The organism is Streptomyces sp. NPDC046197 (assembly GCF_040646295.1).
Taxonomy (GTDB): Bacteria; Actinomycetota; Actinomycetes; order Streptomycetales; family Streptomycetaceae; genus Streptomyces.
On sequence record NZ_JBEYZY010000016.1, the window covers coordinates 48665 to 105997 of the forward strand.

The following is a 57333-nucleotide window of genomic DNA, read 5'->3' on the forward strand; positions in this document are numbered from 1 at the left end:
GTGCCGCACCCACCGGGTGCGGCACGACCGCACCGTTCTTCTACTTTCTGGAATCTCGGTACGGCGGGGGAAAGCGTATGTGCGGTTTGGCCGGAGTCGCCCGGCTCGGCGGCGGCTCGCTCGGCGACGCGGCGGACGATCTGCTGCGGCGCATGACCGGTGTGATCGCGCACCGCGGTCCCGACGGTGAGGCCTACCACCGCTCCGGCCCCGTGGGCCTGGGCTTCGTACGGCTCTCCCTGGTGGATCCGGTCGGCGGTGGTCAGCCGCTCAGCACCGAGGACGACGAGCTGGTCCTCATCGCCAACGGGGAGATCTACAACCACCGGGAACTCGCCGCCGGTCTGCCGCGGGGCACCCGGCTGCGCACCGGATCCGACTGCGAGGTGCTGCTCCACCTGTACCGGCGGGACGGCATGGCGTTCCTCGACTCGGTGCGCGGAATGTTCTCCCTCGTGCTGTGGGACCGGCGCCGGGGGCGCCTGGTCTTCGCCCGCGACCGTTTCGGCATCAAGCCGCTCTTCTACCACCGCGACAACGAGCGCATCGTCTTCTCCTCGGAGATCAAGGCGCTGTTCCAGGATGCGGCCTGCCCGCGCCGGATCGACTGGGCCGGCGCGCTGTCGGACCAGATGATGACCGGCGCCATGGTTTTCGACGACGGCCCGCCCCGGACCTGGTACGAGGAAATCGAACTCGTCCCGGCCGGCTGCGTTGTCACCTTCGATCTGAACACGGGCGACACGCGCACCCACCGGTACTGGGAATTCCCCGAGTTCGACGGATCGAGAACCGGCTCCGAGGACGAACTGGTCCGCCGGTACGGAGAAACGCTGGCCAATTCCGTCGAAGAATGCGGAATGGCTGATGTCGAGATAGGCCTCTTCCTCAGCGGCGGAATCGATTCCGCCGCCGTCGCCGCCCTCTCGGATCTGAAGCCCCGCACGTTCACGGCACTCAACGGCAGCACACTCGAGAATTCCGACGCCGAATACGGCCATCGCATCGCGGGCTGGCTCGGTCTCACCAATCACCAGGTTCTCTTCGATACGTCGTCCACGCCCGGCGTCGATGAGTGGAAGCAGTTCCTGTGGCAGCTGGAAACGCCACTCGCCGGCCCGGAGTCGTACTACAAATATGAGCTGTACCGGTACGTGGGAGCCCATGCGCCCGAGATCAAGGCGATGCTCCTCGGCGGCGGCGCCGACGAGTTCAACGGCGGCTACACGGTGTCCTTCGCGGGCGGCGGCGAGTGGCCGGACTTCGTTGCGAACGTGAATCGCATGGGGATCCGGGGCGATCAGCACCGCAAGCCGGACCTGGGCGCCTGGTGGGAGCAGTCCGACCTGCCGCTGGTCCGGGCCTCGGTACTGCGCGAGGCCGCAGGCGGCACCGCCCGCGATCCGTACGAGATGCTGCACCGCTGGAAGTACCGCGACGTGCAGCAGTACAACTGCTGGCACGAGGACCGCACGGCGGCCGGCAACGGCATCGAGGCCCGCGTTCCGTTCCTCGACCACCGTCTGGTCGAACTCATCGCCGCCGTCCCCGAGCAACTGCGCCCCCGACTCGTCTGGGACAAGCAGATCCTGCGACGGGCCATGGCCGGGATCCTTCCCGAGGAGGCCATCTCCCGCCCGAAGATCCCCTTCTTCTACGGCGAGGGCGTCCGGCACACCTACCGCACCTTCACCCGCATGCTGGCCCAGGACGGCGACCGGCTGCTGGACGAGGCGCTCAGCGGTCCCGGCGCACGCGAGCACCTCGACGCCGACAACGTCCGGGCCACGCTGCGCCGGCTGGAACAGGACCCGACGGCAGGACACGTGGAGTTCCTGCTCCATGTGGTCAACCTCGGGCTCCTGGAGCAGCTCAGCACCGACCTGCCCGCCACCCCGCTCGCGCTGGCCGCCAAGGCCCCCGTCCCGCTGTCCGTCCCGGTGACCGACTGGGACACCCAGCAGCAGGAGATCGAGGCGGCCGTCGTGCGCCGGGCGCCGGTGGACTTCGACGCGCCGGCCGAAGTCGCCGACAACGTCCTGCTGTTGCACTCCCCGGACGCCGACACGGTCTGGTACGTCGTGATCGACGGCGCGGTGGAGTTCGTGATCGACGAGACGGAGACCCCGGAGTGGTTCGGGGTGCTGCGCTCCCTGGACGGCGTGTCCAGCCTCGCCAAGATCGTCGAATCCCTGGGGCACAGCCGGGAGAGCGTCGAACCGCTGATCGCCGAGGCTCTCGAACTCGGCGTCATCCGTACGGCGGTGATCCGGTGACGACGGACACCCTGTCGACCGGCGGAGCCGGCGACACGCCGGCGACGAAGCGGCCACGGGCGGCCAAGCGGCCGTACGTGTCCACCTTCGACCTGTCGCGTTACGACTTCGACGTACGGCGCCTGACGGCCGTCTCCTGCGTGGTCGCCTTCGCCATCGGGCTGTGGAGCCTGGGCTCCACCACCCCGCGGGTGCTGGCGGTGCTGCTCGTGGTGGAGGTGGGCCTGATGATCCTGCCGTGGCGGGTGCCACGGACGATGCGCAGCGGAATCAGCTTCTGGACCGAAACCCTGGCCGGTCTGCTCGCTCCCATCGGTGCGCTCGTGCTGACCGCCGTCACCCGCCCCAACTGGCTGACCACGGGCGCCGACTGGTGGTGGTTCGTGCTGGCGGCCCTGACGTCGGCCGGTCTGATCGCGCTGAGCAACATGCGCATGAAGGCACTGCTCTCGGGCGAACTGGCTTTTGTCTTCGGTCCCACGCCGCGAGCACACGGGGCCGCCCGGGCCTTCGCCACCGCCGTCTGCCCGGTCGGCGAGGAGGCGGTGTTCCGCGCGCCGGTCCTGCTGGCCGGTGCCACCACGCCGCTGGGGCTGCTCGGTGCCATCGCGTTCGTGGCGCGCCATCACATCCAGCCGGGCACCAACCGGCGCGGGACCACTCGCTCGACGGCGGTGGAGATCTCGGCCGCCGCCACGATGCTGCTGCTGACGGTGGTGTCGGGCTCGGTCTACCCCGCTGTGCTGGCGCATGTGCTCAACAACATTCCGACCATCGTGCTGGAGCTGCAGCGCGAAGACGACGACAGAGGCTGGTCATGAAGCTCGACCTCAGCGGGTGTGTCGACGAACTGAGGCGCCGTGGCCTGGTGCCCGAGGACACCCTGACCGTATTCAACGTCGGCTCGGTGGCCCGCGGCTGGGCCAACCCGACCAGTGACTTCGACTTCTACCTGGTCTCCCGCACCGTGCCCGGCGTCGAGGGCGCCCGTACCGTGCCGGTGCCACTCGCCCACGAGACGATCAGCACCTACATGTTCCAGATGGACGGCCGCCGCTGGGAGGTCGCCTACTGGCTGGACTCGCAGGTGGACCAGATGCTCGAGAAGGTCTCCTGGGAGCAGTTCGACGCCGGTGTCTCCTCGCTGAAGGCCATGGTGGACACCGAGGAACTGTTCCTCGAGCGGATCGTGACGGGGCTGCCGCTGTTCGGCGAGGACTGGCTGAAGCGGCGCCGGGCCGAGCTCGACGAGACGGCGTACCGGGCCTTCGTCACCACCAGGTCGCTGGCGGAGGCGGACGGCAATGTCGAGGACGCCCTCGGCATGCTCGAGGTCGGGGACATCGAGAGCGCGGTGATGGCGGCCCGCAAGGCTCTCGGTCACTCCGTGGACGCCGTCCTGGAGGGCTCGGGCAACTACGGCTCGCGGACGCCGAAGTGGAGGGCACGCCGGGTCAAGGAGGCGGGGCTGGAGCTCATCCCCTTCGAGACGTTCTGGGCCCTGGAGACCATGGCCGACTACGACGCGGACGACCCCGCCGCATGGGTGCGCCGGGTCGTGACGCTGTGCAAGGACCTTTCGATCGAGGTGGAGATCTGATGCCGTCTTCCAAGTCCTTCGGCCCCGACGTCGTACCGGTCCGCAGTCTGGACGCCCGGGTGCGCAAGTTCCGCGGCAAGCTGTTCGTGGCGAACGCCTCCCTGGCCTTCGAGCTCGACGAGGTGGCGGAGTTCATCTTCAAGCAGGTGGACGGCGTGGCCACGGTGCGGCAGATCGGCGAGAAGGTCGCCGCGCAGTACGACATCTCGGTGGACGAGGCAGTGGCCGACTGCGCGGAGTTCCTCACCGAGCTCGCCGCCAGCGACATGGTCGGGTAACCGATGTGTGGCATAGTCGGCATGTTCGTCGGCTGCACGGCGCTGTCCTACTGTCCCAAGCAGCTGGTGATGGGCCTCGGCCCCGCGGACTCCGGCCCGGTGGGAGAGGCGCGGCCCGACGAAGCCGCCGAGGCCGACGAGACGGGCCAGGAGCCGGCCTACCGCAGCCCGTTCGGCAGCTGGTACGAGCGGGCGGGGGTACGGCAGGCGCCCCGGCGCCGGCTGGAGAACGACGAGCAGGGCCGGCACTACTTCTCGCCCGATCTCGTGCCGATCGCCCGCCATCCGCTGGTCAAGAACCTCCCGGCCGGCCGTTTCGAAGAGGTGCTCGTCCAGCACCTCTACCGCTACCTCGACTTCACGGCCCGCCTGGAGTACGTGGTCGTCAACCGGACCGTGCTCGGCATCGCGCAGGGCTCGATCGGTGTGCAACTGCCCGAGGAAATGCGGTTCGACGCCTACAAGATCTACTGTGACGAGGCCTACCACACCCTGTTCTCGGTGGACCTCTCCCGGCAGGTCCAGCAGCGCACCGGGATCGCGCCGCGGCTGCCCGCCGAACCGTACTTCCTGCTCCGGCTGCGGGAGATCCTGGAGGAACTCCCGTCCGAGCACCGGGCGCTGGCCGAAATGCTGTTCGTCATCGTCTCGGAGACGCTGATCTCGGCGACCCTCGCCGAGGTCCCCGAGCGGCCCGACGTGGTCGCCGCGGTCCGCGGCACCATCCGGGACCACGCCCTGGACGAGGGGCGGCACCACGCGTACTTCGCCGTGTTCCTGCGCTACCTGTGGGGGCAGCTGTCCCCGGCGGAACGGCGCTGGTCGGCCCGGCTGATCCCGCAGCTGATCGAGGCGTTCCTGCGACCCGACCTGCCCGCCGTCCGGCAGGAGCTCGCCGGGTACGGGCTGACGGCGGACGACGCGGAACGGGTCCTCGCAGAGACCTACACGCCGGAGGCCGTGCGCAGTCACCTGGCGGCGACGTCCCGGCAGACCGTCAGGTACTTCGAGGCGCTCCAGGCATTCGACGACCCGGAGGCGGCAGAGAAGATCCAGCGCCTTGGAACCCTCGTGTGACAGAGAGAAGGCCTGCAATGGGCAACAGTACGTTGGAAGACAATCAGGGGGACCTGGGGCTGCCGGTCGAGGTGCACTGCCACGGGTTCGGCGAAGTGGACTTCTCCGAGTTCGCCGCCCTCGACCTGCTCCTGCTCGACCGCAACTGCGCACAGGAGAACGTCTCCTGCATTCCCACGCTCTACCTGCGGCAGTCCAGGCTGGGCGAGTTCGAGCAGTTCATGCGGCGCTACCACGCGCTGCGCACCGCGGGCAGGCTCCCGCACATCGTGGGCATCGCGCTGGAGGGCCCGCTGCTCGCCAGTCACGGGGGCACTCCCGCCACGACGGTGTGGGCGCCGACCCGGCACGAGTGGGAGCGGCTCGCGTGCCTCGGTGATCTGGGCCTGGTGTACACGGTGATGTCCCCGGACGCGTTCACCGCCGCCTCCGGACTCCACGACAACCTGGACGACCGGCACCCGCGGTTCGACTGGATCGTGCCGCTGCTGATGGCGCACGGAGTCCGGCCCGCGCTGGGGCACTTCACCCGGGAGGACCCCAGGGGTTCGGCCGAACTGGTGCACGACATCGTGGACCTGGCCTGGCAGAGCGAGTGGACCGGCACGGGGACCCGGGTGATCACCGACCACCTCTTCAACGACATGCCGCTGAACATCCGCCACGCCTTCCGGACCTCGGCCGCACGCGCCAAGCGGGACGCCACCCTCGCCGCGTACGACCTTCCGGGCTGGACGCTGGCCGACATGGACCGGATCGCCGGCCCCGTGCCCGCCGCGATCATGCAGGAGGCGGCCGGCGGACGGATCTCGGCCTGTATCAACTTCGACGGCGAGCACGTGGACCTCGCGATCGCGACCAGGGCCGTCGAACTCATGGGCCATCGCAACTCCATGATGATGACCGACCGTTGCGATTCGGCGCGGATCGGCGGTCAGGCCCTGCACCAGACCGAGGAGAACGGCCTCTGGTACCAGGACGGAGGCATCGTCGCGGCCGGATCCCAGCCACTGGCGCGCCAGATGCGCAACGCCCGCGAGATGGGCGTCGCCGACGCGTCGCTTTGGCAGCTGGCCGCCGGTACGGCCCATCGCGCCTTCGGCACCGGCGCCCCCACGGAACTGGCCGTGGGAGCGGGAGCCGCCGCTGAGCGACACCACGGCTGACCGCCTCCACCCCGAAGCCAACCCACGAGGGAGCACTACATGCTGGACGCACTCGACCGCCTGACGGTGGACTGGTCGGACCTCCCCAAAGCACGTGCCCAGACCAGGGAGATCCTGCTCGCCCTGTCCGAGGACAAGGCCGCGCTGCGCGAACTTCTGGAGCGGTCCCGCGAGGAGGAGGACCTCTTCGACAAGTGCGAACACCACCGGCTGCTGGACAAGCTGGTCATCTACGACGCCCTCGACCGCGGTTTCCGGATCCGGGTCCACGTGTCCACCGACGACCACCGCGACCGCCCGCACGACCACCGGTTCTCGTTCACCTCGCTCATCATGCGGGGCAGCTACCGCCACGTCCGCCACCAGCTGGTGGGGCGCCCCGAGGACATCCCGGACGACGTCCAGGACGACTTCGACGCCCGCGACAGCGATCTGCGCGTCGAGCCGCGGTTCGTGACCCGCGAGGTGGCCGGCAACTGCTACACGCTGCACCACAGCGAGATCCACACCACGTTCACCACCCCGAACACCGTCTCACTCTTCCTCCGCGGCCCCGCCGAGAAGGAGCGGTCGATCATCACGGAGCGGGAGACCGGCAGGGTGTGGTGGCGCTTCGGCGAGGACAAGGAGAAGGCCGAACGCCGGGTGAGCAAGCGCATCAGCAAGCAGTACTTCGACGAGCTGACCCAGCGTCTGCAGGGCATGGAGGTCCTCTGATGACGACGACCAAGGCCGAGGCCGCAGTGCTCAGCGACGAGGGACCGCTGTCCGATGCGGACGTCGTCGCCTTCATGGACTCCCTGCCCGCCGTGCGCTGGGACGACCTCGAAGCGGCTGCCGAGGTCACGGAGCGGATCGCTCGCCGGATCGGTGACGACAAGGCCCTGCTGCGCGCTCTCGTCGACCGGGTGCGCAGGACGCCGGAACTGCGCGAGAAGTGCGAGTGCCACTCGCTCGACGACAAGATCGTGATCTGGGACGCGCCCGAGAAGGGCCTGCGCATCCGGCTGCGGCTGGCCAACACCGACCAGTACGAACGGGTGCACAACCACCGCTTCAGCTTCACCGCGTACATCCTCAGCGGTTCCTACCAGCACACCCTGTACGCGACCGACCAGCCGCTGGACGAGACCGCGGACATCACGCGGTTCTGGCCGTACTTCGTGCGTGAGGAGCCCGCCGGGCACAGCATCACGCTGCACCACGAGCAGTTGCACACCACGATCACCGAGCCCGAGACGATCTCGCTGATGATCCAGAGCCCGGCACAGAAGCGCCGTGCCTTCATCATCCGCAAGGACGGCGGCCATGTCTGGTGGCGCGAGGGCGCCGCCGACGAGTCCGCCGAGCGGCGCGCCGAAGTACGGATGACCGACGGGCGTTTCGAGCACTGGGTCGCGCGGCTGGAAGCGATCGGAGTGCTGTGAGCGTCCAGGAGAGCGTCCTGCGCTACGGTCCGTCGCCCTGGCACCGCATCGACCTCTACGGTCCCCGGGACACCGCGGCCACGTCGACGGTCGTGCTGTTCCACGGCGGCTTCTGGCGGCACGACCGCACCGCGCGCGACCTCGAGCCGCTCGCGGTCGCGCTGGTCCGCCGCAACCGGGCCGTCGCCGTCGTCGAGTACCGGCCGGTGTGGGACGGCGGCGCCTGGCCGGGTGCCGCCGAGGACGGCGTCGCGGCGCTGGACGCTCTCTCGGCACTCGACCCCGCGTGGGACGAGGCCGTGCTCGCCGGCCACTCGGCAGGCGCCCACCTGGCGATGGCCGCGGTGGCCGGGCGGGGCGCCGGTCGCAGGCTCGTCCTGCCGGCCCCGGTGGTCGACCTGGCGCGTGCCGAGGCGCTCGGCGTCGGCGGGGGAGCCGTCGGTCACTTCGCGGGCCCGCACCTGAGGGCGGGCGGCACGCTGGAGGGGGCCACGCCCCGCCCGGACCGTACGGACGTGGCCCGGCTCGTCGTCGTACGGGCGGCCGACGACCAGGCCGTACCGGACGCGCTGACGGACGCCCAGCTCGACCAGTGGTGTGCGGACGGTCTGGAGCCGGAGCACCGGAGCGTGCCGGATGCCCGGCACATGCACCTGGTCAACCCCGAACGGCCCGGCTGCGCGGTCACGCTCGAACTGCTCACCGAGTCCGCCGGAGCCGCGGTATGAGCGCGGCACCGCACGGGACGACCGCGCTCGGGCCGCTGCGTCCGTCCGGCCCACTGCGGATCGCCGTCCTGGTCTCCGCGACCGGCGCGAACCTGGGCACGCTGCTGAGCCTGCGGGACCGGGAGCCGGCCGCCTTCCAGGTCTGCCTGGTGGCCTCCCACGGCAGCAGGGCCAAGGCCCTGGACGTCGCCCGGGACGCCGGTGTGGAGACCTGGACCGGCGACTTCGACGCGTACTGCGGGTTCGCCTCCAGGGCCGACGGGGCGCAGGGACGGCTCCGGTACCGGCAGCGTGCCCGGGAGTGGCACGACGCGCTGGACCGACGCATCGCGGCCTGGGAGGCCGAGCACGGGGCGCTGGACCTCGTCGTGCTCGCCTACCACCGCTGGATCGAGGGCAACCTCCTCGACCGGTACGCCGGCCGCATGATCAACCAGCATCCGGGCGACCTCTCGGTGCTGGACGGCGACGGCCGGCGGCTGCTCGTCGGCAACGACCCGGTCCGGCTCGCCATGGCGGCGGGCCACACCGCTACCCGGACCTCCTGCTTCGTCGTCGACGGCAGCCAGGACGGCGGGGCGGTGCTCTGCATGGGCCCGCCGGTGGCGGTCGAGGAGCGCCGGGCCACTCCGGAGGACGCCTGGGAACAGGAACTGCTCCAGAAGACCGTCAGTGACCGGCCCTGCCTGGAGTGGACGGTGCGTGCGTTCGCGGCCGGACGCCTGGCCCTCGCCGACGGCACCCACGAGGACGGCAGCCGGATCGTCCTGGTCGACGGCCGGCCCACACCTCTCGGCGGAAGGAGACTCGGATGAGGACGGCACCGGCGGCACCCGGCTCGGCGGCACCCGGCTCGGCGGTGGCCTCGACGGCGCTGGACACCCTCACGGCGGACCCCGCCAAGCGCGAGGTCTACCGCTACGACACCTACGCCCGGGAGGGCCTGCGGGCCTTCGCGGGGATGACCGCGCTGCGCCGGAGCCACGACGTCACCTTCGTCGTACTCAAGCCGGACGCCGTCGCGGGCCGGCGGTGTGAACTGATCCTGCGCATTCTGCGCGAGGAGGGCTGGGTCCCGGCCGCGGCCACCACCGTCCGCTTCGACCCGCTGCTCACCCGCGAGTTGTGGCGCTACCAGTTCAACGCGGCCTCCGCCCAGCGCATCGACGTGGTCGACCACCTGCTCGGCTCAGGCCCCTCCCTGCTGGTGCTGCTGCACGACACCCGGCGCCCCGCCTGGATGCCGGCCAGCGTCCGGCTGACCGCGGCGAAGGGCTCCGCCGACCCCGAGGCGGCCCGACACGGGGACCTGCGGACCCGGATCGGACGGATCAACGGGCTGTTCAACTTCGTGCACACCGCCGACGACCCGGCGGACGTGATACGCGAACTGCAGCTCTTCTCCTACCGAACGGGCTGGGACTGGTGCCGTGACGCGCTGTCCGGGACGGGGTCCTGGGACACCGGACGACCGCAGGCGGAGGACCCCGCGCACGCCCTTCTGGACACCGTCCACGCCGCGATCCCCGCCCACGACCTCGACGTCACCGCGGCCCTGCGCCGGCTGTCCGCGGGGTCCGGCCGGTGGGCCGCGCTCGCCCGGGCTGCGGGCACCCCGGACCGGATCGGAGAGTGGCTCGCCGAGCTGCGGCGCGGCCCGGTGACGGACGAAGCCGCCCGGTGGGACGTGCTCACCGTGGTCACCCAATGGATCGACTGCAACGAGGCGGGAGTCGCCCCGATCCTGCCCACCTCGTCGGCCGCGGCCTGGCGCGCCGCCGCGGGCGGACAGCCGACAGCAGAGCAGGAGGCCGAACCGTGCCGGGTGTGACCAACGGCGCCGCGGTACCGCCGTTCGCCGGCGCGGGGAACCTGATCTACCGCTCCGCGGTGGTGCCCCGGTTCGTACGGGGCTCCGGATGCTTCCTGGAGGCCGACGACGGCCGCCGCTACCTGGACGCGGAGGCCGCGAACGGCACGGTGGCCCTGGGCTACGACGCGTCGATCCTGCAGGAGGCCGCGCGCCGCTGCCTCGATTTGCCCGCGCTGCCCTCGTTCTGCGAATCCCCGCTGCGGCTGGGGGTGCTCGAACGCCTGGAGCGGCTCTTCTCGGATGTGCTGGGGACACCGGGGCGCGTCGAACTGGACCTCGGCGGGGCCCAGGGCATGGAGACCGCGCTGCGGATCGCCTTCAGTGCCAACGGCCCGGGAACGGTCGTGGTGTTCGAGGGTGCCTTCCACGGACGGTCCGGGATCACCAGCATGCTCAGCGCCAGCCCACGCTACCGGGAACTGCTTGCCGCGTGGGGGCTGGAGGTCGTACGGCTGCCCAGCCCCGACTGCCGGACCTGTCCGCACGCCGCCGCCTCCCAGGACGGCTGCCGGACCGGCTGCGTCGGCGCGGTGACCCGTTGGGGTTCCGAGCTGTCGGGCGTCGGCGGACCCGGCTTCGGGCGCAAGGCATCGGCGTTCGTCTTCGAGGCCGTGCAGAACGTGGGCGGCATGGTGGTCCCCGACCCCGGACTGCTTCGGGCGGCCGTCGCGCACGCGCGTGCCCAGGGGGCCGTGGTCATCGCCGACGAGATCTTCACCGGCATGCACCGGGTCGGTCCGCGGTGGGGCTTCGAACTGGCCGGTGTCGAGCCCGACGTCGTCGTGACCAGCAAGGGGCTGAGCAACGGCGGGGCGGCGCTGAGCGCGGTATGGGCACGTGAGCCGCTGGCCGACGCCGACCACTACCCGCCCGGCAGCCATTCCTCCACGTTCGTCGGCATCCCGCACGCACTGGCCGTGGTCGACACCGTGCTGGACCGCTGGGAGGGATGGAAGTCCGTACGGTCGGACGTGGCCGCACTGGCCGAGGGCCTGCGGACCCGGCTGACCGGACTGGCCGCCGACCACCCCGCCGTGATCGACCGGGTGGACGCCACGGGCGGCACCGCGCGCATCGTGCTCAGCGGACCGCACGCCCCGCGGCTGCGGCAGCTCTGCGCCACGGCGCATCCGGATCTCGGCCTGCTGGTCGCAGCCACGGGCATGGCACCGGACGTGATCAACATCCATCCCCCGCTGGTCATCACCCCGGACGAACTCGACCGGATGACCGAGGTGCTGGATCTGGCGCTCGGTGTCCTGGACGGGGAGCGGCCGCATGCGTGACACCGACGATCCGGTGGTCTGCGTCTGTATGGAGGTCACGGAGAGCGAGCTGGTGGCGGCACTGGAACAGGGCCACCGTGACCTGCCGGCACTGCGCGCGGCGACCGGCGCGAACTCCGGCTGCGGTGACTGCGCGGCCGACATCGAGGAGCTCGTGGAGTTCGCGGGCGGAGGGACTGGGGGGTGTGCGTGGTGACGTACCCGGTGGAACTCGTGGTCTTCGACAACGACGGGGTGCTCGTCGACTCCGAGCGGCTGGCCAACGCGCTGCTGGCGGAGATGCTCACCGAGGCGGGGCTGCCCACCACGCTGGAGGAGAGCATCCGGACGTACATGGGCGGCTCGTTCGCCCGGGTCCGGCAGCTGGCCGAGGAGCGCCTGGGGCGTGAGCTGCCCGCCGGCTTCCAGGAGCGTTACCGGCAGCGCCTGTTCGACGCGCTGGGCAGCCGACTGCGGCCGGTGGCCGGTGCGCACGAGCTCCTGGAGTCACTGTCGGCAGGGGGCACACGGTTCTGCGTGGCCTCCAGCTCGCAGCGCGACCGGCTCGAACTGACCCTGCGCGTGACCGGCCTCGCTCCGCTGCTCGCGGACCGGGTGTTCAGCGCGGACGAGGTCGCCGAGGGCAAACCGGCCCCCGACCTGTTCCTGCACGCGGCGGACCGGATGGCGGCCGATCCCGCCACCACGCTGGTGGTGGAGGACAGCCCACTGGGCGTGCAGGCCGCCCGAGCCGCGGGGATGCGCGTGGTCGGCTTCGCCGCGACGACCCCGGCCGAGCGGCTCGCCGAGGCGGACCACGTCATCACCTCGCTGGCACAGCTGCCCGCACTGATCAACGTACCGGCACGCCGGTGAGCCGCACGCCGGTGAGCCGCCTGCCGATGACCGGCGCACCCCCGACGACTGGTGCGCCCATGACCGGCACCCCGACGACCGACGTGCCGATGACCGGCACCCCGATGACCGTTGTGCCGGCGCGCGGCACCTCGGCAACCGGCGATTCCATGAGAAGGCACGTTCCATGATTCTGGTGATACCCGCCGAGGACGACCTCACGGTCACCGTCGTTCTGCCGACAGGCGTCCGCGATCACGACGCCGCCACAGCCGCGGCCCTCGCCCCGCTGGCCCACGGTGTGCTCACCGGGGCACCGGGCACCGACGGCACACCCCTGGCGGACCTGCTGGCCGGGCACGGCGCCGTCGTCCGCGCCGACGTCGGCCACGAGACGCTCACGTTCCAGTGCCGGATGCCCGCCGCCGCCGTCGCGGACTGTCTGCCGCTCTTCCTGACGGCCGTGACCCGGCCCGCCCTCGGCACCTACGGCGAGGTTCCGGGCGAGGCGCCGGGCGAGGAGCCGTGCGCGGCCCGCACCCGGCTGAGGGAACTCCTCTTCGGTGAGCACCCGCTGGCACGCCCGACCTCCCGCCGGGGTGGCGCACCGGCTTCCGGCCGCGGCGGCACACCGGACCTTTCCGCGGTGCACCGGGACGTCATGGCGAGCGGTGCCCCGGTCGTCGTCGTGGCGGGCCCCGAGACGCTGGTGCCGCAGGCGCTGGGCGTGCTGGAAGCACCCGAGGGGAGCCTGCCGGAATCCGCTCCCGGGTCCCAGGCGGTCATGAAGCGCGAGGCACCGCCCATGGAGACCGTCTCCTCCGGCGGAGTGAACCTGAGGGCCGCCGGTGCCGCCGCACGCGCCCGGGTGGCGGCGGGCGGTATCACCGCCGCGCGGAGGGCACCGGCCTCGGCCGCCGCGCGCGTGCTCGCCGAACTGTTCGGTCCGGGGGACGCCTCCCTGCTGCGGAGCACCTTGTACACGGACATCGGCATCGACTGCGAGCTGGAGGCCACCTACGAGGGCTACCAGGACTGCGGCCTGTGGCAGACCCGGCTGGATCTCGACACCGACTGGGTCGCCACGGCGGAGTCCCTGGTCCGCGAGCTGCTGGAGTTCATCGCGTCCGGCCGGCTCGACGAGGCTGCCTTCCAGGCGGCACGGGCGGCGGCCCGCGAACGGGCCGGGGCCGAGGCGTCCGACGTGCCGCTCGCCTCCTACCGGGCCGCCCTCGCCGCCCTCGACGGCGGGGAGCCCGAAGACCTGGTCCTGGGCGTGGGGCGGGTGACCCCGGGCGAGCTCGCGTCGGCGGCCGCCCGCGTGCTCCGTACCTACGCGGTCGCCGTCGTCTGAGCGATGTGGCGTCCCCCGAAGCAGAGTTGGAGAGTGGAGAAATGGATCGTGATCTGACCCGGCTGCAGCGGCTCGACTGGTCGCGGATCGAGGTGGCGGAGCACGTGGCCGGCCAGGTGACCCACCGGGTGGGCAGCCCCGGCGCCCTGCGCGAACTGATCGACAACGCCCTGGACGACGCCCAGTTGCTGAACCTGTCGGAGCGCCAGTGGTGGGGCGACCGGATCGTGCTGTTCGACGATCCCGACAGCATGCTGCGCATTCGTCTGCACCGCTTCGACCAGGGAACCCACTTTCCGCACAGCCACCGCTGGCCCTTCCACACCCGGATCCTCAAGGGCCGTTATCTGCACCGCCTGTACGGGCCGGAGACGTATGTGCGGGCCCAGTTGGAGAGCGACGGTGCCCAGCCGCTGGTACCGAACACCATCCGGACCGAGGGCGAGGGCGACTCCTACGTCATCGATCAGCACATGGTGCACTCGGTCACGTCGGCCACGAACACCTTCTCCCTGGTCATCCAGGGGCCGCGGCTGAAGACGCAGTCGCTGCGCACGGCACAGGACGGGTCGATCATCTGGAAGGGCGGCCGGTCGACCGAGACCAAGGCCGCCGTGGAGCAGGTCGAGATGCCCAAGGACCGGTTGCTGGAGGTGCGTGAACTCGCCCTGCGGTCGGGTGTGATCGACCGCTGAGGGATCCGCCCGGGGCGCGGACCGACACAGGCCCGCGCCCGGGGTCCCTTTCTCGCGGCCTTCTCTCGGTCTTCTCTCGGTCTTCTCTCGGTCTTCTCTCGGTTTTTCTCAGCCGACGGTCGCGACGAAGAGCGTCGCGTCACCCGCGGCCGTCACCGTGCCGTCCGCGGCGGACAGGAAGCACGAGTCGCCACGGGAGAGCTTGAGTTCGCCGCCGTCGCCGGCCCGCAGCACCGCGGCGCCCTCGACGCACAGCGCGATCCTCGGCCCGCCCGCCGGCACCTCGACCGGCTCGCCGTCGAGGCTGAACCGGTACAGCCGGAACTCGGGCGCCGTGGAGTCGTACACGCTCACGGCCGTTGAACCCGGCAGCGGCCGCGGCGGCAGGACCGGCACCTCGACGGCCGGATCGACGATGCGGAGCAACTCGGGCACGTTCATGTGCTTCGAGGTCAGCCCGGCGCGCAGCACATTGTCCGAGTTGGCGAGCAGCTCCACGCCGACGCCCTTGATGTAGGCGTGCAGCCCTCCGGCCGGCATGAACAGGGCCTCACCGGGCTCCAGAACCAAGTGCCGGAACAGCAGTGAGGCGAGCAGACCGATGTCTCCGGGGTGGTCGGCGGACATCCGTACCACCGCGTCGCACGCCGCGGCGTGCGTACCGCCCTCGGCCGCCACCCGCCCGCAGGCGGTCACCACGGTGTCGATCAGCCGGTCCCGTTCCGCCTCCGGCCAGGTCAGTACCAGCCGGAGCGCCTCCGTCAGGCGTTCCGGCCCGCCACCGGCGCGCAGCACGCCGCTCACGCTGCGCAGCTCCGGCAGACCCAGTACGTCGAGCACGGCCGCGGCATCGGCAGCCTCCCGGAACCCCGCCAGCACCTCGAACGGTGTCAGTGCGCACAGGATCTCCGGCTTCGGCCAGTCGTCCACATAGGTCCGGGCGCCGTCGCGGCCCCGCTCCGCGGCGAAACCGGCCTCGGCCTGCGCCCGGTCGGGATGGACCTGGATGGACAGCGCCTTCTCGGCGGCCAGGATCTTCAGCAGGAAGGGCAGCCGTCCGCCGAAGCGGTCCCGGCACTCGGCCCCCAGCTCCCGCCCCGGATCCGCGGCCACCACGACGTCGAGCGTCGTCTCGCGTCCCTCACGCGTGACCCCGGACGGAGCCGACGGATGAGCCCCCATCCACAACTCCGCCTCGGGTCCGGCGGAGGGCACCGGGCGCCCCTGGAAACCGGCGATGACATGCCTGGAGCCCCACGCGTAGGGCTGGACGACTGGCCTGAGGAGATCCATGGGATCAACGTATCGTCATCGCTGCCCGCGTGATGATGAACTGCCAGGCCCACCGGTCCGCCGATGCCGATCGGGGCAGCCGGGTGCCCCGGGGCCGGGCTGCGGCGGACGAGGCTGTCCGTGCGCGCCTTGAAGGTGTACGTCCAGGTCGAGCCCTGGGGGTCGGTCACGGTGTTGAGGCGGCGTTCGGTGTCGTGGGTGAAGGTGTAGCCGGCGCCGTCGGGGGTGGTGCGGGAGGCGAGGAGGTCGAAGGGGCCGTAGGTGAGGGTGGTCACGCCACCGAGCGGATCGGTGAGCGCGAGCGGGCGGCCGAAGGCGTCTCGGGTGCAGATGGTGGTCCCGCCGTGGGCGTCGGTGACCGAGACCGGGAGACCGGCCGCGTCCGCGTCGATGGACAGCGTCGTGCCGAGGGGATCGGTGACCCCGATGTTTCTCCGGCGTCGGTCTGGCCGCCCCCACGGCCGGCACCCGCACGGACAAGCCGCTGCTGACGTTGAAGGGGGGAAGCGGCCGGACGGCGCCGACTACGACGACGCTCCGCCCATGGCCAGCGCGGTTCGCGCCAGCCCGCGCAGCCAGGCGTGGGCGTGGTCGGTGTCGTAGCGCTGATGCCATGACAGGTATATCGGTGCCGACGGCAGTTCGAGGGGGAGGGGGAGCACGACCAGGCCGAGGTCGGCGACCGCTGACCGTGTGGTGGCTTCGGGGACGCTGATCAGGAGATCGGAGCCGCGCGCGAACTCCAGCGCGGCCGCTTCGGTGGGCGCGGTCGCCACCACGCGGCGGGTGAGGCCGAGCCGTGCGAGGGCGTCGTCGATGGCATTGCTGAGGTTTCCACGTCGCGAGACGGCCACGTGCTCAGCGGCGGCGTACCGCTGTGCGGTGACGGTCCTGACGCGGGTGAGGGGATGCCCCTGCCTCACGACGATGACGAGGGGGGTCTCGCCCACGTTCTCGGCACGGATGTCCGGTGCGCTCGGGCGGTTGGCGTTCGCCTCCAGGTCCACCTCGCCGCGCCGCAACTCGGGGGTGTCGATGCTCGATTCCGCGACGAAGCGCAATCGCACGCCCGGCGCCTGACCGCGCACGGCCGAGAGCAGTGCGGGGCCGCTCAAGGCGACCAGGGAATCATGCCAGCGGAGTGTGAAGGTGCGCTCCAACGTTGCCAGATCGAGTTCACGGCTCGGTGCCAGCACCCCTTGGACCTGGTGCAGCAGCTCGTGCACCTGTTCCCGGACGGCGATCGCGTACGGCGTCGGGGTCATCGTGCGGCCGGTGCGCACCAGGATCTGATCCCCGGTCGTGCGCCGGATTCGGCCCAGGCTCCGGCTCATCGCGGGGGCGGTGACATGCATGCGTGCGGCCGCCCCGGCCACACTGCCCTCCTCCAGCAGCGCGTCGAGCGCGGCCAGCAGGTTCAAATCCAATTGCATGTGAGTAATCCTAGCCGTGCTTTACATGCATTTGAAGTTAATCAAGGGGCTGTATACCTTCGAGACCGGAGCGCTGGACAGAGCCCACAGTTCGGCCCGAACGGCCCCATCACCTCCTTCTCAAAAGGGAGTTCACCGTGCCCGAAATGCTTCAGACCACCGACGTCGCCGCCTCCGACGCCGACCTGCTCGGTCAGACCGCGATCGCCGTGCGCGCGGCCGGTTCGGCGCTGCGCGAGCGCTTCGGCGAGGTGGTCCGCTACCAGACCCGCGAAGAGCTGATGCGCGCGCTCGCCGCCAACGACGACACGGCCCTCGACATCCTGCGCCCCCGCCTTGCGCGCCTGCGCCCGGATGCCGGCTGGGTGGAGGACGAACTGGACGGCGGGGCGCTCCCGCCCGGCGAATGGTGGGTCGTGGATCCGGCCGAAGGCAACGTCAACCACCTGCACGCCCTGCCGGAGTGGGCGGTGACCGCCACCCTCGTGCGTGAGAACCAGCCGGTGCTCACCGCGGTCCACCTGCCGTTGACCGGCGAGACCTATACCGCGCTCTCCGGCGCGGGAGCCCACCTCGACGGCCGGCCGCTGTACGTCTCCCGGACCGCGGACCTCGGCCTGAGCATCGTGGCCACCAGCCAGGCCCGGCCGGACGAGGACGAGAAGGTCGTGCGGCGCGTCGGCTCCTCGATCACCGCGATGCTCTTCGACGCGCTCGTCGTCCGCACCGCCGTGCCCGCGACCCTGCACCTGCTGAACGTGGCCGCCGGCCGGATCGACGCCTTCTGGCAGTTCGCCGGCGCCCGCGCGGACCTGCTGCCGGGGGCGCTGCTCGTCACCGAGGCCGGCGGACAGATCTCCGACGCCGAGGGCCGCCCCTGGACCCCGCAGAGCGAGAGCCTCCTGGCCGCCGCGCCCGGCGTCCACGCCGAGGCCGTCGCCACGCTCTCACGCTGACCGCGCACCACAATCTGCACGCACGGAAGGACCAGATCAGCATGACCACGATCGCAGTTCTCGGAAACGGCCGCGTCGGCGGCAATCTGACCACAGCCCTCACGCGGGCAGGGCATGAGGTGAGGGTGGCGGACCGCGCGCCGGGCGCCGCCGCCGACGCCGCCCGGACAGCCCGGATCGTCATCAACGCCACCCCGGGAGCCGGCTCGCTGGACCGGCTCGTCGCGCTGCGCGAGGAACTGCGCGACAAGATCCTCGTCGACGTCTCCAACGCCACCGTCGACGGACCGGACGGACTGCCTGCCCACCTGCTCTACCCCGGCTCAAGCCTCGCCGAGCAACTCCAGGAAGCGCTCCCCGAAACGCGCGTCGTCAAGACACTCAACACCATGCTCTTCCCGGTGATGACCGCGCCAGACACGCTCACCCGGGCGCCCGACGCCTTCCTCTCCGGCGACGACCCGCAGGCCAAGCAGACCGTCCGTGAACTGCTCGCCGACCTCGGCTGGCGCAAGGAGTGGATCACTGATCTCGGCGGAATCCAGACCGCCCGCGCCACAGAGGCCGCGATACTGTTCGTACCGCACGTGATTCGGTCCAGCGGATTCGCGCCCTTCGCGGTCTCGATCGCCCGCTGATCCGCACACAGTGCACCGCCGCCGGCGGGCCCACATCCCTCGCCGTTCCACTCCCAGTGGGTGGTGTGCCCCGAGGGAGCCGTCCGGCTGAGCAGATGGTGGCGCATATCCCACCGCTGGTGGGCGGTGTGCCCGAGCGGGTCGCTGATCGCGACGATCTGGCCGTGCCGGCTGGCGCGGTAGGTGCTGGCGTGGCCGAGGGAGTCGGTGTGGGTGGCGGTGGTGGTGCCGTCCTCGTCCGGACCGGCGTACGTGTGCCGCAGGCGGAAGGCCGTCGACAGGCGCTGGACTGCGCGCTCGGGCCACCTGGGGAATCGCATGACCACCGCCCCTGGGGAATCGGGTGACGGGGTGACGGCGACACGACAACATTACGCTGGGCGCCGTACGCGTCGCGGACCAAATAGGGAGGGCTCGCGCGCAGCCGCGTGCAGCGTCCCTCACCGAACGCCTCAACGAGCGGCCCCATCGTCCGGAGGGAAGCCGTATCGCCCCTGCAGCCGGACGAAGTAGGCCGCAGTCAGGACCCGCACCCGCTGCAGCCCAGATGCGGTGCGCTCGAAGCACACCACCTGCTCGTGCCCGCCCGGCCCGATCGGCTGCACCAGGCGGCCGCCCGGCCGCACCTGTGCGACCAGCGGCGCGGGCACCTCCGGGAACGCGGCCGACACGAGGACGGCGTCGTACGGAGCCCGGTCCGGCACCCCGCCGCTGCCGTCGCCGATGCGCAACTCCACGTTCCGTACGCCCTGACGTGCGAGATTGGCGTGCGCCCGGCGGGCGATGTCCGGCCGCATCTCGATGCTGACCACGTCCGCGGCCAGCCGGGCGAGCAGAGCGGTCTGGAAGCCCAGGCCCGTACCGACCTCCAGGACGTGCTCCGACCCGTCCAGCTCAAGGCCCTCGATCATCATGGCCGACAGCGAGGGCTGCGTGGTGACCTGTCCCTGTCCGATGGTGATGGGTACGTCACGGTAGGCGGCGGCCACCTGACCGGCCGGGACGAATGCCGCCCGGGGCGTCGTGCGCACGGCCTCGAGCAGCCGCTCGTCCCTGATCCCGGCGGCTGTGAGGGCCTGCACGAGGTCCTCGGGCGCCCTGGCTACGGAGTTCACGGGCGAGTCACCTCTCCATCAGCTGGGCGGCCGCGCAGCCCGGGAGTGCCGTTGCGGGGCACCCACTCCGGGAAGCGCGGGAAAGGAGCTCCCAGGAACCGCCTACCCTTGAGGCATGACCAGCAGCAGCGACCGGAGCCAGGCAGTGGACCTTCGTTCATCCATGACGTATGAGATCCGCACCTACGGGTGCCAGATGAACGTCCACGACTCCGAGCGGCTCGCCGGGCTGCTCGAGGAGGCGGGCTACGTCCGGGCGCCGGAGGGGTCGGACGGCGACGCGGACGTCGTCGTCTTCAACACCTGCGCGGTGCGGGAGAACGCCGACAACCGGCTCTACGGCAACCTCGGTCACCTCGCCCCGAAGAAGGCCCAGCGGCCCGGGATGCAGATCGCGGTCGGCGGCTGCCTGGCGCAGAAGGACCGCGACACCATCGTGAAGAAGGCGCCCTGGGTGGACGTCGTCTTCGGCACGCACAACATCGGCAAGCTGCCGGTCCTGCTGGAGCGCGCCCGCGTCCAGGAGGAGGCGCAGGTCGAGATCGCGGAATCGCTGGAGGCGTTCCCCTCGACGCTGCCGACCCGGCGCGAGAGCGCGTACGCGGCCTGGGTGTCGATCTCCGTCGGCTGCAACAACACCTGCACTTTCTGCATCGTCCCGGCGCTGCGCGGCAAGGAGAAGGACCGCCGTCCCGGCGACATCCTGGCCGAGGTCGAGGCGCTGGTCGGCGAGGGCGTCTCCGAGATCACGCTGCTCGGTCAGAACGTCAACGCGTACGGTTCCGACATCGGCGACCGCGAGGCGTTCAGCAAGCTGCTGCGGGCCTGCGGCACCATCGAGGGCCTGGAGCGCGTCCGCTTCACCTCGCCGCACCCACGCGACTTCACCGACGACGTCATCGCCGCCATGTCGGAGACGCCGAACGTCATGCCGCAGCTGCACATGCCGCTCCAGTCCGGTTCGGACCCGGTCCTGAAGGCGATGCGCCGTTCCTACCGGCAGGAGCGCTACCTCGGCATCATCGAGAAGGTGCGGGCCGCCATCCCGCACGCGGCGATCACCACGGACATCATCGTGGGCTTCCCCGGCGAGACCGAGGAGGACTTCGAGCAGACGCTGCACGTGGTGCGCGAGGCACGGTTCGCGCAGGCCTTCACCTTCCAGTACTCCAAGCGGCCCGGCACCCCCGCCGCCGAGATGGAGAACCAGATCCCCAAGGAGGTCGTCCAGGCGCGCTACGAGCGTCTCGTCGCCCTTCAGGAGGAGATCTCCTGGGAAGAGAACAAGAAGCAGGTCGGCCGCACCCTCGAACTCATGGTCGCCGAGGGCGAGGGCCGCAAGGACGGCACCACCCACCGTCTCTCCGGCCGCGCCCCCGACAACCGCCTGGTCCACTTCACCAAGCCGGAGCAGGAGGTCCGCCCCGGCGACGTGGCCACGGTCGAGGTCACCTACGCCGCCCCCCACCACCTCCTCGCCGAGGGCCCGGTGCTCGCCGTGCGCCGCACCCGGGCGGGCGACGCCTGGGAGAAGCGCACCGCCGCCGAGACGGCCAAGCCCACGGGTGTCATGCTCGGTCTGCCCAGGATCGGCGCCCCCGAGCCGCTGCCGGTCGCCACGGGCAGCGGCTGCGGCTGCGACTGATCCGGTCGCCAGGGGGTGCGCCCGGGCGCGAGGTGCCGCTCGGTGGGTGAGCGGCGTTACGCTGCCGATCATGCTTGTCGCCGCTGCCGTCTGTCCCTGCCCGCCCGTGCTGGTGCCCGAGGTCGCCGCGGGCGCCGCCGCCGAACTGGACGCGGCGCGCGCGGCGTGCACGGACGCGCTGGGCGTGCTCGCCGCCGCCCGGCCCGACCGGCTCGTGGTCGTGGGACCCGCCGCAGAGTCAGGGCGCGGTCCGCACCCGCAGGGTGCCCGGGGGACCTTCCGCGGCTTCGGCGTGGACCTGGACGTAACGCTGGGCCCGGAAACGGGCGTCGCGCCCGCCGGTGCGCTGCCGGTCTCGCTCGCGGTCGCCGCCTGGCTGCTGGACCGGACCGGCTGGTCCGGTGCCCCGATCGAGGGACTCGGCGTGTGGGAGGGTCTGGAGCCCGAGCGGTGCGTCCAGGCCGGACGGGAGATCGCCGCACGGCCGGACCGGGTGGCGATGCTGGTCATGGGTGACGCCAGCGCCTGCCGGTCGCTGAAGGCGCCCGGCTATCTCGACGAGCGGGCGGCCCCCTTCGACGCGGAGATCGCGCGTGCGCTCGGGGAGGCGGACGTGGCGGCCCTGAAGGCACTCGACGTCGAACTCGCGCACGAGCTGAAGGCATCGGGCCGGGCTCCTTGGCAGATTCTCGCGGGGGCGGCCGAGAACGCCGGTCTGTCCGGCGCGCTGCGGTACGAGGACGCTCCCTACGGGGTGGGGTACCTGGTGGCGACCTGGTCGTGACGGCCTGCGGCCGTCCGGGCTCGGCCAGGGGGTGTCGTTCGGATCACCCCGGGTCCGCGACGCCTGGCAGGGCACCTCGCCGCGTCGTCGCACGACCCGAGTACGCCCGGTACGCGGGTCATGCTCCGCCTTGCGATGCACCGCACCATGCGCCGCAGCCCGACCCGGGGATCCAGACGGCACCCCCCAGGTGCCGACACGGCGGACGGCCGGGAGCCCGGGCTCCGCGGCCGTCCGCCGATGTGCCGTTCAGGACGTTCGGGACATTCAGGAAGCCGTAGGTGGCTCCTGAGGGGGCGTCGCTGCGGGGCCGCCCGGCGTCGTGCCCGTACCCGGGGCCGTACCCGTGCCGGTGGCCGTACCCGGGGCCGCACCGGTGCCCGTGTCCGGGGCGCCCTCCTTGTGCACGAGCCGCTCCATGGCGTGCTTGGTCTTGCCCGTGCCCGCCTGGATCTTCTCGCTGTACTTGTGCTTCGTCTTGTCGTCGATCAGCTTCGCGGCCCTGTCGAGACCGTGCTCGATCCTGACCTCCTGCCGCTGCGCGAGATCCGACATCCTGTGCATGGTCGGGCCCAGCCTGACCTTCATGTCGTGCAGCAGACCCATGGTTCACCTTCCCTCGCGGGGCAGTTACGTGCGGGCGCCCTCGCCGGCCTCCTGCTCGATCGTCTCGTCGGAGGACTGCTGCTTGGGGATCTCCACACCGTCGGCACCGGACGCCTCGCCGTTCGGGGTGCTGCCGTCGGCCTTCGCCCCCGTCGCCCCCGTCACCTCCGGTGTCCCGGCCGCGCCGCCCTCCGTGCCACCCCTGGTGCCGCCGTCCGCCTCGGCAGATCCCTCCGCCTCGGCCGCCTGATCCACCTCGGAGCCGGCCTCCGCCGCCTTGCCCTGTTCCTCGGCGGGCGACGCCTCCTCCGCAGCCTTTGACCTCCGAAAAAGTCGCGCAAAAACGCCCATATCCACTCCATACGTTACTCGTGCGGGCGAAATCCCGCGTGGCCCGGTGGGTCCGTATGCCAACGGCCCGGACCAGCGCTGCCGGAATCCGGCCGCGGGGACCTCGCAACGGGCAACGACCCCGGACCCGCGCCGTCACGTAACTCGTTCGAGGCGCCGCCGTGACGTTTGCGAGACTGGTGCGGTGAGCAGCGCACCCTTCGCCCCCCGCGTCATCGCCGTCGTCGGCCCCACCGCGGCCGGAAAGTCCGATCTCGGCGTCTTTCTGGCCCAACACCTCGGCGGCGAGGTCGTCAACGCCGACTCGATGCAGCTCTACCGCGGGATGGACATCGGCACCGCCAAGCTGACGCCCGAGGAGCGCGGCGACGTCCCCCACCACCTCCTCGACATCTGGGACGTGACCGTCACGGCCTCCGTCGCCGAGTACCAGCGGCTCGCCCGGCACAGGATCGACGCGCTGCTCGCCGCCGGGCGCTGGCCGATCCTCGTCGGCGGCTCCGGTCTCTACGTCCGCGGCGCGGTCGACAACCTGGAGTTCCCCGGCACCGATCCCGAGGTGAGGGCCCGGCTGGAGGAGGAGCTCACGGTGCGTGGCTCCGGCGCCCTGCATGCCCGCCTCGTCGCCGCCGACCCGGAGGCCGCCCGCGCGATCCTGCCCAGCAACGGCCGCCGTATCGTCCGGGCCCTGGAAGTCATCGAGATCACGGGCCGGCCCTTCACCGCCAACCTTCCCGGCCACGACTCCGTGTACGACACCATCCAGATCGGCGTCGACGTGGCCCGCCCGGAACTCGACGAGCGCATCGCGCGCCGGGTCGACCGGATGTGGGAGGCCGGGCTCGTGGACGAGGTCCGCGCCCTGGAGACGCAGGGCCTGCGCGAGGGGCGCACGGCATCGCGGGCGCTCGGCTATCAGCAGGTCCTGTCGGCGCTGGCCGGGGAGTGCACGCTCGAAGATGCGCGCGTGGAGACCGTACGCGCCACCAAACGCTTCGCGCGTCGCCAGGATTCCTGGTTCCGGCGTGACCCGCGTGTTCACTGGCTGAGCGGTGCTGCGGCGGATGTCACAGAACTTCCGCACCTCGCACTGGCGTTGGTCGAACGACCGGTTACAGCCTGATCACGTCATGGCATCGGGACGCCCAGGCCGTCATCGAGGCCTCCGGTGCCGTGCCATCATCGAGCTTCGATCAGCCAAATGGAGTCCTAGTTGGGAGGGCGCGTGGCGATGGAGGCCGGCCCTCGCGACACCGCACAAGACACCAGGCACAGCACCGTGGAGCGCGGTGTCGAGGATCCGGACGAGGGTGCGCTGAGCCCCGACGGTCCCGACGAGTCGCAGGGTGTGACCGCCGACGGCCCGGAGCCGGAGGAGATGTTCGCGGGGCCCGAGGTCGAGGTCGAACTGCGCCCGCAGCGGCGGCTGCGCATCTGGCAGCTCGCCCCCATCGTGGGTCTGGCCGCGGTCGGCTCCCTGATGTTCGCCTTCCCGCTGGCCTTCGACTTCGGCGACAGCGGCGCCGTGATCGCCATGCTGGGGCTGCTGATCTGCTCCTGCGCGGCCGGCTGGGGCATGATGGCCGCCCGCCGGGTCGGCTACACCTGGCCGGGCCTCCCGCCCCGGGGCTCCGCCCGACGCCCCGACTGGCGGGTGATCGCCGCGTACATCCTGCTCGTCGCCGTGGTCGCGGTCCTGGCGGTATGGCGCGTGGCCCGCCTTCGCTGAGCACCCCGCCCCCGGAGCCCTCGACCGGCCCCCTCGCACACCCGCCCCCGCCCCGGACCCAGCCCCCGCCCCTCCGCGGGCATGATCGCCGTGGTGTCGTACCCACACCGTACGATCGAGGCATGAGCACGCGGATCGCCTTCCTCAAGGGGCACGGTACGGAGAACGACTTCGTGATCGTCCCCGACCCCGAGAACGCCGTCGACCTGTCTCCGGCCGCCGTCGCCGCCCTGTGCGACCGGCGCGCGGGGATCGGCGGCGACGGCGTGCTGCACGTCGTGCGGTCGGCCGCGCACCCGGAGGCCAAGGAGATGGCGGCCGAGGCGGAGTGGTTCATGGACTACCGCAACGGCGACGGCTCGATCGCCGAGATGTGCGGCAACGGCGTGCGGGTGTTCGCGCGCTACCTCCAGCACGCCGGACATGTGACCGAGGGCGACCTCGCCATCGCCACGCGCGGGGGCGTGAAGACGGTCCACCTCGCCAAGGACGGGGACGTCACCGTCGGCATGGGCAGGCCCCGCCTCCCCGAGGGCGAGGTCACCGTGAGCGTCGGCGAGCGCAGCTGGCCGGCCCGGAACGTGAACATGGGCAATCCGCACGCGGTGGCCTTCGTCGACGACCTCGCGCACGCCGGCGACCTGTTCTCCCCGCCGCCCTTCGGCCCGGCCTCCGCCTATCCGGACGGGGTGAACGTCGAGTTCGTGGTCGACCGCGGCCCCCGCCATGTCGCGATGCGCGTGCACGAGCGCGGCTCCGGCGAGACCCGCTCGTGCGGCACGGGCGCGTGCGCCGTCGCCGTGGCGGCCGCCCGGCGGGACGGCGCCGACCCGGCCGCCACCGGAGTCCCGGCGACGTACACGGTGGACGTGCCCGGCGGCACGCTGGTGATCACAGAACGGCCGGACGGCGAGATCGAGATGACCGGTCCCGCGGTGATCGTCGCCGAGGGCGAGATCGACTCGGAGTGGCTGGAAACCGCACTTCGCTGAACCCGGCACCGCCCCGCCGTCCCATCGTCGGGGCGGTGCGGTGCAGGCAACATGCACGCGCGAAGACCGGCCGGGGATGGGAATCCACGGCTGACCTCCCGTCAGGTGACGGAAAACCGTAAACCTCTTACTGGTCGCTCGAATGGGTGATCCGTTTCACGCTCGGCGGGAGACGGTCGGTCGGGCCTGCTGGGCTCGGTAGCATCAAGCACCGGCCCGGACGGGGGAATCCGACGCCATCCCCTGAGCCGCGTACGCCCTGGGGCACCCCGTCCACCGGTCCACGCAGCCGGAGGTGCCGATGAGTGCGGATGCCACGAATCCCGCGACCCCGAGCCCTGTTGCTCCCGCGGCGCCCCGCAGGAAGGCCCGTCCCCGGATCGACCTGCGCCGCCTCGGCCGGGCCGCACTGCTCGGCCCCGGCGCGCGCGACCGGCTGCCCGACGCCATCGGACACATGGCCGAGGCGCATCGCGCCCACTACCCCGACGCCGACCTCGAACCGCTGCGCCGCGCCTACGTCCTGGCCGAGTCCTCGCACCGCGGGCAGATGCGCAAGAGCGGCGAGCCCTACATCACCCATCCGCTCGCGGTGACCCTCATCCTCGCCGAACTCGGCGCCGAGACGACCACCTTGACCGCGTCCCTGCTGCACGACACGGTCGAGGACACGGACGTGACGCTGGATCAGGTCGGCGAACAGTTCGGCGAGGAGGTCCGCTACCTCGTCGACGGCGTCACGAAGTTGGAGAAGGTCGACTACGGCGCCGCCGCCGAGCCCGAGACCTTCCGCAAGATGCTCGTCGCCACCGGCAACGACGTCCGCGTGATGTCGATCAAGCTCGCCGACCGGCTGCACAACATGCGCACCCTCGGCGTCATGCGGCCGGAGAAGCAGGCCCGCATCGCCAAGGTGACCCGGGACGTCCTCATTCCGCTCGCCGAACGGCTCGGCGTGCAGGCGCTCAAGACCGAGCTGGAGGACCTCGTCTTCGCGATCCTGCACCCCGAGGAGTACGAGCACACGCGCCAGTTGATCGCCGAGAACGCGCGGCGCTCCGACGACCCGCTGACCTTGGTCGCCGAAGAGGTCCGCGGAGTCCTGCGCGAGGCCGACATCCCCGCCGAAGTCCTCATCCGGCCACGGCACACCGTCTCCGTGCACCGGGTGGCCCGCAAACGAGGCCGGCTGCGCGGGTGCGACTTCGGCCGTCTGCTGGTGCTCGTCGGAGAGGACGCCGACTGCTACGCCGTCCTCGGCGAACTGCACACCTGCCTGACCCCGGTCGTCTCGGAGTTCAAGGACTTCATCGCCGTCCCCAAGTTCAACCTGTACCAGTCGCTGCACACCGCCGTCGCCCTGCCCCCGGCTCGCACGGAACCGCCCGGGGCGACCCCCGTCGACGGCCAGGTCGTCGAAGTCCTCATCCGTACCCACCAGATGCACAAGGTCGCCGAGGCCGGTGTGGTCGCGCTGGGCAACCCGTACGCTCCCGGTTCCGACGACCCGGCCGACGGCGAACGCGCGGACCCCACCCGTCCCGGCTGGCTCTCCCGGCTCCTCGACTGGCAGCGGGGGGCGCCCGACCCGGACACCTTCTGGTCCACCCTGCGCGAGGACCTCGCCCAGGACCGCGAGATCACCGTCTTCCGGCCCGACGGCGGCACGCTGGGCCTGCCGGAGGGGGCCACCTGCGTGGACGCCGCCTACGCCCAGTACGGCGAGGACGCGCACGCGTGCATCGGCGCCCGCGTCAACGGCCGCCTCGCCACGCTGAGCACCGTCCTGAAGGACGGCGACACCGTCCAGCTCCTCATGGGCCAGGACCCGGCCTCCGAGCCGTCCCGGGAGTGGCTGGACCACGCGCACACCCCGGCCGCCCGGATCGCCATCCAGCGGTGGCTGGCGACTCATCCGGCACCGGCCGAGGACGAGGGCCCCGACGGCCCGGCGGACGCGAGACGGACCGCCGGTCCGGCGCCCGCGCGCGGCGGCGCACCCTCCGCCGGGGCCACCGGGTCCGGCCCGGCCCGGTCCCGGGGCTCCGCCTCCCGCCCGGGGGCGGAGCCCGAACCCGCCCCCGCCGCGGCCGCCCGCGCGGCCGACGGCTCGACCGCCGCCCGCCCCGGCACGGCGAGCGTGGTGGTCGTCGACCGTCCCCGCGCAGCCGCGCGGCTGGCGGGCTGCTGTACGCCCGTGCCACCCGACGAGGTCACCGGCTTCGCCGTCCGCGGGGGAGTGGTGACCGTGCACCGCATCGAGTGCGCCGCGGTCTCGCGGATGAAGAGCGCGGGGCGCGCGGAGGTCGGCGTGCACTGGGGCGACACCACCGAGTGCCGCGTCACGCTGCTCGCCGAATCGTTCGGCCGCCCCCATCTGCTGGCCGACCTCACCGAGGCCATCGCCCTGGAAGGCGTCGAGATCGTCTCGGCGATCGTGGCCCCGCCGACCCAGCAGCGCGTCCGCCACACGTACACGCTCCAACTCCCCGACGCGGCCCGCCTCCCCGCCCTCATGCGGGCCATGCGCAACGTCCCCGGCGTGTACGACGTGAGCCGCACCCAGCTCCGGCAACCGGGTGTCTGACGGGCCGGAAGACCTCGTTCGGGTGTGCCGGGCGCGAGTCGCCGCCGTGGCGTGTGTGCGCGCTGGTAGCCGTGGTCCATGGCGCTCACCCTTCGCAAGCAGGCCCATTCCTCCCGCTCCGGTGCCGAACCGTCCTGCTCCCACGCCCATCGGCCCGGTGCCGAGGACGCCGTAGACCGCGGCGGAGCCCGCCGCCCGCTGAAGGCGGCGCTGCTCGCCTGCACCGCCTCGCTCTGCCTGGTCGCCGCGAGCAGTCCCCCCGCGCCCCTGGGCATCGGCGACCGACTCTTCCCGTACCTGGGCAACCCGGGGTACGACGTGTCGTCGTACGACCTCTCCTTCAGCTATCCCGGCGCCAACGGCAAGCCGCTCCAGGCCGTCACCACGATCGACGCCTGGACCACCACGCGGCTGAACCGCGTGAATCTCGACTTCGCGCACGGCACGGTCGCCTCCGTCGAGGTCAACAGCCGGCCGGCGGAATTCACCAGCGCCGGTGACGACCTGGTGATCACCCCCGGCAAGCCGCTGCCCATGGGCAGCCGGATGCGGATCACCGTGCACCACACCAGCGACCCGGTGCCCCAGGAGGGGCAGGAGAGCGGCTGGGTGCGCACCACGGACGGCCTGGCCATGGCCAACCAGGCCGACGCCGCCCACCTGGTGTTCCCCTGCAACGACCACCCCTCCGACAAGGCGATGTTCACCATCCGGGTCACCGCGCCGGACGGTTACACCGCCGTCGCCAACGGCCTCCCCACGGGCGTCCACAGCGACGGGCGGTCCACCACGTGGACGTACCGCACCCTGCACCCCATGGCCACCGAACTGGCCCAGGTCTCCATCGGCCGCTCGACCGTGCTGCACCGCACCGGCCCGCACCATCTGCCGGTCCGCGATGTGGTCCCCACCCAGGACCGCCAGGTGCTCGAACCGTGGCTCGCCAAGACGCCGCAGCAGATCGCGTGGATGGAGAACAAGGTCGGGCGGTACCCCTTCGAGACCTACGGCCTGCTGATGGCCTCGGCGACCACCGGCTTCGAACTGGAGACACAGACCCTCTCGCTCTTCGAGAAGGACCTGTTCACCGACCGCGCCTACCCGAAGTGGTACGTCGAGTCGATCATGGTCCACGAGTTGTCCCACCAGTGGTTCGGCGACAGCGTCAGCCCGCGCACCTGGTCCGACCTGTGGCTCAACGAGGGGCACGCCACCTGGTACGAGGCCCTGTACGCGGAGGAGACGGCGCACAAGCCCATGGAGGCCCGTATGAAGAGTGCCTACGGCGCATCCGACCGCTGGCGCGCCTCGGGCGGACCGCCCGCGCTGCCCAAGGCGCCCAAGCCCGGCCAGAAGATCAGCATCTTCCGTCCCAACGTCTACGACGGGGCCGCGCTCGCCCTGTACGCGCTGCGCCAGGAGATCGGCAAGCCGGCCTTCGAGCTGCTGGAGCGCGCCTGGGTGCGCATGCACCGGGACGGCACCGCGACGACGGCCGACTTCGAGCGCCTCGCCTCGGCCGTCTCCGGGCGTGACCTCGGCGGCTTCTTCCAGGCCTGGCTGTACGGCGAGAAGACCCCGCCGATGCCCGGCCACCCGGACTGGAAGTCCACCCCGCCCCTGGCCAGGGGGAAGAAATAACACCGTGACGAGACGGGCCGTGCCGTGCGACCATCTTCAGGTCGGCGCGGCACGGGACACGGGAATCTCCCGGGGTACTCGTGCGTTGTGAGAGGTGACGGGAAGGCTGTGGCAGCCCCCCCCCGACCGCATCGCAGCCCCGTCGCCGCGGTACGGATTCCCCAACGACGTAAGGACCCAATGACCTCCTCTTCTTCCTCTTCCAAGGCAGCCAAGCGCCTCGCGCACACCTATCCCGAAGGTCTTCGGGCCGATGCCCTGATGGAAGAGGACGTCGCCTGGAGCCACGAGATCGACGGAGAGCGGGACGGCGACCAGTTCGACCGCTCCGACCGCGCGGCCCTGCGCCGCGTCGCGGGTCTGTCCACCGAGCTCGAGGACGTCACCGAGGTCGAGTACCGACAGCTCCGCCTGGAGCGGGTCGTGCTCGTCGGCGTCTGGACCTCGGGAACCGTGCAGGACGCGGAGAACTCGCTGGCCGAGCTCGCCGCCCTCGCGGAGACCGCGGGCGCGGTCGTGCTGGACGGCGTGATCCAGCGCCGCGACAAGCCCGACGCCGCCACCTACATCGGCTCCGGCAAGGCCGACGAACTGCGCGGCATCGTCCTCGAAACGGGCGCGGACACCGTCATCTGCGACGGTGAACTCAGCCCGGGTCAGCTGATCCACCTGGAGGACGTCGTCAAGGTCAAGGTCATCGACCGGACGGCCCTGATCCTGGACATCTTCGCCCAGCACGCCAAGTCCCGCGAGGGCAAGGCGCAGGTCGCGCTCGCGCAGATGCAGTACATGCTGCCCAGGCTGCGCGGCTGGGGTCAGTCGCTGTCCCGGCAGATGGGCGGCGGCAGCGGCGGCCTCGCGACGCGCGGTCCCGGTGAGACCAAGATCGAGACGGACCGGCGGCGGATCCGCGAGAAGATGGCGAAGATGCGCCGGGAGATCGGGGACATGAAGACCGGCCGCGAGATCAAGCGCCAGGAGCGGCGTCGCAACAGGGTGCCGTCCGTCGCCATCGCGGGCTACACCAACGCCGGCAAGTCCTCCCTGCTCAACCGCCTCACCGGCGCCGGCGTCCTGGTCGAGAACGCGCTGTTCGCGACCCTGGACCCGACCGTGCGCCGGGCCGAGACCCCGAGCGGCCGGCTGTACACGCTGGCGGACACCGTGGGCTTCGTCCGGCACCTGCCGCACCACCTGGTCGAGGCGTTCCGCTCCACCATGGAGGAGGTCGGCGACTCCGACCTGATCCTGCACGTGGTGGACGGCTCGCACCCGGACCCGGAGGAGCAGCTGGCCGCCGTACGCGAGGTGATCAGGGACGTCGGCGCCGTCGACGTGCCCGAGATCGTCGTGATCAACAAGGCGGACGCGGCCGATCCGCTGGTCCTCCAGCGGCTGCTGCGGGTCGAGAAGCACTCGATCGCCGTCTCGGCCCGTACCGGCCGGGGCATCGCCCAGTTGCTCGCGCTGATCGACAACGAGCTGCCCCGGCCGTCCGTCCAGATCGAGGCGCTCGTGCCGTACACCCACGGCAAGCTGGTCGCCCGTGCCCACACCGAGGGCGAGGTGATCTCCGAGGAGCACACCGCGGAGGGCACCCTGCTGAAGGCGCTGGTGCACGAGGAGCTGGCCGCGGACCTGGCACCGTACATGCCCGCCCCCGCGCTCTGACCGACGGCACGGCGCCGCGCGCTCCGCGCGAAGGCATGAGAAGGGCCCGCCCCCCGGACACCGGGGGGCGGGCCCTTCTCATACCGGGCTCACCGGCCGCCGTACCCGCCTGGTGCTCAGTGTCCGGCGAACTTCTTGCTGACCGAGTCGTACACGCCCTTGGCCACCGGGCCCAGCCGCGGACCGGCCAGCCAGCCCGCCGTCACCGGACCGATCGAGGTGTTGGAGACCAGGGCGGGCTTGCCGTTCGAGCCCGTCTCGACCCAGCCGCCGCCGGACGAACCGCCGGTCATCGTGCACCCGATGCGGTACATCGTCGGGTCCGACGCCTTGATCGACAGCCGGCCCGGCTTGTCCTGGCACTGGTACAGCCGCTGGCCGTCGTACGGCGGCGCGGCCGGGTAGCCGGTCGCGGTGATGCTCTCCACCCTGGGCACGGCCGGGGCGTTGAAGTTCACGGGCAGCGCCGCGCCGACCGTCTCCTCCAGGGACTTGCCGTTGCCGCCCTTCTCCGGCGTGACGTGGATGACGGCGAAGTCGTAGGAGGCGCCCTGCCCGCCGGTCGAGCCGCCCTGCTCGATCCACTGCTGCGAGGTCTGCGCCCAGTCGCCCCACCACACCCCGTACGGAGCGACCTCGTCCTTGGCGACGCCCTTCAACTGGGCCGCGTTCTTGCCCGCGTTGTTGTACGACGGCACGAAGGCGATGTTGCGGTACCAGCCGCCCTTCTTGCCCGCGTGCACGCAGTGGCCCGCCGTCCACACCAGGTTGGACTTGCCCGGGTGGGCCGGGTCCTCCACGACCGTCGCGGAGCAGACCATCGTGCCCTCCGGCGAGTCGAAGAACACCTTGCCCGCCGTCGCCGCGTTGACGTGGTACGTCGGCGGCACCGCCTGTGCCGTGACCGGGGCCGGCGTCGGGTCGGTGACACCCTGGTCACCGGAGATGTCGTTCTCGTCGACGCCCTTGTCGGGGTCGTTGGCCTTGCGCATCCGGTCCGGATTCCACAGGCCCTTGATGATCGGGTTGATGAAGTCGTTCGCCTCGCGCAGCCAGTCGTCCTTGTTCCAGTTCTTCCAGGCGCCGTTCTTCCACTTGTCGATGTCGATCCCGTGTTCCTTGAGCTTCTGCCGGATGTCGTCCGGGATCTGGATCTTGCCGTCGCCGGTGTCGCCCGCGGTCGCCGAGGCGGAGGCCTGGCCGTCCGCCTTGCTGTCGCCGGAGGCGCAGCCGGTGGCGGTCAGCGCCAGCGCCGAGGCCAGAGCAACGGCGGCCAGAACGGGGGAGGTTGTGCGGCGCGCGCCTCCTCGTCGGCGAACGGTGAAGGACGGCCGTATGGGTCGCATGCTGGTGACTCCCCCTGATGTGAACGAACTTGGTGATGCGGCCGCGATTCCGGCATGTCTCGTCCGATGTCTCGTCCGGGCTCATACGGTTCTCACGGCGTGCGGGAACGGCATCACACACTATGCGCTCGCTGTGGGGTGCTGCCGACGGAACGGCAACGGTTCGGCTACAAGCCGCCTGACCTGGTAATCATCCACGGACCCAGCTGTTTGACGTCCCGTCGGGTCCGCCCTGCCGGTCCGTCATGTCGTCTCGCCGGGCTGCTCCGCATCGTACGCCGCCGCGAGAAACCGCTCCCGGTCGACGATCGCCCGGTCGATCTCCCCGGCCGCGACCAGTGTCCCCGAACCGTCGACGGCCCGTACCCGAAACGTGAGGCGGCGAGCGACGCGGACCGGAGGTTCGGCGCAGACGTCCACGCGTCCACCGACCCGTGTGGCGCGGAGGTGTTCGATCCGCAGGGCCGTCCCCACCGTCGTCCGGCCCGCTTCGGCGTACGGCGCGGCGGCCCGCACGGTCGCCGCCTCCATCCAGGCGATCAACCGCGGGGTGGCCAGCACGGGCACGTCCCCGCTGCCCATCGCCACCGCGGTATCGGCTTCGGTCACCTCATGGCGCATCGCATCACGCTAGCTCGGCCCGCGGAGCCAGGCCGGCACCGTGACCGGGGTGTCCGGCTCCGCCGGGCCGGCCGGCGCCCACGGGACTACTGTGATGGCGCATGAGCACCTGGTTGCCCCTGGATGCCGTGCCCCGGCTCGCCGGGTCGGTGGTCCTGGGAGCCGTGGCCGGAGTGGCCGTCGGACTGCCGACCGACGCGGCCCTGGGCGTTCTGGCCGGTATCGCCGCGACGCAGCTGATCTTCGTCGTGGCGGGCTGGGCCGTGCTGTGGCCGATGGATGCCAAGGCCACCCACCGCAATGCCCGACGTGAGGACTTCCGGCCGGTCACCGAGGAGCTCGCGGTGGTCACGGTGGCGCTGTGTGCACTGGTCGCCATCGTGCTGCTGCTCGTGCGGGGCGAGTCCGACACCGGCCACGTCGCGGCCGCGACCGCGCTGTGCGGGATCTTCCTGGCCTGGGCGGCGCTGCACCTGATGTACGCCACCCGGTACGCCTGTCTGTACTACGAGGCCGGGGGCGGAATCGACTTCAACTCGGACGACCCGCCGACGTACCGGGATTTCCTCTACTTCAGCTACAACCTCGGTATGACCTATCAGGTGTCCGACACCGACGTCTCCAGCAACAGGATCCGCGCGATCGTGCTCCGGCACACACTGCTGTCCTACGTCTTCGGCACCGGCATCCTGGCCAGCGCCATCAATCTCTTCGTGGGAATCGTCAGCGCCTGACACCTGCGGCCGGGCCGGATCGGACCGGCAACGGCACCGTCGTGGTAATGATCTTGAGGTAACCCGTAACCAGGTGGACTGTCCGCGGTTGTAGCGGTGGGGGGCCTGATGCCTGCGTCCAGGTCCCCCTTCGCCGAGGACACCGACTCGCCCCGAGGCGGGCGTGCGCCTTGGGACAGGGACGCCTGGGACCGCGGGAGGACAGGGAGCCGTGACCGTGACCGAGTCTGCGCCCGGGGGATGCGCGTCCGCGGGGGCGCGCGCCGCGCACGACGGGATTCTGCGGCGCCAGACGGCGCGCGAGTCGGCGGCGCGTACTTATGCGCGCGCCCTGCCGATCGTGCCGGTCCGCGCCCGCGGACTCACCATCGAGGGCGCGGACGGCCGCCGCTACCTGGACTGCCTCTCGGGCGCGGGCACTCTCGCCCTCGGACACAACCACCCCGTGGTCCTCGAGGCCATCCGCAAGGTCCTCGACTCGGGCGCACCGCTGCACGCCCTGGACCTCGCCACCCCCGTCAAGGACGCCTTCATCACCGAACTGTTCCGCACCCTGCCCGCCGGGCTCGCGGACCGGGCGCGGGTGCAGTTCTGCGGACCGGCGGGCACCGACGCCGTGGAGGCCGCGTTCAAGCTGGTCCGCGCCGCCACCGGCCGCACCGGCATCCTGGCCTTCGCCGGCGCCTACCACGGGATGACCGCGGGAGCGCTGGCCGCGTCCGGGCACGCCTCCGACGTGAGGGTGGCGCGCCTGCCCTATCCGCAGGACTATCGCTGCCCCTTCGGCGTCGGCGGCGCCCGCGGCGCCGAACTCGCCGCACGCTGGACCGAGTCCCTCCTGGACGACCCCAAGTCCGGAGTACCACAGCCCGCCGGCATGATCCTCGAACCCGTGCAGGGCGAGGGCGGCGTGATCCCCGCGCCCGACGCCTGGATGCGGCGCATCCGGCAGATCACCGCGGACCGGTCCATCCCGCTGATCGCCGACGAGATCCAGACGGGCGTCGGGCGCACGGGTGCCTTCTGGGCGGTGGAACACAGCGGAGTGACACCCGATGTGATGGTGTTGTCCAAGGCCATCGGGGGCAGCCTGCCGCTGGCGGTCGTGATCTACCGTGACGACCTCGACGCCTGGGAACCGGGAGCCCACGCCGGGACCTTCCGCGGCAACCAACTCGCCATGGCCGCAGGCACCGCGACGCTCGCCCACGTCCGCGAAAACCGCCTCGCCGAGCGGGCGGCCACCTTGGGCTCCCGCATGCTCTCCCAACTACGGCTCCTGGCCCAGGACTTCCCGTGCCTGGGCGATGTGCGGGGGCGGGGCCTGATGATCGGCCTCGAACTGGTGGACCCCCATGGCGAGCCGGAGCGGGGCGACGACGGCCGCGTGGACGGGGACGGGACATCGGGGACGGCCGCACCCGGTGTGCCGGGCCCGTGGGACACGAGCGGGGACGAACCCACGGCGGACCGAGGCCGCGCACCCCGCCCCGCCGCACCGGAACTCGCGGCCGCCGTGCAGCGCGAGTGCCTGCGACGCGGCCTCATCGTCGAACTCGGTGGCCGCCACGCCGGCGTCGTACGGCTCCTTCCCCCACTGACGATCAGCGACGAGCAGGCGTCGGCCGTACTCGACCGCCTCGCCGACGCGGTCGAGGCGGTGTCCCACAGCCACGATCGAACCGACCGTGTCGACCGAGGCGGTCGGACCGGTCGGGCGGTCGGCCGGGATCAGTAGGAACACGCTCCGCCCCTGCGGCCCGAAGTTCCGGAGACTGGCTCGGCCGACCCGACCGGGCCCGCGGCGCACCAGCCAACCCCACGCAGCCCCGATGCGCCCGCGCACCGACCCCGGCAACCACACGCTCCGTACGACCCGCAAGGAACCGTCTTCCACGATCCGTACGACCCGCAAGGAACCGTCTTGAACGCCAACCCCTCGCCCCAGGGCCGCTCCCACGACGCGACCGAGACGGTGCCCCACCCGAGACGAACGGCACCGAACGCCGAGCGGTGGGACGGCGCGACCACCGACCTCCTCGAGCACCCCGACCCGCACACCGCAGCCCAGGCCGCGGCCGCGGAGAACCTCCTGCGCTGCTGGGTACGGGAGACCGGTATCGCGGCTCCTGACGAGGACACCCTCCGCATCCCCCTCCCGGCCAGCGGTACGGCGCTGCACGTCCCGGTTCGCTACTGGTCCCCGACCGGATGGCACCGCTTCGGCCTGCCCCGCCTGGCCGATGCCCCGGAGGACGCCCCACCGGCCGACGCCCTCACGGTGGCGTCCCTGCTCACCAGGGAGACACCGACGACGGCCCCCGCCGCGTCGGCCCCCGCCGGAGAGCGCACCGATGGCGTCGCCCAGGAGGCAACCGGTGCCGGCACAGCGCCCGGTGGTGCGGACGTCGTCGATCTTCTTGCCCGGGTCGCCGACTCCGTCCGCCGCACCGCCCATTTCCTCAGCGATCGCAGGCAGCGTCCCGCGGACGGACCCGACGTCTTCCTGACCGCCGAGCAAGCCCTTCTGCTCGGGCATCCGCTGCACCCGACCCCGAAGAGCCGGGAAGGCCTGTCCGAGGCCGAAGCACGGGCGTACTCACCGGAGTTGCGAGGCTCCTTCCCCCTGCACTGGATGGCGGTCGGCCGCCCCGTACTCGCCACCGACTCGGCCTGGACCGAGCGCGGCCGACCCGTCCCCGCGGACCGGCTCACCATCCGGCTCGCCGGAGCCGGGCTGGAGCTGCCCGAGGGATTCGCCGCCCTGCCGCTGCATCCGTGGCAGTTGCGCGAGGTCCGTCATCGTGCCGAGACCGTGGCCCTGCTCGACGACGGACTGCTCCGCGACCTCGGCCCCTTCGGCCCTTCCTGGCACCCCACCTCCTCCGTGCGAACCGTCCACCGCTCCGGCGCTCCGGCCATGCTGAAGCTGTCCCTGGGCCTGCGTATCACCAACTCCCGCCGCGAGAACCTCCGCAAGGAACTGCACCGTGGAGTCGAGGTCCACCGCCTGTTGCGCGGCGGCCTCTCACAGCAGTGGCGGGCCGCGCACCCCGGCTTCGACATCGTCCGCGACCCGGCCTGGCTGGCCGTCGACACCCCGGACGGCGCCCCCGTGCCGGGCCTGGACGTGATGATCCGGCACAACCCGTTCCGGCCCTCGGACGACGTCTCCTGCATCGCCGGGCTCGTCGCCCCCCGGCCGTGCCACCTCCCCGATGGCTCCCCGGTCCTACGGTCCCGGCTGGCCGAGGTCGTCACCCGCCTTGCCTCCCGCACCGGCCGCCCCCAAGGCGCCGTCGCCGCCGAGTGGTTCCTGCGCTACCTCGAACAGGTGGTCCGCCCCCTGCTCTGGCTCGACGGCGAGGCGGGGATCGCCCTGGAAGCACACCAGCAGAACACGCTGCTCCTGCTGGACGCCGACGGCTGGCCCGCGGGCGGCCGCTACCGCGACAACCAGGGCTACTACTTCCGCGAGTCCCGGCATGCCGAACTGGACGCCCGGTTGCCCGGCATCGGCGAGCACAGCGACACCTTCGTACCGGACCACGTCACCGACGAACGCTTCGCCTATTACCTGGCCGTCAACAACGTGTTCGGTCTCATCGGTGCCCTCGGCTCACAGCGCCTCGCGGACGAGGAGCTGCTGCTGGCCGCCTTCCGCCGCTTTCTGGGCGGCTGCGCGTCCGGTCCCGCCCGACTCCGCTCCGCCCTCCCGGCCCGACTGCTCGACGGGCCGGTCCTGCGCTGCAAGGCCAACCTGCTGACCCGACTGCACGGCCTCGACGAACTCGTAGGTCCGGTCGACACCCAATCCGTCTACGTCACCATCACCAACCCCCTGAACCTCTGAGGGTCATACCTTCCGACCATCAGCCGTCCTGACCGACCACCTCCTGACCGTCACGCCTCCTGACCATCTCCCGTCCTGACCGTCACGCCTCCTGATCATCCCGTCCTGACCGTCACGCCTCCTGATCATCCCCGTCCTGACCGTCACCCGTCCCGCTCACTCCTCCCGACCGTCACCCACCCCCTTCGGCCCCGAGGACCATGCCCCACCCCGTCTCCCGAGAGGAGCGCGCCATGCCTCCCACCGACGCCGGCACCGACGCCGGCCGCGTCCCCGCTGCCGGGACCGAGCCGACCACCGCCCTGAACGACACGGGCCCGCAGCCCGGTGCCCACACCGACGCGAGCGGAGGGGGCGCCGACAGCGAGGACACGCTCGACCTGCGTCTCCCCGACCAGTTCGTCGCGCTCTTCGCGCAGACGTCACGCATGGACACGCCCGTCACGGACGACCTCCTCGGCGGCATCGGTGACTGGGGCCCCACGGTCACGTCCGTCGGTGCCTTCCAGCTGGCCCCCGTCCGCGTCGATCGGGATCTGCCGGTCATCCACCGCTGGATGAACGATCCCGCCGTCGCCGAGTTCTGGCATCTGGCCGGGACGCCGAGCGTCACCGAGGCCCATCTGTGTGCGCAGGTCCACGGCGACGGGCGCAGCGTGCCGTGCCTGGGTCTGCTCGACGGCGCGCCCATGAGCTACTGGGAGATCTACCGGGCCGATCTCGATCCCCTGGCCCGCCACTACGCGGCACGACCGCACGACACGGGTGTCCATCTGCTCATCGGCAGTGTCGGCGACCGCGGGCGAGGACTGGGCAGCGCCCTGCTGCGAGCGGTCGCCGACCTCGTACTCGACAAGCGTCCTGCCTGTGCCCGAGTCATCGCCGAACCCGACCTTCGCAACGCACCCTCGGTAGCCGCTTTCCTCAACGCCGGCTTCCGGTTCTCCGCCGAGCTCGAACTGCCCGCCAAGCGGGCCGCCCTCATGATCCGAGACCGGTCCTTGCGCCATCTGCTGTGACCAGGAGTCACGGTGGCGTCGCTCTTGGTGCGTCGCTGTCCCGTCCCTGGTCCCCGGCTTGATCGCCCCTTTGTCAGTCCCGAGCCGTAGGGTGGTCGCGCTATGACAAAGCCCTCACTCCCCGAACTCCTGCATGCCGCCGTCGCTGCCGTCGGCGGTACAGAGCGCCCCGGCCAGGTGACCATGGCCCAAGCCGTCGCGGACGCCATCGACGACAACTCGCATCTGCTCGTCCAGGCCGGCACCGGCACCGGAAAGTCGCTCGGCTACCTCGTACCCGCGCTTGCCCACGGGGAGCGGGTCGTCGTGGCCACCGCCACCCTGGCCCTGCAGCGCCAGCTCGTGGAGCGGGATCTGCCGCGCACGGTCGACGCCCTGCACCCCTTGCTGCGCCGCCGCCCGGAGTTCGCGATGCTCAAGGGACGGTCGAACTATCTCTGCCTGCACCGCTTGCACGAGGGTGTACCGCAGGACGAGGAGGAGGGCCTGTTCGACCAGTTCGAGGCGGCGGCACCCACCAGCAAGCTGGGCCAGGACCTGCTGCGGCTGCGGGACTGGGCGGACGAGACGGAGAGCGGGGACCGCGACGACCTCACGCCCGGTGTCTCCGACCGGGCGTGGGCCCAGGTGTCGGTTTCGTCCCGCGAGTGCCTGGGCGCCTCGAAGTGTGCCTACGGGGCCGAGTGCTTCGCCGAGATGGCCCGCGAGCGTGCCAAGCTCTCCGAGGTCGTCGTCACCAACCACGCGCTGCTCGCGATCGACGCCATCGAGGGCGCGCCGGTCCTGCCGCAGCACGAGGTGCTGATCGTCGACGAGGCACATGAACTGGTCTCCCGGGTGACCGGGGTCGCCACCGGTGAGCTCACCCCCGGGCAGGTGAACCGCGCGGTGCGCCGGGCGGCGAAGCTCGTCAACGAGAAGGCCGCCGACCAGTTGCAGACCGCCGCCGAGGGCTTCGAGCGGCTGATGGAGCTCGCCCTGCCCGGCCGCCTGGAAGAGATCCCGGAGGACCTCGGCTACGCGCTGCTGGCACTGCGTGATGCCGCCCGCAACGTCATCTCGGCGCTCGGTGCGACCCGAGACAAGTCCGTCCAGGACGAGGACGCGGTCCGCAAGCAGGCGCTGGCCTCCGTGGAGAGCGTGCACGACGTGGCGGAGCGGATCGCCAACGGTTCCGAGTGGGACGTCGTCTGGTACGAGCGCCACGACCGCTTCGGCGCCTCCCTGCGCGTGGCCCCCATGTCCGTGTCGGGGCTGCTGAGGGAGAAGCTGTTCGCGGACCGCTCCGTCGTTCTGACCTCCGCCACCCTCAAACTCGGCGGCGACTTCAACGGCGTCGGTGCTTCGCTGGGCCTCGCCCCCGAGGGCACGGAGGGCGACGACCTTCCCCAGTGGAAGGGAGTCGACGTCGGCTCACCCTTCGACTACCGCAAGCAGGGCATCCTGTATGTCGCCAAGCACCTGGCCCGCCCCGCGCGCGACGGTGACCGCGCGGACATGCTCGACGAGCTGACGGAGCTGATCCAGGCGGCGGGCGGCCGGACGCTCGGCCTGTTCTCCTCGATGCGGGGTGCCCAGCTCGCCGCGGAGGAGTTGCGTACCCGTATCCCGGAGTTCCCGATCCTGCTCCAGGGCGAGGAGACTCTGGGCGAGCTGATCAAGAACTTCGCGGCGGACCCGAAGACCTGTCTCTTCGGCACGCTGTCCCTGTGGCAGGGCGTGGACGTTCCCGGACCCAGCTGCCAGCTGGTCGTCATGGACAAGATCCCGTTCCCGCGCCCGGACGACCCGCTGATGAGTGCCCGCCAGAAGGCCGTCGAGGACGCCGGCGGCAACGGCTTCATGGCGGTCGCCGCGACGCATGCGGCGTTGTTGATGGCCCAGGGCGCCGGCCGTCTTGTCCGGGCGTCGGGGGACCGGGGTGTGGTCGCCGTGCTGGACCAGCGACTGGCCACGGCTCGCTACGGCGGCTATCTGAAGGCATCACTGCCCGACTTCTGGTTCACCACGGACCGTAACCAGGTCCGCAGGTCGCTTGCCGCGATCGACGCGGTGGCGAGGCAGGCGGAGGGGGAGTGATCGCCAGGTGGTCTGTCCCGGTGCCGGGACAGACCACCTGTGGTCCGGATGCGGACCCGCACAGCGCAGGGCCCCGGAACCGGCGCAGGGGTCCCGGGGCCCGGTCAGGGGGCGAAGGTGAGGAGTCGCCCGTGCGGCGGTCAGACGCGCCGCAGTACCGCCACCACCTTGCCGAGGATGGTCGCGTCGTCGCCGGGGATCGGCTCGTACGCCGCGTTGTGCGGGAGCAGCCAGACGTGGCCGTCCTCGCGCTTGAAGCGCTTGACGGTGGCCTCGCCGTCGATCATCGCGGCCACGATGTCGCCGTTCTCGGCGACCTGCTGACGGCGGACCGTCACCCAGTCGCCGTCGCAGATCGCAGCCTCGATCATGGAGTCGCCGACCACCTTCAGGACGAACAGCTCACCGTCGCCGACCAGCTGCCGGGGGAGAGGGAAGACGTCCTCGACCGACTCCTCGGCGAGGATGGGGCCACCGGCGGCGATCCGGCCGACCAGCGGGACGTACGAAGCGGCCGGCTTGCCCACGGTGTCCGTGGGCTGCAGCGTGGCGGCCTGGTCGGAGCCGCGGACCTCGTACGCGCGCGGGCGGTGCGGGTCACGGCGCAGGAAACCCTTGCGTTCGAGCGCCATCAGCTGGTGCGCGACCGAGGAGGTGCTGGAGAGGCCGACGGCCTGGCCGATCTCGCGCATGGACGGCGGGTAGCCGCGCCGCTGCACCGAGTCCCTGATGACCTCGATCACCCGGCGCTGCCGGTCGGTGAGGCCCGAGCTGTCCGCGCGGATGCCTGGAGGTCGGCCCGGCAGGGAGCGCTTGGGCCCCTCGGGATTCGTGGCTTCGTTCATCGCATGCACCGGCTCGAGTCGGCCCTGGGAGCGGTCCTGGGCAGTGATGATGGCACTGTCTGCGGTGGTGGTCACGTCGGCCCCTCTCGATGGTCTCCCTGCTGCACAACGGTAGTTGCTTTCGAAAGGTTGCGCCAAACACACGTTCGAGTGAAAAAACGCGGATTGCCGGACTTGATCATGTGTTTGGGTGTATGGCTAACGCGGCACCTGGCGGACAAAAGGGATCATTGTTGTACTCTTCACCGCCGGGTGACGGCCTCGTGGGTCGCGCCCCAGTCTGCCATCCGGCATCGTGTCAACCGAGTACCGGTCCCCATCTGCCCGGGAGTCCCACCGGTCCTCCGTGCGGCGCCCACGGTATCTCCGTAAGAGGCGTGGCGATACGGCCGTGCGGCCGCGTGTTTCCTGCGCCTGTGCGGGCACTTGTCGCATGCGCGCCTCTGCGACACGCGTCCATGCGGGTCGATGTACGAGCCAATCCCCACATGTAGTGGTTGGATGACTACAGCAGCCCAGTAGTTGTGGTCCCCCGGGTCTTCAGCCCGCCGATCATCGCCTATGCTTGGGGCTGCTTCGCGGGGCTCATGAGGCCCAACGAGGCTATTGAGTCTGCTGTGAGGAGGGTTGGAGTCCATGCACTGCCCCTTCTGCAGGCACCCCGACAGCCGCGTCGTCGACAGCCGTACGACGGACGACGGCACGTCGATCCGCAGGCGCCGCCAGTGTCCTGACTGCTCCCGTCGTTTCACGACCGTGGAGACGTGCTCGCTCATGGTGGTCAAGCGGTCCGGAGTCACCGAGCCCTTCAGCCGTACCAAGGTCATCAATGGCGTCCGCAAGGCGTGCCAGGGACGGCCTGTCACCGAGGACGCGCTCGCCCAGCTCGGCCAGCGGGTCGAAGAGGCGGTGCGGGCCAGCGGAAGCGCCGAGGTGGCCGCCCATGACGTGGGGCTGGCCATACTCGGCCCCTTGCAGGAGCTCGACCTCGTCGCCTTTCTGCGATTCGCCTCCGTCTACCGGGCGTTCGACTCGCTGGAGGACTTCGAGGCCGCGATCGCGGAACTGAGGGAAGGGTCGCGACGCCCCGACGCGGAGGGCGAGGACGGCGGCGGTGTCGCGGGGAGCCAGGAAGACGAACGCGGGCGCGGAGGGACGGCTGAGGTCCCCGTGCCCGCACGCGCCGCCGACTGATCGACGGGCCGGCCCGGACGGCGCGTCCGGAACCGGCTGAGCGGCGGCGAGGAAGACCTGTTGCGGGCGGCAGCGAGAGGGCGCCCGCAGCACCAGACAGAACACGTGCTTCGGGAACATCGGAGCACTTCAGGGCGTTTTCGCCCGTACAGGGAGGCGGCATGACAGAGACGGCGAGCGGTCCGGCACGAGGTTCCCGAGCCAAGGGCACCAAGGGCACCAAGGGACTGCGTATCGAGCGCGTCCACACCACCCCCGGCGTACACCCGTACGACGAGGTGAGCTGGGAGCGCCGTGACGTCGTCATGACCAACTGGCGCGACGGCTCGGTCAACTTCGAGCAGCGTGGCGTCGAGTTCCCCGACTTCTGGTCGGTGAACGCGGTCAACATCGTCACCAGCAAGTACTTCCGTGGGGCCGTCGGCACCCCGCAGCGCGAGACCGGCCTCAAGCAGCTGATCGACCGCATCGTGAAGACGTACCGGAAGGCCGGTGAGGACCACAAGTACTTCGCCTCGCCCGCCGACGCCGAGATCTTCGAGCACGAGCTGGCCTACGCCCTCCTGCACCAGATCTTCAGCTTCAACAGCCCCGTCTGGTTCAACGTGGGCACCCCGCAGCCCCAGCAGGTCTCCGCCTGCTTCATCCTGTCCGTCGACGACTCCATGGAGTCGATCCTCGACTGGTACAAGGAAGAGGGCATGATCTTCAAGGGCGGCTCCGGCGCCGGCCTGAACCTCTCCCGCATCCGCTCCTCCAAGGAACTGCTCTCCTCCGGCGGCAACGCCTCCGGTCCGGTCTCCTTCATGCGCGGCGCCGACGCCTCCGCCGGCACCATCAAGTCCGGTGGCGCCACCCGCCGCGCCGCCAAGATGGTCATCCTCGACGTCGACCACCCCGACGTGGAGGACTTCATCGAGACCAAGGTCAAGGAGGAGGAGAAGATCCGCGCCCTGCGCGACGCGGGCTTCGACATGGACCTGGGCGGCGACGACATCACGTCCGTCCAGTACCAGAACGCCAACAACTCGGTCCGCGTCAACGACGAGTTCATGAAGGCCGTCGAGCAGGACGGGAAGTTCGGCCTGCGCGCGCGGATGACCGGCGAGGTCATCGAAGAGGTCGACGCCAAGGGCCTGTTCCGCAAGATGGCCGAGGCCGCCTGGGCCTGTGCCGACCCGGGCATCCAGTACGACGACACCATCAACCACTGGCACACCTGCCCCGAGTCGGGCCGCATCAACGGCTCGAACCCCTGCAGCGAGTACATGCACCTGGACAACACGTCCTGCAACCTCGCCTCGCTGAACCTGATGAAGTTCCTGAAGGACGACGGCGAGGGCAACCAGTCCTTCGACGTCGAGCGCTTCTCGAAGGTCGTCGAGCTGGTCATCACCGCGATGGACATCTCGATCTGCTTCGCGGACTTCCCGACGCAGAAGATCGGAGAGAACACCCGGGCCTTCCGCCAGCTCGGCATCGGCTACGCCAACCTGGGCGCCCTGCTGATGGCGACCGGCCACGCCTACGACTCCAACGGCGGCCGCGCCCTCGCCGGTGCCATCACCTCCCTGATGACCGGCACCGCGTACAGGCGCTCCGCCGAACTCGCCGCGGTCGTCGGCCCCTACGACGGCTACGCCCGCAACGAGCAGCCGCACCTGCGCGTCATGAAGCAGCACGCCGACGCCAACGCCCAGGCCGTCCGCATGGACGACCTGGACACCTCGGTGTGGGCCGCCGCCACGGAGGCCTGGCAGGACGTCCTGCGCCTCGGCGAGAAGAACGGTTTCCGTAACTCCCAGGCGTCCGTCCTCGCGCCGACCGGCACCATCGGTCTGGCCATGTCCTGCGACACCACCGGTGTCGAGCCGGATCTCGCCCTGGTGAAGTTCAAGAAGCTGGTCGGCGGCGGCTCGATGCAGATCGTCAACGGCACGGTCCCGCAGGCCCTGCGCCGCCTGGGCTACCAGGAGGAGCAGATCGAGGCGATCGTCGCCCACATCGCCGAGCACGGCAATGTGATCGACGCCCCCGGCCTCAGGCACGAGCACTACGAGGTCTTCGACTGCGCCATGGGCGAGCGCGCCATCTCCCCGATGGGCCACGTCCGCATGATGGCCGCCATCCAGCCGTGGATCTCGGGCGCCATCTCCAAGACGGTCAACATGCCGGAGTCGGCGACCGTCGAGGAGGTCGAGGAGATCTACTTCGAGGCCTGGAAGCTGGGCGTCAAGGCGCTTGCCATCTACCGCGACAACTGCAAGGTCGGCCAGCCGCTCTCCGCCAAGAAGAAGGAGGAGGAGAAGGCCGAGATCGCCGAGAAGGCCGAGGACACCATCCGCACCGCGGTCGAGAAGGTCGTCGAGTACCGCCCGGTCCGCAAGCGCCTCCCGAAGGGCCGTCCCGGCATCACCACCTCCTTCACCGTCGGCGGCGCCGAGGGCTACATGACCGCCAACTCCTACCCGGACGACGGTCTCGGCGAGGTCTTCCTGAAGATGTCCAAGCAGGGCTCGACCCTCGCGGGCATGATGGACGCCTTCTCCATCGCCGTCTCGGTGGGTCTGCAGTACGGCGTGCCGCTGGAGACGTACGTCTCGAAGTTCACCAACATGCGCTTCGAGCCGGCCGGCATGACCGACGACCCGGACGTGCGGATGGCGCAGTCGATCGTCGACTACATCTTCCGGCGCCTGGCGCTCGACTTCCTGCCCTTCGAGACGCGCTCCGCGCTCGGCATCCACTCCGCCGAGGAGCGCCAGCGTCACCTGGAGACCGGTTCGTACGAGCAGTCCATCGACGATGACGAGGTCGACGTCGAGGGCCTGGCCCAGTCGGCGCCGCGCCAGACCGACCTCAAGGCCGTCGCCACGCCGAAGGCCGACGCCGAGGCGGCCAAGCCCGCCCCGCAGCAGGCGCACACCAGCGCCGAACTGGTGGAGATGCAGCTGGGCATCCAGGCCGACGCCCCGCTCTGCTTCTCCTGCGGTACGAAGATGCAGCGGGCCGGTTCCTGCTACATCTGCGAGGGCTGCGGCTCGACGAGCGGCTGCAGCTGACAGCCGCGAGGCCGTGAAGCAGACGGAAGGGCCATGAAGTAAGGGGCGACCGCCATGGGCGGCCGCCCCTTACCCGTTCCGGCTACGACAGGTGGAGCCTGCCCATGCTGCGCAGGAAGGTCGCCGGGTCGTCCTCGAAGCCGTGGACACCGGGGTGCACGCCCCAGTTGCCGTTCTCGTCACGCACGAACTCGGCGACGGCGGCTGCCGTGGCCCCGAGGACATCGCCGAAGTCGTTCTCGGCGAGCACCGAGTAGCCTTCGCGGATCCGCAGTCCCGGGTTGCGGACGTCGACGAAGGTGCGGCGTTCGGCGGGCTGCTGGATGATCACGCCCACCACCACGCGCGTGTACCGCTCGGCGAGCCGGTCCAGCTCCAGCGTCATGACCTCGTCCCAGCCGAAGCCCCTGCCGTCCCGGCTGTCGCGGTTGAGGTAGATCGTGCCGTCGGGGGAGCGGCTGTCGAAGTGCACCACGTAGGCGGGAGCGCCGTGCGGATCGCTCGCCACGTAGGTCGCGGCGACGATGTCCAGATCGGTGGGTGGTCGCCCCGCCGGGCTCGGGTCCCACTTGAGCGCGACTTCCACCTTGCCGATCCCCTTGCCGAGTCCGCTCACCGGACTCCCCCTTCCCCGTCCCCGTGTGTCGCCGTGTCCCAACTGCTCGACACCGGACGTCTGTTGTCCATCGTGCCACGCACACGGAGGCGCATGCGCGGGTGCGGTCCGGGCGAGAGTGACCGGCGCCACGCTCCGTGGCCTTACCATGGCGCGGTGCTGGTCAAGTGGATTCGCTGCACCGTGGTGGACCGCCGCGGCTTCGAGCGGGGGCAGCGAAAGTGGGCGGGGCTTCTGGGGGAGCCGGGGTTTCGGGGGCAGGGCGGTGGCTGGAGCCGGACGCGGCCGGGGGCGGCGCACATATTCGCCTTCTGGGAGAGCCGTGCCTTCTACGACTCCTTCATGGCGCGCTCTCACGACCGGCTGGCCGCGGCCCAGACCGGTACGTTCAAGGACGCGCAGGTGAGGCTGTTCGACCACCGCTTCGACGTGAAGACGGGGTTCGAGCCGCGTTTCACGGACGCCGACCTGCTGCGGGTGGCCCTGTGCCGGGTCCACGAGGAGCGCGCCGACCACTTCACGCTGATGCAGGAGAAGGTTTGGAACCCTGCCATGGCCGGGTCGCCCGGCATGGTGCGCGGTCTCTTCGGCGAGGCGCCGGGGAGCGAGTTCCTCGTCCTGTCGATGTGGCAGTCGTCCGCCGAGCACGGCAAGTACCGCACGGAGCGCGTGGAACGGCTCGCGCTGCGGGCCCAGACGGAGGCCGACATCGCGGCGCTGACGGGCGACATCGTGGAGCTCGAGCCGAGCTGGACGGTGTGAGTGGCGGGCTCCCTGGTCGTGTGCGTCGTGTGGTGCATGACGCGGGTTCTGTGTGACCTACGCCGTATGGGGCGGGGCCGAGTCCTCGATCAGCCGTCACCCGATTTAGTGTTCTGGCATGGCACGACCACGGCGCATCGTCCTTGTCCGGCACGGCGAGTCAACGGGCAATGTTGACGATTCCGTGTACGAGCGCGAGCCGGACCACGCGCTGGCACTCACCGAGCGGGGGTGGCGGCAGGCGGAGGAGACCGGCAAGAAACTGCGGGAGGTGTTCGGCCGGGAACGTGTGAGCGTGTACGTCTCCCCCTACCGGCGCACCCATGACACTCTCCGGGCATTCCACCTCGACCCCGACCTCATCCGGGTCCGGGAGGAGCCCCGGCTGCGTGAGCAGGACTGGGGGAACTGGCAGGATCGCGACGACGTGCGGCTTCAGAAGGCCTACCGGGACGCGTACGGGCACTTTTTCTACCGTTTCGTCCAAGGGGAGTCGGGTGCCGACGTCTACGACCGGGTGGGTGGCTTCCTGGAAAGCCTCTTCCGCAGCTTCGAGGCCCCCGACCATCCGCCCAACGTGCTCCTGGTGACCCACGGCCTGGCGATGCGGCTGTTCTGCATGCGCTGGTTCCACTGGACGGTCGCGGAATTCGAGTCGTTGTCCAATCCGGGGAACGCCGAGGTGCGGATGCTCGTTCTCGGTGACGACGGCAGATACACCCTTGACCGGCCGTTCGAGCGATGGCGGGACCCGGAGCCGTACGGGATCACCGGATAGAGTGGCAGAGCGATGACCGCTGATTCCTCTCCCGACGTGCGCCTGTGCCGCGCCCTGGCCGGCCTGCGCGGACTGGCGGTGGGGGACGCGCTGGGCTCGCAGTTCTTCGTTCCCGCGAACTATCCGCTGCTCAAGCGCCGCGAGCTCCCGCCCGGCAGCTGGCACTGGACCGACGACACGGAGATGGCCTGCTCCGTGATCGCCGTCCTCGCCGCCCACCACCGCATCGACCAGGACGCCCTGGCGTGGTCCTTCGCCGAGCACCGCGGCCCTGACCGGGCGTACGGCGCGGGGACGGCCCGGCTGCTGGACCAGGTCCGCGAAGGCGGCGACTGGCGCGTCCTCGCGCCCGACCTCTTCAAGGGGCTGGGCTCGTGGGGGAGTGGCGCCGCGACCCGGATCGCCCCGCTCGGTGCCTGGTACGCGGACGACCCGGAGCAGGCCACCCACCAGGCCGAGATCTCGGCCTACCCCACGCACCAGCACCGCGAGGCCGTCGTCGGCGCCATGGCCGTCGCCGCGGCAGCCGCTCTGACCGCCGCTCCCGGCGGTCCACCGAGCTCCGAGGCGCTGCTCGACGGCGTCATCGCCCTCGTACCGGCCAGGAGCGCTGTCGGCGCCGGTCTACGGCGCGCTCGGGACATGCTCGACTACGGTGACGCGGCGACCGTCGCCGCCGTCCTCGGCTCCGGCCGGCGTACGACGGCCCACGACACGGTGCCCTTCGCGCTCTGGTCGGCTGCCCGGTGCCTCGGAAACTACGAGGCCGCGTTCTGGACCACCGCCAAGGCCGGTGGTGATGTCGACACGACCTGCGCCATCGTGGGCGGGGTGCTCGCATCGGGGAAGGCCGGAACGCCGCCCGCGGAGTGGGTGCAGCGGACGGAGGCGCTCCCGGACTGGGTGCCCACGTCCGTGTGAGGTGCCTTCCCGGAGGTCCGTGCCATCTCTCCTCATCGGAACTCTCCGTGTCGGTCGGGAACTCTGCGTGACCGCTCGTCCGTTGTAGTGGCATCCGCTGTGTGATTGCTGTGCGATTCGGGGTTCGACGCAGACGGATGGCACAGGAACGTCCGAGGGGGTGGCCATGCGGGTCCTGCTGTTTGGAGTGGTCCTGCTGTTTGCGGTGGTGTGGCTCGGCGCGGACCGTGTGCGTCGTCCGTTCGCCGCGGGGTGCGGGGAACGGACGACGGTGGGCCGAGGGTCGCCCTCATGCCCGGGCGGTGGACCCTGCGGACGGCGTGGGGCTCTCCATGGGCCTTCGTGCGGTCGGCCTGGTCACCCGATCCCGGGACCCGCCGTGCCGGCGAGGGCTTCCAGGTCGCTCCTGCGGACCCGGATCACCAGCCAGGCGGTGAGCAGGGCGAGCGCGGCCATCGCCGCGGCCGGGACGAAGGCCGTGGAGATGCCCTGGGCGAGCACGTCGTGGCTCCAGGGAGCGGGCAGCTGATGGGTCTTGGCGAACTCCGCCTTCTGTTCCGCCGAACCGTCGGTGAGGAACTTCGGCAGCTGCTTCTTCGCCTCGTCCTTGCTGGCCGAGCCGAACACCGTCGTCAGGATCGACAGACCGAGCGAACCGCCCACCTGCTGTGTGGCGTTGAGCAGCCCGGAGGCGGCCCCCGCCTCGTGCTGGGCCACACCCGAAACGGCGGTGACCGTCACGGTCACGAAGTTCAGGCCCATTCCGAAGCCGAACACCAGCATCGGCCCCAGCACCCCGCCGACGTAGGAACTGTCGGGGCTGATGAAGGTCTGCCAGACGAGCCCGATCGCCACGAGTGCCGAGCCGCCGAGCATGAACGGCTTGGGGCCGAGCACCGGAAGGAACCGCTGCGACAGACCCGCGCCCACCGCGATCGCGACGGTCACCGGAAGGAAGGCCAGCCCGGCCTTGATCGGGCTGTACCCCAGCACGTTCTGCACGAAGAGCACGATGTAGAAGAACATGCCGAACATCGCGGCGGCCAGGCTGAGCATGATGACGTACGTGCCCGAGCGGTTGCGGTCCGCGAACATCCTCAGGGGGGTGATCGGCTCCCTGGCGCGCCGCTCGGTGAGCGCGAAGGCCACCAGCAGGACCACCGCGGCCGCGAAGGACCCGAGCGTCAGACTGTCCCGCCAACCGTTCTCCGACGCCCGGATGAAGCCGTAGACGAGGGCCGCCATGCCCACGGTCGAGGTCAGCGCGCCCGCGATGTCGAAGCGCCCGGGATGCCGTTCGGACTCATTGATGTAGAGCGGCGTCAGCAGGGCGATCAGTACGCCGATGGGCACGTTGACGAAGAGCACCCAGCGCCAGTCGAGCCACTCCGTGAGCATGCCGCCGGCGAGCAGGCCTATCGCGCCGCCGCCCGCGGAGACCGCGGCGAAGACGCCGAAGGCGCGGTTCCGCTCCGGGCCTTCGGGGAAGGTGGTGGTGATGAGCGCCAGCGAGGTCGGCGACGCGATCGCGCCACCCATGCCCTGCAGGGCGCGTGCGGCCAGCAACTGCCAGGGCTCCTGGGCGAGTCCGCCCAGCAGCGAGGCGAAGGTGAACAGCAGGATGCCGGTCATGAAGACCCGGCGGCGGCCGAGGATGTCACCGGCGCGGGCACCGAGGAGCAGCAGGCCACCGAAGGTGAGCGTGTACGAGCTGACGACCCAGGTGAGGTCCGTCGTGCTGAACTTGAGCGCGTCTTGAATGTGCGGGAGTGCGATGTTCACAATCGTCGCGTCGGGAAGCATCGGGCCGTGTGTTCTGAGGTTCCGAGTTCAGCTTGCCCGCTGACGGCAGCCCTTGGTTCGGGGCGGAGGCTTCACACGGAGCTTCTGCCCCGCATGGCGCGATGAGTGGCCGGAAGCCTGCGGTAATGCTGCGGGCGCCGTACGCTCGAATCATGAGTGCCGACATTGGCAAGCGGCTCCAGAAAGTACGCAAGCGGCGTGGGATGACGCAACGGCAGCTTGCGAGCGAGTCCGGCGTTTCCCTGTCCTTGATCAGGAAGTTGGAGCAGGGAGAGCGGGCTGACACGCGTCTGGAGACCGCGCGCCAACTGGCACACGCGCTGCGAGTGCCGACGACAAACCTCCTCGCCGACCATGAGGACGAGCCGGAAGCGGCGCCGGGGGCGGATGATCGCTGGGAAGGCGTCCGGCGGGCACTCGTGGCTCCTGTGCGTGCGGACGGGATGGCCGAAGAGCCGACCGTGGAAGGTGTGCGGCACGCCCTTGAATCCGCCCTGCCATTGTTCTCCAGCGATCGTTTCGCGGAGCTGAGCGTGATCCTTCCGCCCTTGCTGCGGGACGCTGACCTCGTCGCCGAGACAGGCGCGGAGGGTCGGGAGGTGCGCGTGCGGCTCTCACAGCTCACAGGGTGGCTGCTCACTCAAACTCGGCAGTTCGAGGCTGCTGACATCGCGCTTTCCCGGTCCTTGGAAGATGCCTCGGACCGGCTTCAAGGAGCGGCAACCGTCAACACACAGTGCTGGCTGCTGCTGCGGCGTGGTCGGCTGGCTGAGGCACGTGAACTGGCCACGCGGTGGGCGGACGACGTGGAACCTCGCATCTCGAGGGCGACTCCGGCAGAGCTGAGCGCGTGGGGCTGGTTGCTGCTCCGGGCCTCCGCTGCGGCGATCCGGGACAACCGGCAGGGAGAGGCTGAGGACGCGTTGCGCTACGCCAACTCGGCGGCGGTTGCGATGGGGCGGGAGTTCGCTCCGCGTGACGACTTCTTGCAGGCATTCGGGCCGGTCACGGTGGCTCTGAAGCGGGCTGAGAATGCCATGATCGTCGACAAGCCTGACTTGGTGCTCAAGCTCTCGGCGCGTATCCCGACGGGCGGCATGCGGCCCACATCCAACAACCGCAACCGTCACCTCCTGGATGTCGCGGAGGCGCACGCGCGATCACGCGACTACGCAAAGACCGTAGAAGTCCTTCAGGGCATCCGCGCGGATGCTCCTCAGTGGCTGCCCAACCAGCGATACGCGCGGGACATCTTCAGTCGAGTGATCGGTCGGCGACGCACCCTTACGCCGGACATGCGGAGCCTTGCCGACGCGATCGGCGTCCCGCTGTGACACCCTGTGGCACTTCGCTCTGACACCTCGTCAAAGTGCCATTGAGGTGCGCTCGCTCCGCTACGTAGCGTGATCTGCATGGCGACTCAAGGCAGAACAGCACAGGCGGCCGTCCCTGAGTGCGGAGAGCTGGTGTACGACCCGGCAAGACGCAAGGTCGGGGAGTACCAGGCCATGGCCGGTCCGTACGCCATGCTGCGTCCGGTGGGCGGCGGCCGGGAATGGGAGGCGAACCCCGACCTGATCCGCCCGGCTACTCCTGCGGAGCGGCTCAGCGCGGGTGTGAAGGCGGCCAACCGGCGGACGGAGCGGCGGCTGTGAGCGTGAGGTCAGTGATTCGCCATGAGACGTGGACCCTCACTCCGGATCGTGAGCCGGATGCGGAGCCGACCACGTACGCGATGGAGTGCGCGGTGTGCGGTGAGTCCTCGGACGGCAGCGAGGACTTCGCGGACGGGCAGAGCTGGGTGTTAGAGCACTGCGGTAAGAACCCGTCGCACCACACGTTCCGGGAGATCATCATGCGCCCGTGGCGCACTTGGCGGCACGCGTGATGCGTCGGGTGGTGAGCTGGTTAGCCGTCTTCACGGGCCCGCTGGTGATCATCATGGTCTCTGGCTCGTGCGGCTTCGTGCTGGGCGTCGCTGCCGCGTTCGGTTCCCCGCTGCCGTAGATCTCCCGTCCCCGCCGGACCTAGCTGATCGAGACTCCCCCGACTCAGAGAAGCCCCGGCGGGGGCGGGTCTTTCCGCAGGTAGTGGCGCGCTGTGAGCACGCCGCCGGCCGTAGAGGCTTTGGACGGGAGCTGCCATGGGGCGAGTGAACAGGGGGCCTTACGCTCGCCAGCGGATCGGGCAGTCTTTGGGACCTGCCCGCAATAGCCCGATCGGCCCCCTGTTCTTAGAGGCTCGCCCCATGGTGGCTGTCTAAAGCCTCGTAGGCCGTCGGCCCCAGCCCAAGAGGTTTGCTCCCCGGCTTCGCCCGCGCTGGGGCTGTCCATGTTCGGTTACTCAGTGAGGTGCATGTGAAGCATTGCGATGATCAGTTCGCGCCCCCGCCGGAGATGCAGGCGGAAGCGTGCCGTGTGGCGGGGGTGGAACCGGACGTCTCTCCCGCGTTGGCGCTGCGCTGCGAACTGGAGGCGCATGAGGGGCCTGATCACGCGGCGGGGATCGTGGAAGCGCAGGACGCCACGGGCCGTATGACGTGGGTGTGGTGGCGCTCGGGAGTGGAGATGCGCGATCCGTGCATGGTGCGCCGGTTCGGGGATGAGACACGGGTGGACAACGTTGTGTGCGGCCTGTTCGAGGGGCACGAGGGTGAGCACGCTTGGCCCTAGCGGGCAGCTCACGCCTGAGTCTCGTGCCGGGCGGCGGCACCCCGGACCGGACCGGCCGAAGGCCGCACGCCGGGGAGGGGAGCGCAAGCAGCCCGGCACTTGGAACGGGCTCGATCGGCATTCCGGCTGTGTGACCGCCTTGGTCGTACTGCGCGCTGAGTGGCGGGGTCGCCGCAGCGGTGGCGGAGACAGGGAGCGGCGGCGGCCCCGGCCGCCAGCGCGCGCGGTCCGCCGAAGGCGGGCCGCCTGGAGTAAGTGAAGAAAGATTCCGACACGGCTTCCGCAGGTACATGGTCCGGGGCGTTACCGGCTGACCGCGCTCCCTCCAGTCACACGCAGCCGCCCGCCACGTCGGTCCAAGTGCCCTACCCTCGACCGAAATTCGCTCGCGTTGGGCTGGCGCTCATGCGATCATGGGTGTTCGAGCGACGAGCCTTTTCGGCGATTCTCATACACAAACTTAGACACAGACTTCTTCAGCAGACATCACATACTTCTTCTGCCTTCTCTGTCTTCGCTCTCATTCGCGCTGCCTCGACACGCTCTCACGCTCACACCTGACACTTCATCACTTCGCATCCAAAGGACATCAGACATGACTCACGCCTGCGCCTCGGCTCGCGCTCCTCCCTGCCCGTCTGTTCTGGAGGTGCCCTATGCTCAACACCTCGTATGAGGTGACTCATTCGACCTTCCGCTCCACTGCGCTGGAGCGTGAGAAGCGTCTGCGGCTGCTGTCCGATGTTGATCGGGACATCATCCGCCTCGCGCACGACCCCCTGTTTCCGCGCTTGCTGGAGCAGATCAAAGCCATTGGGGGGTGTGCCCATCCGGTCTACCTGTCCGGCTCTACGATCACCCACGACACCCTGACGGGTGAGGTGATCTCGTCCTACTCGACCGCCGGAGAACCGGGCGAACGGCTGGCCGTCCGATGTCGCAACCGCCGTGCCTCGGTCTGTGCGCCGTGTGCCTACCTGCACGCGGGTGACACCTACCAACTGATCCGGGCGGGTCTGTCGGGCGGCAAGAACATCCCCAATGCCGTCCGGGATCAGCCCCGCTTGTTCGTCACTCTGACGGCACCCTCGTTCGGGGCCGTCCATCGCTTCCGAGATGGTCAGCGGTGCCGACCACGCCGGGATGGCGGTCTGTGTGAGCACGGGCGTTCTGTCGGCTGCGGCCTGGTCCACATAGAGGATGACCCAGCGCTGGGCCGTCCACTGTGCGCTGATTGCTACGACTACGTGGGCCACATCCTGTGGCATGCGCACGCGGGGCGACTGTGGGACCGGTTCACGACCGCCGCACGGCGTCACCTCGCCTCCGTCGCAGGGATACCGCGCTCACGGCTCGGTGATCACCTGGTGGTGTCCTTTGCGAAGGTGGCCGAGTACCAGAAGCGGGCGGCGATCCACTTCCATGCGGTGGTCCGCCTCGATGGTCCGGCCGGTCCGGGTGACCCTTCTCCGACCTGGGCCACGCCCGAACTGTTAGCTGATGCCGTTCACGCGGCTGCTGTGTCGGCGAACGTGCGTGCCCCGGAATCGGATGCCTACGGGGACGTACTGCTTGTCTGGGGGCGACAACTCGACGTACGGCCGATCCGGGCCTTCGCGGACGGAGAGGGACCCACCGATGACGCTGTGGCCGCTTACGTGGCCAAGTACGTTTCCAAGGGCACCGTCGAGACCGGCGCCGGACTGGACTACCGCGTCACTGGTCCCGATGACATCCACGCGGCGGTTGTCACGCCCCACGTGCGGGCCCTGATGGCCACATGCTGGCGTCTGGGAGGCCTGCCCGAGCTGGAACACCTCAGACTACGAACCTGGGCTCACAGCCTCGGCTACCGGGGCCACATCCTCAGCAAGTCCCGCCGCTACTCGACCACGTACACGGCGCTGCGCGAGGAACGAGCTGCACACCAGCGGGCCGACATCGAGCCGACCGGCAACTCGGCTGCCGTCACGGAATCGAATTGGCGCTATGTCGGCTCTGGCTATACCCCCGGTGCTGCCCGGCTCGCCGCCGGCATCGCCGAGGAAATCGCCACAAGCCGCGAACTGGCCCGTGAGGAAATGGCGGATCGGGGGTTCGAGGCATGAGTCGGAAGCGGATCGAGCGTCGGGCCGACGGATCCACCGTCACGGAAGTTTGGCGTACGGCTGACTGGGGTCCTGCTGAGCGAAGGCGGCTTGCTCGGCTCCTCTTCAAGCATCTGACCGAGAAGGAAGGCAATGCTTCTGAGAGGAACGAGAGTTGACGAAAAGGAACCTGACCACGACGCAGGGCGTGAAGGCTAAAGTAGCCGTACAAGAGAACGACCCCGGAGATACGTTGGCGCGCGCTCCGGGGTCGGGCCAACCGACAGGCTGGCCTGCCAGTCGCGAAGGGACTGACATGACCCATCCTCTCACGTCCGCTGTCAAGGTCGTGGACACAGCCGTCAAGGGTGCTCAACTTCGGGCCGTCGACTACCTCAGAGTGTCGACCGAGGAGCAGGCCAAGGGCTACGGCATCGCCTACACCGGTAAGAAGACGGCGCAGTACATCCACAAGAAGGGGTGGGAACACATTGCCACCTACGCCGATGAGGGAGTGAGCGGGAGTCTCGAAGCGCACGAGCGAGACGACCTGAAGCGACTCATGCAGGATGTCCGGCAGGACCCCCGGCCCTTCGATGTCGTGGTTGTTCCTGAAGGCCGTGCGATTGGTCGTACCGGGCGGGCATTCTGGCGCTGGGTCTGGGAACTTGAAGATCTTGGCGTCTACGTCGCCGTTGTAAAGGGTGACTACGACAACACAACCGTCGACGGCCGTAAGAAGATGCGCAAGGATGCCGACTACGCGGAGGAAGAGCGTGAGGTTATCCGAGACCGCACGCAGGGAGGCGTTCAGGAAAAGGCGGAAGAGGGCGGCTACACGGGCGGTACCGTCCCGTATGGCTGGCGTGTTCAGGATCAGGGCGTGAAAGGGCAGAGTCGCCTCAT

General features: G+C 70.5%; 51 protein-coding genes and 3 pseudogenes (1 of these 54 running past the window's edge). 41 read left to right on the plus strand and 13 right to left on the minus strand.

Annotation, left to right across the window (positions count from 1 at the left end; translation table 11 throughout):
* The 14 genes from asnB to AB0A61_RS22795 form a co-directional block, all read left to right on the plus strand.
* A partial coding sequence (asnB, locus tag AB0A61_RS22730; RefSeq protein ID WP_361294979.1) for an asparagine synthase (glutamine-hydrolyzing) occupies positions 1-2276 on the plus strand: 2276 nt, incomplete at its 5' end.
* Positions 2273-3097 carry a hypothetical protein gene (locus AB0A61_RS22735; RefSeq protein ID WP_361294982.1) on the plus strand — a complete coding sequence of 275 codons (825 nt, stop codon included), beginning with the start codon at positions 2273-2275 and terminating at the stop codon, positions 3095-3097. The genes asnB and AB0A61_RS22735, both read left to right, overlap by 4 nt.
* Complete coding sequence (locus AB0A61_RS22740; RefSeq protein WP_361294985.1) at positions 3094-3876, plus strand: hypothetical protein; 783 nt, start codon at positions 3094-3096, stop codon at positions 3874-3876. The genes AB0A61_RS22735 and AB0A61_RS22740 overlap by 4 nt, the downstream gene beginning before the upstream one ends.
* On the plus strand, positions 3876-4154 hold the full coding sequence (locus AB0A61_RS22745) for a PqqD family protein (RefSeq protein WP_361294988.1): 279 nt from the start codon (positions 3876-3878) through the stop codon (positions 4152-4154). The genes AB0A61_RS22740 and AB0A61_RS22745 overlap by 1 nt, the downstream gene beginning before the upstream one ends.
* Positions 4155-4157: 3 nt before the next feature.
* The gene (locus AB0A61_RS22750) at positions 4158-5231 is read left to right on the plus strand and encodes a diiron oxygenase (RefSeq protein WP_361294991.1); all 1074 of its coding nucleotides are present in this window, start codon (positions 4158-4160) and stop codon (positions 5229-5231) included.
* Positions 5232-5248: 17 nt separating this feature from the next.
* Complete coding sequence (locus AB0A61_RS22755; RefSeq protein WP_361294993.1) at positions 5249-6397, plus strand: hypothetical protein; 1149 nt, start codon at positions 5249-5251, stop codon at positions 6395-6397.
* Positions 6398-6436: 39 nt separating this feature from the next.
* Positions 6437-7114 (plus strand): hypothetical protein, encoded by a 678-nt coding sequence (locus AB0A61_RS22760; RefSeq protein ID WP_361294996.1) that lies wholly within the window; start codon positions 6437-6439, stop codon positions 7112-7114.
* Positions 7114-7824, plus strand: coding sequence for a hypothetical protein (locus AB0A61_RS22765; RefSeq protein WP_361294998.1), 711 nt, complete (start codon positions 7114-7116; stop codon positions 7822-7824). The genes AB0A61_RS22760 and AB0A61_RS22765 overlap by 1 nt, the downstream gene beginning before the upstream one ends.
* Positions 7821-8552: an alpha/beta hydrolase gene (locus tag AB0A61_RS22770; protein ID WP_361295001.1), complete on the plus strand. Its 732-nt coding sequence runs from the start codon at positions 7821-7823 to the stop codon at positions 8550-8552. Before AB0A61_RS22765 ends, AB0A61_RS22770 begins: the two co-directional genes overlap by 4 nt.
* Positions 8549-9367, plus strand: coding sequence for a formyltransferase family protein (locus AB0A61_RS22775; RefSeq protein ID WP_361295004.1), 819 nt, complete (start codon positions 8549-8551; stop codon positions 9365-9367). The genes AB0A61_RS22770 and AB0A61_RS22775 overlap by 4 nt, the downstream gene beginning before the upstream one ends.
* A complete protein-coding gene (locus AB0A61_RS22780; RefSeq protein WP_361295007.1) occupies positions 9364-10383 on the plus strand; it encodes a nucleoside-diphosphate kinase in 1020 nt (339 codons plus the stop codon). The genes AB0A61_RS22775 and AB0A61_RS22780 overlap by 4 nt, the downstream gene beginning before the upstream one ends.
* Positions 10371-11711, plus strand: coding sequence for an aminotransferase class III-fold pyridoxal phosphate-dependent enzyme (locus AB0A61_RS22785; protein WP_361295010.1), 1341 nt, complete (start codon positions 10371-10373; stop codon positions 11709-11711). The genes AB0A61_RS22780 and AB0A61_RS22785 overlap by 13 nt, the downstream gene beginning before the upstream one ends.
* Complete coding sequence (locus AB0A61_RS22790) at positions 11704-11907, plus strand: (2Fe-2S)-binding protein (RefSeq protein WP_361295013.1); 204 nt, start codon at positions 11704-11706, stop codon at positions 11905-11907. The genes AB0A61_RS22785 and AB0A61_RS22790 overlap by 8 nt, the downstream gene beginning before the upstream one ends.
* Positions 11904-12566: an HAD family phosphatase gene (locus AB0A61_RS22795; RefSeq protein WP_361295016.1), complete on the plus strand. Its 663-nt coding sequence runs from the start codon at positions 11904-11906 to the stop codon at positions 12564-12566. Before AB0A61_RS22790 ends, AB0A61_RS22795 begins: the two co-directional genes overlap by 4 nt.
* Here AB0A61_RS22795 and AB0A61_RS22800 read toward each other — a convergent pair.
* Positions 12544-12717 carry a hypothetical protein gene (locus AB0A61_RS22800; RefSeq protein ID WP_361295019.1) on the minus strand — a complete coding sequence of 58 codons (174 nt, stop codon included), beginning with the start codon at positions 12715-12717 and terminating at the stop codon, positions 12544-12546. The genes AB0A61_RS22795 and AB0A61_RS22800 overlap by 23 nt on opposite strands.
* A gap of 15 nt (positions 12718-12732) precedes the next feature.
* Here AB0A61_RS22800 and AB0A61_RS22805 point away from each other — a divergent pair, with 15 nt between their 5' ends.
* Together AB0A61_RS22805 and AB0A61_RS22810 are read left to right on the plus strand one after the other, a co-directional pair.
* Complete coding sequence (locus AB0A61_RS22805) at positions 12733-13899, plus strand: insulinase family protein (protein WP_361295022.1); 1167 nt, start codon at positions 12733-12735, stop codon at positions 13897-13899.
* A gap of 41 nt (positions 13900-13940) precedes the next feature.
* On the plus strand, positions 13941-14594 hold the full coding sequence (locus AB0A61_RS22810; protein ID WP_361295025.1) for a hypothetical protein: 654 nt from the start codon (positions 13941-13943) through the stop codon (positions 14592-14594).
* A gap of 108 nt (positions 14595-14702) precedes the next feature.
* Here AB0A61_RS22810 and manA read toward each other — a convergent pair whose 3' ends face one another.
* The 3 genes and pseudogenes from manA to AB0A61_RS22825 all read right to left on the minus strand — a co-directional run bounded on the left by manA (position 14703) and on the right by AB0A61_RS22825 (position 17320).
* Positions 14703-15887 (minus strand): mannose-6-phosphate isomerase, class I, encoded by a 1185-nt coding sequence (gene manA, locus AB0A61_RS22815; RefSeq protein ID WP_361295028.1) that lies wholly within the window; start codon positions 15885-15887, stop codon positions 14703-14705.
* A 158-nt stretch (positions 15888-16045) separates the two neighbouring features.
* Positions 16046-16315: pseudogene (locus AB0A61_RS22820) on the minus strand (hypothetical protein); the annotation flags it as partial.
* Positions 16316-16411: 96 nt separating this feature from the next.
* Positions 16412-17320, minus strand: coding sequence for a LysR family transcriptional regulator (locus AB0A61_RS22825; protein ID WP_361295031.1), 909 nt, complete (start codon positions 17318-17320; stop codon positions 16412-16414).
* A 137-nt stretch (positions 17321-17457) separates the two neighbouring features.
* Between AB0A61_RS22825 and AB0A61_RS22830 the strand changes: the two genes are divergently transcribed.
* A complete protein-coding gene (locus AB0A61_RS22830; RefSeq protein ID WP_361295034.1) occupies positions 17458-18276 on the plus strand; it encodes a 3'(2'),5'-bisphosphate nucleotidase CysQ in 819 nt (272 codons plus the stop codon).
* A gap of 41 nt (positions 18277-18317) precedes the next feature.
* Complete coding sequence (locus tag AB0A61_RS22835; protein ID WP_361295037.1) at positions 18318-18914, plus strand: NAD(P)-binding domain-containing protein; 597 nt, start codon at positions 18318-18320, stop codon at positions 18912-18914.
* 62 nt (positions 18915-18976) lie between these two features.
* On the opposite strand, the pseudogene AB0A61_RS22840 reads toward AB0A61_RS22835, so the two are convergent.
* Positions 18977-19234: pseudogene (locus AB0A61_RS22840) on the minus strand (hypothetical protein); the annotation flags it as partial.
* Positions 19235-19366: 132 nt separating this feature from the next.
* Complete coding sequence (locus AB0A61_RS22845; RefSeq protein ID WP_361295040.1) at positions 19367-20029, minus strand: protein-L-isoaspartate(D-aspartate) O-methyltransferase; 663 nt, start codon at positions 20027-20029, stop codon at positions 19367-19369.
* A gap of 115 nt (positions 20030-20144) precedes the next feature.
* Between AB0A61_RS22845 and miaB the strand changes: the two genes are divergently transcribed.
* Together miaB and AB0A61_RS22855 are read left to right on the plus strand one after the other, a co-directional pair.
* Positions 20145-21674 carry a tRNA (N6-isopentenyl adenosine(37)-C2)-methylthiotransferase MiaB gene (gene miaB, locus AB0A61_RS22850; RefSeq protein WP_361295043.1) on the plus strand — a complete coding sequence of 510 codons (1530 nt, stop codon included), beginning with the start codon at positions 20145-20147 and terminating at the stop codon, positions 21672-21674.
* A 70-nt stretch (positions 21675-21744) separates the two neighbouring features.
* Positions 21745-22458: a class III extradiol dioxygenase subunit B-like domain-containing protein gene (locus AB0A61_RS22855; protein ID WP_361295046.1), complete on the plus strand. Its 714-nt coding sequence runs from the start codon at positions 21745-21747 to the stop codon at positions 22456-22458.
* Positions 22459-22725: 267 nt separating this feature from the next.
* Here the strand turns inward: AB0A61_RS22855 and AB0A61_RS22860 are convergent, their stop codons facing one another.
* Both AB0A61_RS22860 and AB0A61_RS22865 read right to left on the minus strand, forming a co-directional pair.
* Positions 22726-23064 (minus strand): antitoxin, encoded by a 339-nt coding sequence (locus AB0A61_RS22860; RefSeq protein WP_361295049.1) that lies wholly within the window; start codon positions 23062-23064, stop codon positions 22726-22728.
* A 24-nt stretch (positions 23065-23088) separates the two neighbouring features.
* A complete protein-coding gene (locus AB0A61_RS22865) occupies positions 23089-23415 on the minus strand; it encodes a hypothetical protein (RefSeq protein WP_361295052.1) in 327 nt (108 codons plus the stop codon).
* A 184-nt stretch (positions 23416-23599) separates the two neighbouring features.
* On the opposite strand from AB0A61_RS22865, the gene miaA reads away from it, so the two are divergent.
* The 6 genes from miaA (at position 23600) to hflX (ending at position 32035) form a co-directional block, all read left to right on the plus strand.
* Positions 23600-24538 (plus strand): tRNA (adenosine(37)-N6)-dimethylallyltransferase MiaA, encoded by a 939-nt coding sequence (gene miaA, locus AB0A61_RS22870; RefSeq protein ID WP_361295055.1) that lies wholly within the window; start codon positions 23600-23602, stop codon positions 24536-24538.
* A 108-nt stretch (positions 24539-24646) separates the two neighbouring features.
* Positions 24647-25144 (plus strand): hypothetical protein, encoded by a 498-nt coding sequence (locus tag AB0A61_RS22875; protein WP_361295329.1) that lies wholly within the window; start codon positions 24647-24649, stop codon positions 25142-25144.
* 122 nt (positions 25145-25266) lie between these two features.
* Positions 25267-26136 (plus strand): diaminopimelate epimerase, encoded by an 870-nt coding sequence (dapF, locus tag AB0A61_RS22880; protein WP_361295058.1) that lies wholly within the window; start codon positions 25267-25269, stop codon positions 26134-26136.
* Between the two features lie 301 nt (positions 26137-26437).
* Positions 26438-28723 carry an HD domain-containing protein gene (locus AB0A61_RS22885; RefSeq protein ID WP_361295061.1) on the plus strand — a complete coding sequence of 762 codons (2286 nt, stop codon included), beginning with the start codon at positions 26438-26440 and terminating at the stop codon, positions 28721-28723.
* Positions 28724-28801: 78 nt separating this feature from the next.
* Positions 28802-30364 (plus strand): M1 family metallopeptidase, encoded by a 1563-nt coding sequence (locus AB0A61_RS22890; protein WP_361295064.1) that lies wholly within the window; start codon positions 28802-28804, stop codon positions 30362-30364.
* Positions 30365-30544: 180 nt separating this feature from the next.
* A complete protein-coding gene (gene hflX / locus AB0A61_RS22895) occupies positions 30545-32035 on the plus strand; it encodes a GTPase HflX (RefSeq protein WP_361295066.1) in 1491 nt (496 codons plus the stop codon).
* Positions 32036-32151: 116 nt separating this feature from the next.
* Here the strand turns inward: hflX and AB0A61_RS22900 are convergent, their stop codons facing one another.
* Positions 32152-33381 (minus strand): hypothetical protein, encoded by a 1230-nt coding sequence (locus AB0A61_RS22900; protein WP_361295069.1) that lies wholly within the window; start codon positions 33379-33381, stop codon positions 32152-32154.
* 243 nt (positions 33382-33624) lie between these two features.
* Positions 33625-34002, minus strand: a complete 378-nt coding sequence (locus AB0A61_RS22905) for a hotdog domain-containing protein (protein ID WP_361295072.1) — start codon at positions 34000-34002, stop codon at positions 33625-33627.
* A 101-nt stretch (positions 34003-34103) separates the two neighbouring features.
* On the opposite strand from AB0A61_RS22905, the gene AB0A61_RS22910 reads away from it, so the two are divergent.
* From AB0A61_RS22910 to AB0A61_RS22930, 5 genes are all read left to right on the plus strand, one after another.
* Positions 34104-34736 (plus strand): DUF1345 domain-containing protein, encoded by a 633-nt coding sequence (locus AB0A61_RS22910; protein WP_361295075.1) that lies wholly within the window; start codon positions 34104-34106, stop codon positions 34734-34736.
* Between the two features lie 211 nt (positions 34737-34947).
* A complete protein-coding gene (locus AB0A61_RS22915) occupies positions 34948-36474 on the plus strand; it encodes a diaminobutyrate--2-oxoglutarate transaminase family protein (RefSeq protein ID WP_361295077.1) in 1527 nt (508 codons plus the stop codon).
* A 237-nt stretch (positions 36475-36711) separates the two neighbouring features.
* A complete protein-coding gene (locus tag AB0A61_RS22920) occupies positions 36712-38589 on the plus strand; it encodes an IucA/IucC family protein (protein ID WP_361295332.1) in 1878 nt (625 codons plus the stop codon).
* Positions 38590-38822: 233 nt separating this feature from the next.
* The gene (locus tag AB0A61_RS22925; RefSeq protein WP_361295080.1) at positions 38823-39608 is read left to right on the plus strand and encodes a GNAT family N-acetyltransferase; all 786 of its coding nucleotides are present in this window, start codon (positions 38823-38825) and stop codon (positions 39606-39608) included.
* 102 nt (positions 39609-39710) lie between these two features.
* The gene (locus tag AB0A61_RS22930) at positions 39711-41687 is read left to right on the plus strand and encodes an ATP-dependent DNA helicase (RefSeq protein ID WP_361295082.1); all 1977 of its coding nucleotides are present in this window, start codon (positions 39711-39713) and stop codon (positions 41685-41687) included.
* A 140-nt stretch (positions 41688-41827) separates the two neighbouring features.
* On the opposite strand, the gene lexA is transcribed toward AB0A61_RS22930, so the two are convergent.
* Positions 41828-42607 (minus strand): transcriptional repressor LexA, encoded by a 780-nt coding sequence (gene lexA, locus AB0A61_RS22935; protein WP_361295084.1) that lies wholly within the window; start codon positions 42605-42607, stop codon positions 41828-41830.
* A gap of 561 nt (positions 42608-43168) precedes the next feature.
* On the opposite strand from lexA, the gene nrdR reads away from it, so the two are divergent.
* The gene (gene nrdR, locus AB0A61_RS22940; protein WP_361295087.1) at positions 43169-43726 is read left to right on the plus strand and encodes a transcriptional regulator NrdR; all 558 of its coding nucleotides are present in this window, start codon (positions 43169-43171) and stop codon (positions 43724-43726) included.
* Positions 43727-43887: 161 nt separating this feature from the next.
* Positions 43888-46788, plus strand: coding sequence for a vitamin B12-dependent ribonucleotide reductase (locus tag AB0A61_RS22945; protein WP_361295090.1), 2901 nt, complete (start codon positions 43888-43890; stop codon positions 46786-46788).
* An 82-nt stretch (positions 46789-46870) separates the two neighbouring features.
* Here the strand turns inward: AB0A61_RS22945 and AB0A61_RS22950 are convergent, their stop codons facing one another.
* On the minus strand, positions 46871-47404 hold the full coding sequence (locus AB0A61_RS22950; protein WP_361295093.1) for a TerD family protein: 534 nt from the start codon (positions 47402-47404) through the stop codon (positions 46871-46873).
* Between the two features lie 156 nt (positions 47405-47560).
* On the opposite strand from AB0A61_RS22950, the gene AB0A61_RS22955 reads away from it, so the two are divergent.
* The 3 genes from AB0A61_RS22955 (at position 47561) to AB0A61_RS22965 (ending at position 49865) form a co-directional block, all read left to right on the plus strand.
* Positions 47561-48166, plus strand: coding sequence for a YdbC family protein (locus AB0A61_RS22955; protein ID WP_361295096.1), 606 nt, complete (start codon positions 47561-47563; stop codon positions 48164-48166).
* Positions 48167-48284: 118 nt separating this feature from the next.
* Positions 48285-48944: a histidine phosphatase family protein gene (locus AB0A61_RS22960; protein ID WP_361295099.1), complete on the plus strand. Its 660-nt coding sequence runs from the start codon at positions 48285-48287 to the stop codon at positions 48942-48944.
* A 12-nt stretch (positions 48945-48956) separates the two neighbouring features.
* Positions 48957-49865: an ADP-ribosylglycohydrolase family protein gene (locus AB0A61_RS22965; protein WP_361295102.1), complete on the plus strand. Its 909-nt coding sequence runs from the start codon at positions 48957-48959 to the stop codon at positions 49863-49865.
* Positions 49866-50222: 357 nt separating this feature from the next.
* On the opposite strand, the gene AB0A61_RS22970 is transcribed toward AB0A61_RS22965, so the two are convergent.
* Positions 50223-51668 (minus strand): MFS transporter, encoded by a 1446-nt coding sequence (locus AB0A61_RS22970; protein ID WP_361295105.1) that lies wholly within the window; start codon positions 51666-51668, stop codon positions 50223-50225.
* 152 nt (positions 51669-51820) lie between these two features.
* Here AB0A61_RS22970 and AB0A61_RS22975 point away from each other — a divergent pair, with 152 nt between their 5' ends.
* The 5 genes and pseudogenes from AB0A61_RS22975 to AB0A61_RS22995 form a co-directional block, all read left to right on the plus strand.
* Positions 51821-53002, plus strand: coding sequence for a helix-turn-helix transcriptional regulator (locus tag AB0A61_RS22975; RefSeq protein ID WP_361295108.1), 1182 nt, complete (start codon positions 51821-51823; stop codon positions 53000-53002).
* 78 nt (positions 53003-53080) lie between these two features.
* A complete protein-coding gene (locus AB0A61_RS22980) occupies positions 53081-53323 on the plus strand; it encodes a hypothetical protein (RefSeq protein ID WP_361295110.1) in 243 nt (80 codons plus the stop codon).
* Complete coding sequence (locus AB0A61_RS22985) at positions 53320-53556, plus strand: hypothetical protein (RefSeq protein WP_361295113.1); 237 nt, start codon at positions 53320-53322, stop codon at positions 53554-53556. The genes AB0A61_RS22980 and AB0A61_RS22985 overlap by 4 nt, the downstream gene beginning before the upstream one ends.
* 1440 nt (positions 53557-54996) lie before the next feature.
* Positions 54997-56448: a replication initiator gene (locus AB0A61_RS22990; RefSeq protein ID WP_361295116.1), complete on the plus strand. Its 1452-nt coding sequence runs from the start codon at positions 54997-54999 to the stop codon at positions 56446-56448.
* Positions 56449-56743: 295 nt separating this feature from the next.
* A pseudogene (locus AB0A61_RS22995) lies at positions 56744-57333 on the plus strand (recombinase family protein); its annotated part runs 1315 nt beyond the window's last position; the annotation flags it as partial.

What these genes read in the sequence shown, in the direction of transcription:
- dapF (WP_361295058.1), top strand. Translation starts at nt 25,267, where the DNA reads ATGAGCACGCGGATCGCCTTCCTCAAGGGGCACGGTACGGAGAACGAC.
- AB0A61_RS22780 (WP_361295007.1), top strand. Translation starts at nt 9,364, where the DNA reads ATGAGGACGGCACCGGCGGCACCCGGCTCGGCGGCACCCGGCTCGGCG.
- AB0A61_RS22810 (WP_361295025.1), top strand. Translation starts at nt 13,941, where the DNA reads ATGGATCGTGATCTGACCCGGCTGCAGCGGCTCGACTGGTCGCGGATC.
- AB0A61_RS22760 (WP_361294996.1), top strand. Translation starts at nt 6,437, where the DNA reads ATGCTGGACGCACTCGACCGCCTGACGGTGGACTGGTCGGACCTCCCC.
- AB0A61_RS22860 (WP_361295049.1), bottom strand. Translation starts at nt 23,064, where the DNA reads ATGGGTCTGCTGCACGACATGAAGGTCAGGCTGGGCCCGACCATGCAC.
- AB0A61_RS22890 (WP_361295064.1), top strand. Translation starts at nt 28,802, where the DNA reads ATGGCGCTCACCCTTCGCAAGCAGGCCCATTCCTCCCGCTCCGGTGCC.
- hflX (WP_361295066.1), top strand. Translation starts at nt 30,545, where the DNA reads ATGACCTCCTCTTCTTCCTCTTCCAAGGCAGCCAAGCGCCTCGCGCAC.
- AB0A61_RS22970 (WP_361295105.1), bottom strand. Translation starts at nt 51,668, where the DNA reads ATGCTTCCCGACGCGACGATTGTGAACATCGCACTCCCGCACATTCAA.
- miaB (WP_361295043.1), top strand. Translation starts at nt 20,145, where the DNA reads ATGACCAGCAGCAGCGACCGGAGCCAGGCAGTGGACCTTCGTTCATCC.
- AB0A61_RS22765 (WP_361294998.1), top strand. Translation starts at nt 7,114, where the DNA reads ATGACGACGACCAAGGCCGAGGCCGCAGTGCTCAGCGACGAGGGACCG.
- AB0A61_RS22945 (WP_361295090.1), top strand. Translation starts at nt 43,888, where the DNA reads ATGACAGAGACGGCGAGCGGTCCGGCACGAGGTTCCCGAGCCAAGGGC.
- AB0A61_RS22835 (WP_361295037.1), top strand. Translation starts at nt 18,318, where the DNA reads ATGACCACGATCGCAGTTCTCGGAAACGGCCGCGTCGGCGGCAATCTG.
- AB0A61_RS22990 (WP_361295116.1), top strand. Translation starts at nt 54,997, where the DNA reads ATGCTCAACACCTCGTATGAGGTGACTCATTCGACCTTCCGCTCCACT.
- AB0A61_RS22960 (WP_361295099.1), top strand. Translation starts at nt 48,285, where the DNA reads ATGGCACGACCACGGCGCATCGTCCTTGTCCGGCACGGCGAGTCAACG.
- AB0A61_RS22885 (WP_361295061.1), top strand. Translation starts at nt 26,438, where the DNA reads ATGAGTGCGGATGCCACGAATCCCGCGACCCCGAGCCCTGTTGCTCCC.
- AB0A61_RS22775 (WP_361295004.1), top strand. Translation starts at nt 8,549, where the DNA reads ATGAGCGCGGCACCGCACGGGACGACCGCGCTCGGGCCGCTGCGTCCG.
- AB0A61_RS22745 (WP_361294988.1), top strand. Translation starts at nt 3,876, where the DNA reads ATGCCGTCTTCCAAGTCCTTCGGCCCCGACGTCGTACCGGTCCGCAGT.
- AB0A61_RS22900 (WP_361295069.1), bottom strand. Translation starts at nt 33,381, where the DNA reads ATGCGACCCATACGGCCGTCCTTCACCGTTCGCCGACGAGGAGGCGCG.
- nrdR (WP_361295087.1), top strand. Translation starts at nt 43,169, where the DNA reads ATGCACTGCCCCTTCTGCAGGCACCCCGACAGCCGCGTCGTCGACAGC.
- AB0A61_RS22825 (WP_361295031.1), bottom strand. Translation starts at nt 17,320, where the DNA reads ATGCAATTGGATTTGAACCTGCTGGCCGCGCTCGACGCGCTGCTGGAG.
- AB0A61_RS22865 (WP_361295052.1), bottom strand. Translation starts at nt 23,415, where the DNA reads ATGGGCGTTTTTGCGCGACTTTTTCGGAGGTCAAAGGCTGCGGAGGAG.
- AB0A61_RS22855 (WP_361295046.1), top strand. Translation starts at nt 21,745, where the DNA reads ATGCTTGTCGCCGCTGCCGTCTGTCCCTGCCCGCCCGTGCTGGTGCCC.
- AB0A61_RS22755 (WP_361294993.1), top strand. Translation starts at nt 5,249, where the DNA reads ATGGGCAACAGTACGTTGGAAGACAATCAGGGGGACCTGGGGCTGCCG.
- AB0A61_RS22750 (WP_361294991.1), top strand. Translation starts at nt 4,158, where the DNA reads ATGTGTGGCATAGTCGGCATGTTCGTCGGCTGCACGGCGCTGTCCTAC.
- AB0A61_RS22790 (WP_361295013.1), top strand. Translation starts at nt 11,704, where the DNA reads ATGCGTGACACCGACGATCCGGTGGTCTGCGTCTGTATGGAGGTCACG.
- AB0A61_RS22805 (WP_361295022.1), top strand. Translation starts at nt 12,733, where the DNA reads ATGATTCTGGTGATACCCGCCGAGGACGACCTCACGGTCACCGTCGTT.
- AB0A61_RS22800 (WP_361295019.1), bottom strand. Translation starts at nt 12,717, where the DNA reads ATGGAATCGCCGGTTGCCGAGGTGCCGCGCGCCGGCACAACGGTCATC.
- AB0A61_RS22875 (WP_361295329.1), top strand. Translation starts at nt 24,647, where the DNA reads ATGGAGGCCGGCCCTCGCGACACCGCACAAGACACCAGGCACAGCACC.
- AB0A61_RS22910 (WP_361295075.1), top strand. Translation starts at nt 34,104, where the DNA reads ATGAGCACCTGGTTGCCCCTGGATGCCGTGCCCCGGCTCGCCGGGTCG.
- AB0A61_RS22740 (WP_361294985.1), top strand. Translation starts at nt 3,094, where the DNA reads ATGAAGCTCGACCTCAGCGGGTGTGTCGACGAACTGAGGCGCCGTGGC.
- AB0A61_RS22930 (WP_361295082.1), top strand. Translation starts at nt 39,711, where the DNA reads ATGACAAAGCCCTCACTCCCCGAACTCCTGCATGCCGCCGTCGCTGCC.
- AB0A61_RS22975 (WP_361295108.1), top strand. Translation starts at nt 51,821, where the DNA reads ATGAGTGCCGACATTGGCAAGCGGCTCCAGAAAGTACGCAAGCGGCGT.
- AB0A61_RS22980 (WP_361295110.1), top strand. Translation starts at nt 53,081, where the DNA reads ATGGCGACTCAAGGCAGAACAGCACAGGCGGCCGTCCCTGAGTGCGGA.
- manA (WP_361295028.1), bottom strand. Translation starts at nt 15,887, where the DNA reads ATGGATCTCCTCAGGCCAGTCGTCCAGCCCTACGCGTGGGGCTCCAGG.
- AB0A61_RS22965 (WP_361295102.1), top strand. Translation starts at nt 48,957, where the DNA reads ATGACCGCTGATTCCTCTCCCGACGTGCGCCTGTGCCGCGCCCTGGCC.
- AB0A61_RS22905 (WP_361295072.1), bottom strand. Translation starts at nt 34,002, where the DNA reads ATGCGCCATGAGGTGACCGAAGCCGATACCGCGGTGGCGATGGGCAGC.
- AB0A61_RS22925 (WP_361295080.1), top strand. Translation starts at nt 38,823, where the DNA reads ATGCCTCCCACCGACGCCGGCACCGACGCCGGCCGCGTCCCCGCTGCC.